Genomic DNA, 56607 nt, shown 5'->3' on the forward strand with positions numbered 1-56607 from the left:
GGAAACTGCCGGATCACGCCGCTTCTGCAACTTTATTGACGCATCAATTTGTCAACAGTTGCAATGAACGTCAATACAGCCGCGAGTTATTTACACAGAGTGTGAGGAATAGCAAGCAACGGTAAAAAAAGCTTTCTGGCTTAATTGCCAGATATTGCACAGCGCTTTTCACTGACAGACCTTATAACTCACTAAGCCGGGCGATAATTGACAGTGATTCTCACCGCTAAAAAACATCGGCACCTGCGTGATAAATGTTGAATAACTGAACGAATTAGCGTGCGTTATCGCGTCCAGGTAGTGGAAGATGCTGGGATCCAGGCATAAGCAATCCGCATGAAGATAAAAAAGGTCATAAGAAAAACGCGATGCGAAATAAGCCTCTGAGCCAGACGCGGCGCGCGTTAGCACGTTGAAAACGGCAATAATCAGAGGAAACCCGCCTGAACGGTGGCGATGAGGAATTTGGTCAGGTTTTTAGACAAAGTGTGGGAAAAAGTAGAAACAATCACAGGCGATATTATATCGGAAAAAGAGCCGGGGAAATTGCTGGATACGCGCGGCTGGCGCCTCACAAAAACTTATGCGAATGACACTTCCAATCGCGCCTGTTTTTATTAGACGGCGCATTCATGCAGGAAGTAAATCTTATTAAAACAGGCGCAAACATGCTGCCCTAAAGGTCTTATACGATATATTTTTCAAACAGGCCGCACCCAGGCTTAAACGCGGATGGCATGGACGGAGGAGCAAAGCGTCCTGTGCCACATGCCTGAAGCGCTGCCAGTCAGGCAGCCAGCCCTTAGCTAAAACACGGATGGCATGGACGGAGGAGCAAAGCGTCCCGCGACAGGGATGTCGCGGGCCGAGCGCGCATGGATGCCTTGAGCGACTTTGCGATCCGTCCATGCTATCCGCGTAAGCACGAGCCTTACAGCATCGTTTTTCTGCAGGTGAAAAAAACCTGCTTTTTCAAGCAGGTTTCTTATGCCATATGCCTGAAGCGCCGCCAGTTCATTAGCTAAAACGCGGATGGCATGGACGGAGGAGCAAAGCGTCCCGCGACAGGGCTGTTGCGGGCCGAGCGAGCATGGATGCCTTGAGCAACTTTGCGATCCGTCCATGCTATCCGCGTAAGCACGAGCCTTACAGCATCGTTTTTCTGCAGGCGAAAAAAAACCTGCTTTTTCAAGCAGGTTTCTTAAATCTGGTCGGTGAGAGAGGATTCGAACCTCCGACCCCTTCGTCCCGAACGAAGTGCGCTACCAGGCTGCGCCACTCACCGATGGGGGCGCATGTTACTGCGCCCGATTGTCAGCGTCAACCGCTTTTTAGTGGTTTAGCCGCGTTCGCCTGGAAAGCAGCCTGCCCGCCAAAATTCTGGTGCTTCTCAGTCACATCCCGCGCCTCGCTGTGCGACGAAACCGGCGCCTGACACCAGTTATTCGCCGCTTTAATCCCGCCGTTCGGCGACGTATAGCCCAGACAGCCCAGAATCGTATCGAACAGCTCTACGTGGCGATGCGTCTTCCCGACGCGCTGCTGCGCCTGCAAACGCTCGAAATTAGCGCGGTTATTGGCGTCGGCCAGATACTTATCTGACGCCCACACCATCATCGGCACGCGGAACTGCTCCGGCGGTGCCAGCTCGCGCGGCGTACCGTGCAGGTGCATATTCTCGCTAATCGACTCACCGTGGTCGGCAGCATAAAACACAATCGCCTTCTTATCGCGCAGCTGATCAAGCACGCTATCGAGCATGCTATCCACGTAGAGAATCGAATTATCGTAGGCGTTAATCAGCTGCGCCTTGCTGCAGGTCTCATCGACGCCCATACACTCCGGCTGATAGCGCGCGAAACTGCGCGGATAGCGCTGCGAATAAAGATAGTGCGAACCTTTGGTATGCAGCACCACCAGATGCTTGCCGTGCGGATAGCGATCCAGCGACGCCTTTAGCTCCGGCACCAGCAGCATATCGTCCACCGACTTGCCTGCGTTGCGCGGCTCCGAGCCAATCTGCTCGCGGAAGGCGAAATTATTGACCTCTGCATTATCGTAAAACCAGACCTCGCTCTGCATGGCGAACAGCTCAGACGAAAAGCCCAGCTCCTTCATCACGGCAAAAATATTCTTCTCTTTCAGCGTGCGTCCCGGGCTATCCTCGGTGCCGCCTTCGCGCACAAACATACAGCGCAGCGACAGCTTGGTAGCGGTATCGCACGACTCGCCGCGGAACGCCACCAGATTCTTCTCTTTAGAGAGCTTCGGCGTGGTATCGCGATCGTAGCCCAGCATGCCCATATGATCCCAGCGCGTGGTCTCGCCGATCACGAACACCACATAGGTATCGTCGATGCCCGGCGGCGCGACATAGGTAAACTTCTTCGCCGGGTCGAGCAGCTCCTGACTGTCCAGCGTCTCATCGATGCGCGTCCAGGCAAACAGCCCTACCGCTGCCAGCCAGTTCGACGGCAGATAAGAGTGCGCCACCACGCCGCCGTAGCTCGGCAGATCGATATTGGTAATCTCTTCATTGGCCTTTTGCAGCTTATCGAAATAGCGGATCGGCAGCCACACCAGCGCCACACACAGCAGCAGCAACAGCGCAGGCTTAAGGCGCTGTCCCGGCGTGCGCAGCTGCTCCATCAGCGTCTGGCTAAGATTATTACGCCAGATCATCAGCAGCGGCAGCGCGCTGACGCCGATCATCCAGAGCACAAAATGCAGGCCGACCACCTCTTTCGACAGGTCGACGTCGGTGGTCATCACCGAGGCGACAATGCCATAGCCGATGACCACGTTAAAAAAGGCCATATAGTAGGCTGCGGCGACGGAAATCAGTACCAGCAGCGTCGCGAGAACGCGATAGAGCCGCTTGCCGCCCAGCGACAGCAGACGCATCAGGAAAAAAGTCAGCACGACGATCGCCATCACTTCCGTGAAAGCGGTCAGCCAGTTGGTGGGTGTGGATTTGGTAAGGAAGCCGTCAAAACGACGGTAAAAAATCGGCAAATTCAGCAGGATGCCGATGTATAACGCCAGCAGCAGCGACAGCTTTTGCTGCGTTATGGTCTTAATATAATTCATCTTAAAGGGTTTTCCCGGGACTTAAGCACGAAGTTGAACGCTATTGTGACTATCGCAACGCGGAAGAGTTCGCTTGATTAGCGCAGAGACATGACGATTGGCGGGCGAACAGGAAGAATCTGAACGGGATCGGACGGCTCTTTCACGAGGCTGCACAGTAGAACATAAAATAACCAGGCTGACCAGAAAAGACGGCACCGAACAGGCACCGGGAAATGCGGGAAAAACGAAAACGGGCCCACTGCCGGGCCCGTAAAACTTAGCGAATGATATTCAGCGTCACGTCGATGTTGTTGCGCGTGGCGTTAGAGTACGGACAAACGATATGCGCGGCATCAACCAGCTTCTGCGCTTCCGCTTCGTCCATCTCCGGCAGGTGAATATTCAGTTTAGCCTCAATGCCGAAACCGTTCGGAATCGGACCGATACCGACTTCGCCCTCAATCCATGCGTCTTTCGGCATAGCGATTTTGTCGCGGCCCGCTACAAACTTCATCGCGCCGAGGAAACAGGCGGAATAGCCGGCAGCGAACAGCTGCTCCGGGTTGGTGACTTCGCCGCCGGCGCCGCCCATCTCTTTCGGCACGCCCAGCTTCACATCCAGCACGCCGTCAGAAGAGGTTGCACGACCATCACGGCCGCCGGTTGCTTTGGCTTTTGCGGTATAAACAACTTTCTCTAAAGACATAACTTCCTCTCTTTATAAACGATTTAATCGTACGCGATTAATAAAAGTGTAGCAGGTGTTTTGACGGGCGCGAGCGCCCGCTAAATCTTCAGCGCGACCGGTTAAGATTGTCGCGCAGTAAATCAAGCTCGTTCTTCAGCGCCAGCAGCGTCTTATCATCGCAGGCCGTGGCGCACTGAATCGCCTCTGGAATGGCGCTCGCCTGGCTTTGCAGTTCGCGGCCCTGCTCCGTCAGCGTGACCACCACCTGACGTTCATCCTGACGCGAACGCTGGCGGTTAATCAGTCCCGCGCTTTCCAGCCGCTTCAGCAGCGGGGTCAGCGTGGCGGAGTCAAGAAACAGCTGCTCGCCGATTTCAGAGACGGTAAGATCGTCCTGCGCCCACAGCACCAGCATCACCAGATATTGCGGATAGGTGAGGTCGACCTGCGACAGCAGCTGTCGATAGACTTTATTCATCGCCAGGTTGGCGGAATAGAGCGCGAAGCAGAGCTGTTGATTGACCAACAGTGGCGCTGTCTTCACTTTTTTGTCATTTTGGTTACTGTTCATGGCGTCCAATATAAATAGTGCGCTAGATAATTGCAAGAAACTTTTTAACCGGGAGGGCTTTTGCATGCTGGAATCGCTGGAAGAGCAGGCGCGACGCTACGCAACGCGCGCTCATGCTGAAGCCGGTCAACGACGCAAATATACTGACGAGCCCTACATCGTTCATCCTACCGCCGTGGCAGAGCTGGTGCGCAGCGTCAGCACAGATGACGCCCTGCTGGCGACCGCCTGGCTGCACGATACGGTAGAGGATACCGACACGACGCTGGCCGACATTGAATCGCATTTCGGTGCGCGTGTCGCACAGCTGGTGGGGATGCTGACCGACAGCGCCCAGCCGCAGGCGAAAAACCGCGCTGCGCGCAAGCTGGCGCACTTTCGCCATACCGCCGAGGCGTCGCCCGAGGCGCAAACCGTCAAGCTGGCCGATATTATCGATAACACGCGCGCCATCGTACGTTTTGATCCTCACTTCGCCCGTATCTATCTGGTAGAGAAACGCGTTCAGATCCAGCTGCTGAAGCAGGGCGACGCCCAGCTATGGCAGCAGGCCAGCGCCATAATCGAACAGGGGATCGCGCAGCTCGGCCAGCCGCCCTACAGCGTGCCGGAAAGCTGGTTCGTTAAACAGGCGGCGAAATATAGCGGGCTGAGCTAAAAAAAACCCGCCGGTGGCGGGTTCTCTTTTTTCTGGTTTTAGTCCAGTAACTGCCGTCCGAGGTAGGGATTGGCATGCAGCAATTTCATCAGTTTCTGTGCCGTCGCGGAAGGACGTGTACGGCGCGCTTCCCAGCTTTTTACCGAGGAGACGCTGACGCCCATCACTTTGGCAAATTCATCTACTTTCATTCCGGTTAACTCACGCAGGCGCTGCGGCTCTGGCATGGCGGGCTGAAGCTGAATTTCAGTTGTGGCAGGTGTTGCATCACGTGTCAGTACAATCTGCTCAAGGCTGCTGAGCAATTCAAAAACAGGATCTTTTACTTCCATAGAGAACTCCTTAAAACTCACTATGAATCACGTGAAAGTAGAGGTAAAAACCAAATGGTTCACACACCGATCTTTGCAGGCTGTATCCCGCAAGGGTTTATGGTTATCGTTAGTGAAACCCCTACGGGACACAGCCTGATGCCCACTGTCTGATAAGTTTGTCAGAGCAATGCGCTATCTCGCCGGGATTCTAAGTATGGATAGAGACCTGACGATTTGCTGCGTGAATATCGATTATTTTTTTAGCTAACGCTGTCCTTTTTGCTATAAGCAAAATAAGCCCTTGATCACAAAAGGCAAACCCGCCGCGCTGCGCTTAAAAAAAGCGCAAAAATTGCAAAAAATGCGCACCGTTTACACTGCTACTGTAAACCTTTCTGTTTAAAAATAAGGCAAAAATCGCGCCAGGATACAAAACCTGTGATTTTTTCTTATTTCACCTCTTCGCTGGCCTGCGACAGGATAGACACTGCACCACCTCGGCGCATCGTTATGGCGCAGCTGCACTCTGCTAAGGAACGGGAAATGCAATCTGAGTTCGATTTTCACGCCAGCTACGCGTCCCATCGCGTGCCGGTGATGGGCCGCAACGCGGTGGCCACGTCTCAACCGCTGGCGTCGCAGGCGGGTCTGCGTATGCTGCTGCAGGGCGGCAATGCGGTGGATGCGGCCATCGCCACCGCCATGGCGCTGACGGTGCTTGAGCCGACCGGCAACGGCATCGGCAGCGACGCCTTCGCTATGGTGTGGGACGGTAGCCAGCTACATGGGCTGAACGCATCCGGCCGTGCGCCGGCAGCCTGGCATCCAGGACGCTTCATCGGCCGCAGCCGCATGCCGGAAATTGGCTGGGAAGCGGTGACGGTGCCAGGGGCGGTATCGGCCTGGGTAACGCTGGCACAACGCTTCGGCACCCTGCCGCTGACCACGCTGGCGCAGCCTGCCATCGACTATGCGCGCAACGGTTTTCCGGTCTCGCCGCTGATCGCCGAACTCTGGCAGCGCGGCTTCGACAAGCTCCAGCATCAGCCGGGCTTTCGCGCGTGCTTTGCGCCCGATGGCAGGCCGCCGCGCGCTGGCGAACTGTTTCGCAATCCAGCACAGGCCGACACGCTGCAAGAGATCGCGGAGAGCAACGGAGAGAGTTTTTACCGCGGCGAGCTGGCGCAAAAGATGGTCGCCTTCGCCCGCCAGCATAATGCCGCGCTGACGCTGGAGGATCTTGACCGACATCGCGCCAACTGGGTCAGCGTGCTGTCGCAGCCGTTTGCCGGCGGATCGGTACAGGAGTTGCCGCCCAACGGCCAGGGGATCGCCACGCTGATTGCGCTGGGCATTCTCGAGCAGCTCGACATCGGCCGCTACGCGCCCGACTCCGTTCCCTGGCTGCACCTCTCAATTGAGGCGATGAAGCTGGCGCTGGTGGATCTGGCACGTTATGTCAGCGATGAGGATCACCTTGAGTTTCCGGCGCAGCGGCTGCTGAGCGAGCGCTATCTGCGCCAGCGCGCGGCGCTCATCGATCCTCAACGCGCGGGCAACTTCGTCTTCGGCGCGCCGCAGCAGAGCGGCACCGTTTACCTCAGCGCCGCCGATGCCAGCGGCATGATGGTTTCTTTTATTCAGTCGAACTTTATGGGCTTTGGCTCCGGCGTGGTGGTGCCTGGGACTGGCATCAGTTTGCAGAACCGCGGCGCGGGCTTCTCGCTCGATCCCGCCCATCCCAACGTGGTGGCGGGCGGCAAGCGCCCTTTCCATACCATTATCCCGGCTTTCGCGCTCGACGCGCAGGGCGCACCGCTTATGTCATTTGGCGTCATGGGCGGGCCGATGCAGGCGCAGGGCCACCTGCAGTTGGCGCTGCGCATTATGCTGCACAAACAGAATCCACAGGCGGCAATCGACGCGCCGCGCTGGCGCGTGGAGCAGGGGCCTCAGGTAGTGTTTGAATCCTCGCTTGAGCGCAATACGCTGGCGGCGCTGCGTCGGCTGGGGCATCAGGTGACGCTGGAGGATCCGCTGCAGGGCTATAACTTCGGCGGCGCGCAGGCGATCGTTCGCGACCCGCAGGGGTTCTATATCGCGGCAACAGAGAGCAGAAAGGATGGTCAGGCGGTAGTCTTCTAACGACACATGGGGCAGCAGCGCTGCCCCGTCACGCGACTCAGGCGGCCAGAACCGGCCGTACCCCCAGCGTATGGCAAATGGCGTAGCTCATTTCTGCACGGTTCAGCGTATAGAAGTGGAAATCCTTCACCCCTTCGCGCGACAGAATTTTCACCATATCCATGGCGATATTGGCGCCGACCATTTTGCGCGTCTCCGGGTCGTCGTCCAGTCCCTCGAACATCGCATTCATCCAGCCCGGCACGCGCACGTTGGTCATGGTGGCGAAGCGCGTCAGCTGTTTAAAGTTCGATACCGGCAGAATGCCCGGCACAATCTCGACGTCGATGCCGGTGGCGACGCAGCGATCGCGAAAGCGCAGGTAGCTCTCGACATCGAAAAAGAACTGGGTGATCGCCCGGCTGGCACCCGCATCAATTTTACGCTTCAGGTTGATGAGATCCGCCTGCGCGCTTTTCGCTTCGGGATGCACTTCCGGGTAGGCAGCCACGGAGATATCAAAATCCCCGACCTCTTTCAGCAGCGACACCAGATCGCAGGCGTACATATCGGGTTTGCCGCTGTTCGCTGGCAGATCGCCGCGCAGCGCTACAATGTGGCGAATGCCGTTGTTCCAGTAATCTTCCGCAATCACGCGCAGCTCGTCGCGCGTGGCGTCAATGCAGGTGAGGTGCGGTGCAGCTTCGAGGCCGGTGCGATCTTTAATGCCTTTAATAATGCTGTGGGTGCGATCGCGCTCGCCAGAGTTAGCGCCATAGGTCACAGAGACGAATTTCGGCTTCAGGCTGCTGAGACGATCGATTGAGTGCCACAGGGTCTCTTCCATTTCGCTGGTGCGAGGCGGAAAAAACTCGAATGAGACATTAATTTGCCCGTTCAGCTCCGCCAGGCTCTGATTCAGCGCTTCTCGCTGGTTGGCATGAAAGAAACTCATCCTGCTTACCTCATCAAAAACGTCAGGTTAATTTGCGGCCTCTGAACATCCATACGTTTAGACGTCCAGATGCACAAAATGAACCAATCTCAGGCAGGCGTCAACTGAAAAGTGATAAAGCGGCGTGACAAATTTTCAAACAGAGTGAGGGAACGTCATGCGGAGAAAAAAGCAGCGTTGCGCGCCTGCCGCCGGGACAGGCGCGCCAACGGTTACAGCAGTTGTGCAAGCCGATGAATATCTGACTGAATAGCGCCAGCGGTAACGTCGCGCCCCGCGCCAGGGCCGCGGATCACCAGCGGATTGTCGCGATACCAGCGGCTTTCAATCGCGAAGACGTTATCGCACGGCAGCAATGACGCCAGAGGATGCTCCGGACGCACCGCTTCGACGCCAACGCGCGCTTTGCCGCTGGCGTCGAAGCGCGCCACGTAGCGCAGCACCAGCCCCATCTCCTGCGCCGCTTCCAGCCGCTGTAGCATCTGCTCGTTAAGCGCGTCGCCATGTTCGAAGAAATCGTCGATCGAGCCCGCCTCACAGCCGGTCGGCACCAGCGACTCGACGCGCACCTGGTCAGGCTCGATGTTGTATCCCGCTTCGCGTGCGAGGATCACCAGCTTGCGCTTCACATCCTGACCCGACAGATCGACGCGCGGATCCGGTTCGGTCAGGCCCTGCTGCCACGCCTGGTCTACCAGCTCGGTAAAAGGCACCGTGCCGTCAAACTGCAGGAACAGCCAGGAGAGCGTGCCGGAGAAGATGCCGCTGATGGCCAAAATAGTGTCGCCGCTGTCGCGCAGATCGCGCACCGTATAGTTAATCGGCAAACCGGCACCGACCGTGGCGTTATAGAGCCAGTGTCGTCCGGTCTTGGTAAAGGCGTCGCGGATCTGCCGCCATGTCTGGCTGTCGGATGCCCCGGCAACCTTATTCGCGCTAATAACGTGGAAGCCGTGGCTGGCGAAATCGAGATACTGCTGCGCCAGCGGCGTGCTGGCGGTAACGTCAAGCACCACCAGATCGTCGAACGGATGCGCGCGCATCCACAGGAACAGCGACTCTTCGTCGCGCTCCTCGGCCTCGTCATCAAAGAAGGCGAGCGCCCGGCTGGCGTCAAGCCCTTCATAGCTCAGCAGGCTGCGCCGACTGTCCGCCACGCCCGCCAGCACATATTCAAAGCCGGTGCGCGCCGACAGCGCTTCCTGCTCGCGCGCGAACAGCTCCAGCCAGCGCGAGCCGATATTGCCTTTGCCGAACAGCATCAGGCCAATGCGCTTTTCGGCGCGAAACAGCGACTGATGCAGCCCCTGCACCAGCGACTGCGTCGGGCCGACGCGCAGCACCGCCACCAGGCTGATGTGATCTTCCGACTGCCAGACGAATTCGACCGGCTGGTCCTGAATCTCCTGCCAGAAACGGTGGCTGTGCAGCGGGTTGCGCGTAACGCCCGCGCCGACCAGCGCCACCAGCGCCAGCCCTTCGCGCAGCTGCAGATGAGCAGGCAGGCCCGCATCCTGCAGCAGCTTAAACACGCTGTTGACCACTTCGGCGGTATAGCAGAGCTGCAGCAGCTGGCGATCCGGATGTACGCCGGTCGCCAGCGGGCGCAGCTGCGCCCGGTTGAGGTGAAGCTCGACCTCTTTATGCAGCGCCGCGAAATCGTGCCGATCCGGCACCTGAACCTCAATCAGGCAGACATCGTCATGGCTGGTGACGATGCGTGCGCCTGTACCGGACGCCAGCACGCGCTCGATGCGCGTTGAGCCCTGCTCCGGCTGATAGCTGCAGCGCAGTTGCAGATCGATATCGCTGCCGGAAACCGGCTGCAGCGTGCGCGTATGCAGCACCGGCGCGGCGAGGCGCGCCAGCTCGCTGGCTTCGTCGAGGCGCAGCAGCGGCAGCAGACAGGCGTCGGAGACTTTGCGCGGATCGGCGCTGTAGACGCCCGCGACGTCGCTCCAGATAGTGACGCGGCCGACGCCTGCCAGCGCGCCGATCTGCGTGGCGGAGTAGTCGGAGCCGTTGCGCCCCAGCAGCACGGTTTCGCCCGCGTCGTTGCGGCTAATAAAGCCAGTTACCACGATACGCTGGTGCGGATGCTGCGCCAGCAGCGTTTGCAGCAGCGGCCAGGATTTGCCTTCATCGACCTGCGGCTGCGCGGCGCGCTCCGCCCGCAGGAAGTCACGCGCGTCGAGCCAGCAGGCGTCAATCTCGCGCTGGCTCAGCACCGCCGCCATCAGCCGCGCCGACCACACTTCGCCGTGGCCGACCACTTCGGCGTAGACCGCGTCGCTGATGGCGCCGTCGAGCAGCGCGGCGAGCTTTTCCAGATCGCGAATAAAACTCGCTATCAGCGGCTCGGCATATTCAGCCGGCAGCAGTCCGGCGATCAGTTCACTGTGATAACGCCGTAAAGCCTGTTGCACCTGATGCGCGGCCAGGCGATCGCTCTGGCTGAGCTTTAGCCAGCTAATTAACTGGTTGGTCGTCGAGCCTGCCGCCGATACCACCATGAGATCGCCCGGCTGGCTGTAATCCGCCATGATGCTGGCGACGCGCTGGTAACAGCGCGCATCCGCCAGGCTGCTGCCGCCAAATTTATGCAACTGCTTACTATTCGGCGTTGCCGCGCCGGCTGAAATCGTCATTTTTAACCCTCGGATGCCGTCCGGAACGCATTGTCCAGATCGGCAATTAAATCTTCATGATCCTCAATGCCCACCGAGACGCGCAGCAGCGTCTCGGAAATGCCCGCCGCCGCGCGCGCTTCCGCCGACATGCCGGCGTGCGTCATGGTTGCCGTGTGGGAAATCAGGCTTTCTACGCCGCCGAGCGATTCCGCCAGCGTAAACAGCTGCAGCGCCTTGAGAAAACGGCGCAGCAAGGCTTCGTCGCCGTCCAGCTCGAAACTCAGCATCGCGCCAAAACCGCGCTGTTGACGCGCCGCGTATTCGTGCCCGGCGTTTTCCGGCAGCGAAGGATGATACAGCTTTTTCACCAGCGGCTGCTGTTGCAGATAGCTCACAATCGCCAGCGCGTTACGCTGCGCCGCCGCCATACGCGGCGCCAGCGTGCGCAGGCCGCGCAGAAGCAGGTAGCTGTCGAAAGCGGCGCCGGTGACGCCGATATTATTCGCCCACCATGCCAGCTCAGTCACCTGCGCAGGATCTTTGGCAATCACCGCGCCCGCCACCACGTCAGAGTGGCCATTGAGATATTTGGTGCAGGAGTGGATCACCAGGTCTGCACCCAGCGCCAGCGGATTTTGCAGCGCCGGGCTAAGGAAGGTATTGTCAACCACGCTGACGGCACCAGCGCCGCGCGCCGCCGCGCAGATGGCGGCGATATCCACCACGCGCAGCAGCGGATTGCTCGGGCTTTCCACCAGCACCAGCTTCGGTTTTTCCGCCAGCGCCGCATCCAGCGCCGCGCGATCGCCTTGATCGACGAACTTCACGCGGTAAGCGCCGCGCTTCGCCATGCTGTCGAACAGGCGATAGCTGCCGCCATAGCAGTCGTGCGGGGCAACAAGCAGATCGCCCGGCTTCAGGAACACCGTCGTCACCAGATGGATCGCCGACATGCCGGTATTCGTCAGCACCGCGCCCGCCCCGCCCTCCAGCTCCGCCAGCGCGCGCTGCACCACGTCGCGCGTCGGGTTGCCGCGGCGCGAATAGTCGTGCGCGCGCGGTTCGTTAAAATCGAGGAAGTTATAGGTGCTGGAGAGGTGAATCGGCGGGACAACGCAGCCATATTGCTCGTCATCATTCAAACCGCTGCGGACTGCGATGGTTGCCTGTTTACGCGTCATGGTGCTTTTTGTTCCTGAAGAGAGTAATAAAGAGGCATCAGGATAACACCCCATAATTAGACGTCAATACATCTGGACATCTAAATGTCTTTGCGTATAGATTGAGCAGAATGCTATAACCCGCTAAAATCACGCCTCATTGCCTGCATTTTGCGTCTGCTTTCGCGGCCAGGATGAAGAAACCCCGCAGTTCAAGAGGTCAGGCACGGTAAAATCGGGCATAATCCACGGATTTCCCACTTTCAACTTTTGATTAAGGTAACCCATGGCTGAATGGAACGGCGAATATATCAGCCCCTACGCTGAACACGGTAAGAAGAGTGAGCAGGTCAAAAAGATCACTGTTTCTATTCCGCTGAGCGTGCTGAAAATTTTAACGGATGAGCGCACTCGTCGTCAGGTGAACAACCTGCGTCATGCCACAAACAGCGAGTTGCTGTGTGAAGCCTTTCTGCATGCCTTCACCGGCCAGCCGCTGCCGGACGATGTCGATCTGCGTAAAGAACGCAGCGATGAGATTCCGGAAGAAGCAAAAAAAATCATGCGCGAAAAAGGCGTCGACCCCGACACCTGGGAATATTGATAGCTGTGCCTGCCGCTGGCAGCAGATTATCGTTTGAGACTCTGCTGCCATAGTTTTCTTCTGCTGATGCTTAGACCTGGCCTTTTTAATACTTCTCTCTGGTACTGACCCGGCACGATTCGCCAATGTTGAATGGCCAGAAAGATAAAAAACGATCAAACAGTTTGGGCAAGTCTGCTGCCAGATAAAGCCAGTGTGTCAGCGTGCGCTGCGCGTGCAGGTAGTTAGCGGGTATTATGCAAAGAAGAGAGTCAGAGAGGTTGTGCGGAGAGGGTATAGCAGAGCGGAATGACCCTGCGCCAGGCGCGAATCATTCCGCTCAGAAAACTTATTTTTTAGCGCCCGGTACGCTGAAACGCTTGTTGAAGCGGTCAACGCGGCCACCGGTGGCAACTTCACGCTGCTTACCAGTATAGAACGGGTGACATTTACCGCAGACGTCCAGGTTCATGTCGTGAGCCATAGTAGAGCGAGTGTGAATCACGTTACCGCAGGTGCAGGTGATGGTCACAGCTTCGTATTTCGGGTGAATACCTTGTTTCATGGGAGAACCTCATAAAAGGCCGTGTCGCTCTCCGTGCCAGGCTAAAACCTGCACAGCACCACACGCGGTTGAACATTAATGTTTAGGCTCTGGCGAGACCTTTCTCACCAAAGGCGGCATACTATACAGAAAATAACCGCTTTTGGCAAATCTTCTGCAAGATACCCGCTGGTCGCGCCAGCGTGTACACTAGGCGTCCCGCTATGAATCGTTGAACCGGAAAGAGATCGCCATGCCCGTCGTTCAGGTTGCCCTGCCCGTTCCGCTCCCCCGTCTGTTTGACTATCTGCCGCCGCACGGCGCGCAGCCGGTACTGGGCGGGCGCGTCAGCGTGCCGTTCGGCAACCGGAAAATGGTCGGCGTCGTGGTGAGTTTTCGCGACCAGAGCGATCTGCCGGAGGCGCAGCTCAAGCGCGTCGCCGACGTGCTGGACAACGAGTCACTCTATCCCTCTTCGCTATGGCGACTGCTCAACTGGGCGGCGGGCTACTACCACTCGCCCGTGGGCGAGGTGCTGAGCCACGCGCTGCCGGTGCTGCTGCGCCAGGGCAAACCGGCGCAGGACGCGCCGCTGTGGCAATGGATTATCACCGAACAGGGCCAGGCGACCGCGCCAGAGAGCCTGAAGCGCGCGCCGAAACAGCAGCAGGCGCTGGCGGCGTTGCGTCATCAGCCGCTCTATCGCCATCAGGTCGCCGAGCAGGATCTTACCGAAACCGCCTTTCAGGCGCTGCGCGCGAAAGGTTTGTGCGACCTGCGCGAACACCAGCCGCAGCGGCTGGACTGGCGCACGCGCTACGCCGTCAAAGGCGAGCGCCTGCGGCTCAATACCGATCAGGCGATGGCGGTCGGCGCTATTCGCAGCGAAGATGAGCACTACGCTGCCTGGCTGCTGGCTGGCATCACCGGCTCCGGCAAGACCGAAGTCTATCTTAGCGTGCTGGAAAATGTGCTGGCGCGCGGCAAGCAGGCGCTGGTGCTGGTGCCGGAGATCGGCCTGACGCCGCAGACCATCGCCCGCTTCCGCGAGCGCTTCGACGCGCCGGTTGACGTGCTGCACTCTGCGCTCAACGACAGCGAGCGACTGGCCGTCTGGCTGCGCGCGCGCCAGGGCGAAAACGCCATTATCATTGGCACGCGGTCGGCGCTGTTTACGCCGCTGGCGCGTCCGGGCGTGATTATTATCGACGAAGAGCACGACAGCTCTTATAAACAGCAGGAAGGCTGGCGCTATCAGGCGCGCGACCTGGCGGTATTCCGCGCGCGCGAAGAGAATATCCCGATCGTGATGGGCTCGGCGACGCCCGCGCTGGAGACGCTGCACAACGTGCGCAGCGGCAAATATCGCCAGCTCGACCTGACGAAGCGCGCCGGGAATGCGAAGCCAGCCCTGCAGCAGCTGGTGGACCTCAAAGGCCAGCAGCTTATCGGCGGGCTGGCACCCGCGCTGATCGGCAAAATGCGCCAGCATCTTCAGGCGGATAATCAGGTGCTGCTGTTTCTCAACCGCCGCGGCTATTCGCCCGCGCTGCTCTGCCATGACTGCGGCTGGATTGCGGAGTGTCAGCGCTGCGAACGTTACTATACCCTGCACCAGCAGCAGCGCCAGCTGCGCTGCCACCACTGCGACAGCCAGCGACCGCTGCCCAATCAGTGCCCGCAGTGCGGCTCAACGCATCTGCTGCCGGTCGGCGTCGGCACGGAGCAGCTGGAGCAGCAGCTCGGCACCCTCTTCCCCGGCGTGCCGATATCGCGCATCGACCGCGACACCACCAGCCGCAAAGGCGCGCTAGAGCAGCATCTGGCCGACGTCCATCGCGGCGGCGTGCGCATTCTGGTCGGCACGCAGATGCTGGCGAAAGGCCACCACTTCCCGGACGTCACGCTGGTGTCGCTGCTGGACGTCGACGGCGCGCTTTTTTCCGCCGACTTCCGCGCCGCCGAGCGCTTCGCACAGCTTTACACGCAGGTGGCAGGCCGCGCTGGCCGCGCCGGCAAACAGGGCGAAGTGCTGTTGCAGACCCACCATCCGGAACATCCGCTGCTGCAGACGCTGCTGCACCAGGGCTATTTCGCTTTCGCTCAGCAGACGCTGCTGGAGCGCCAGTCGGTTATGCTGCCGCCCTGGACCAGCCACGCGCTGTTTCGCGCCGAGGATCACGACAACCAGCAGGCCGCCGAATTCCTACAGCAGCTGCGCAATCTGCTCGACGCCAGCCCGCTGAAGGATAGCGCTATGTGGCTTATGGGCCCGGTGCCGGCGCTGCAGCCAAAGCGCGGCGGACGCTGGCGCTGGCAGCTGCTAGTGCAGCACGCCTCGCGTAAGCGGCTGCAGCAGCTGCTTGACGGCTCGCTGCCGCTGATCGCGACCCTGCCCGCCGCGCGCAAAGTCAAATGGACGCTTGATATCGACCCCACCGAAAGCTGAGCCTGCGAGCCAGATCGAAAAAAGTCGCACAAGTCACAATTTTTATGCAAATTAAGTAACAACCCGGCCGCGCAATCGTTAACAATGTGCGCGGCGTGGCTTTTTTCAGCCACAACTATCCTTTGAATGCGTCAGGAGTAGAGTGTTGGAGCAGAACCCTCAAGCGCCCGCCACTATGAAAGATGTGGCTGAAAAGGCCGGCGTTTCGACCGCCACCGTCTCACGCGCGCTGATGAATCCTGAAAAAGTGTCGGCGGCGACGCGGCAAAAAGTTGAACAGGCGGTGATCGCCGTCGGCTATGCGTCCCACGGCCTGACGCGCAACGCCCGCCGCGGCGACACCCAGACCATCCTGGTGATTGTTCCCGATATCTGCGATCCCTTCTTTAGCGAAATTATACGCGGCGTCGAAGTGACGGCGGCGCAGGAAGGCTATCTGGTGCTGATTGGCGACTGCGCCCACCAGAATCAGCAGGAGAAGACGTTTCTCGATCTGCTGCTGACGCGCCAGATTGACGGTATGGTGCTCCTCGGCTCGCAGATCCCGTTCGACCCTGTTCACGAGGAGCAGCGCAATCTGCCGCCGATGGTGATGGCGAACGAGTTCGCCCCGGAGATGGCGCTGCCTACCGTGCATATCGACAACCTGACGGCCGCTTTCGAGGCGGTCAACCATCTGCTGCAGCTGGGCCATCGCCAGATCGCCTGCATCGCCGGGCCGGAAGCGATGCCGCTGTGCCAGTACCGCACCCAGGGCTATATTCAGGCGCTACGCCGCAGCAATCTTACCGTCGATCCCACCTATATCGTGCGCGGCGACTTTAGCTTCGAAGCGGGCGCGCAGGCGTTGAAACAGCTGATGGCGCTGCCGCAGCCGCCGCGCGCGCTCTTCTGTCACAGCGATATGCTGGCGCTCGGCGCGATGAATCAGGCTAAACGCCTCGGCCTGCGCATACCGCAGGATCTCTCCATTGTCGGCTTCGATGACATCGAGCTCTCACGCTACTGCGAGCCGCCGCTCACTACCGTGACACAGCCGCGCTATCAGATTGGGCGCGAAGCGATGCTTCTTCTGCTGGATGAGCTGCAGGGCAAGCGCGTGAATAATGGCTCGCGTCTGCTGGACGCCGAACTCACCGTGCGCGGCAGCACGGCACCAGAGAAGAAGCGCGAGAAATAGCCCCTCTTTTAGGGTATTTTCAGTAGATTCTTAAGGCGAACACTGCTGGTCAAAGTTCTAACCCTTAAGTAACATGGCGGACTCCTTGCCGGGCGGTCTTTTCAGGCGTTTTCGCCCCGTTGGCACGATTTTTTGAAGGGTATCAGAACGAGAGTGGCACAGAGAGATTACGTAGGCCGCGGGCGTTCAACAGGGACGCGTCGCAAAAAAAGCAGCACCAGCCGTGGAAAGAAAAGCAAAGGCGGTTCAGGTGTTTCCAAACTGATGATAGGGCTGGCCGTCGCGGTGCTGGTAACCTTTGCCGGTGGTTTATGGTTCCTCGCGCATCATAAAAAAGAAGATGTGCCGGTGATCCCGGATCATAAAGCCAACGGCAACGGCCTGCCGCCGAAGCCTGAAGAGCGCTGGAAATATATTAAAGAGCTGGAGAACCGTCAGGTCACGGTGCCGACGCCGACCGAACCGTCGGCGGGGGGCGAGGTACAGTCGCACACCCAGCTTACCGATGAACAGCGCCAGCTGCTTGAACAGATGCAGGCGGATATGCGTCAGTCGCCAACGCAGCTGAATGAAGTGCCGTGGAACGAACAGACGCCGGCGCAGCGTCAGCAGACCCTGCAGCGCCAGCAGCAGCTTCAGATGCAGTCGCGTCAGCAGCAGGCAACGCAAAGTGCGCCAGCGCGTCAGCAGACTACGCAGCCGAGCCAGCCTGCGCGTCAGACGCAAACCACGCATCAGCAGCAGCCGAGCACGCGTCCTGCGCCGCAGCCGCGCCAGACTCAGACGCCGCAGCCCGCGCCCGTTACGCGCGAACCTGCGCAGGAGACGGCGAAGAAAACGGCGGAAAAACCAGCCTCTTCGCAGCGCTGGATGGTGCAGTGCGGCTCGTTCAAAGGCGCCGACCAGGCGGAATCGGTGCGCGCCGGTCTGGCGTTCGAAGGTTTCGAAAGCCGCACTACCACCGGCGGCGGCTGGAATCGCGTGGTGATAGGTCCATTTAAGGATCGCAGCGCCGCCGACAGCACCCTGAAGCGGCTGCGCGGCAACGGCCATTCAAACTGTATTCCGCTCGCCGTCGGGGGTTGAAACCCGCCAAAGCCGCCCCATATCTGGTTGCATGATGCGCCGCGCCTTGCCGCGCGGCGCTTTTTTTCTACTGCAACAAGGGGTCTGCCCGTGACAACAATAGTAAGCGTACGACGCAACGGACGAGTCGTTATCGGCGGTGATGGCCAGGCAACACTCGGCAATACCGTGATGAAAGGCAACGTAAAAAAAGTGCGTCGTCTTTACAACGATAAGGTAATTGCCGGTTTCGCTGGCGGTACTGCAGATGCCTTCACGCTCTTTGAACTCTTCGAACGTAAACTGGAAATGCATCAGGGCCACCTGGTGAAAGCCGCCGTTGAGCTGGCGAAAGACTGGCGCACCGACCGTATGCTGCGCCGTCTTGAAGCGCTGCTGGCGGTCGCCGATGAAAATGCCTCGCTGATCATTAGCGGCAACGGCGACGTTATCCAGCCTGAAAACGATCTTATCGCCATTGGTTCCGGTGGCCCCTTCGCTCAGGCGGCGGCGCGTGCGCTGCTGGAGAATACCGAGCTGGGCGCGCATGACATCGTCGCGAAATCCTTAGATATCGCAGGCGACATCTGCATCTACACCAACCACAATGTCAACTTCGAAGAACTGCCGTCCAGGGCGTAAGGATTAAAGATGTCTGAGATGACTCCCCGCGAAATCGTCAGCGAACTGAATCGCTTTATCATTGGCCAGGACGGCGCAAAGAAAGCTGTCGCCATTGCGCTGCGTAACCGCTGGCGTCGTATGCAGCTCGACGAAGAGCTGCGCCACGAGGTGACGCCGAAAAACATTCTGATGATCGGCCCGACCGGCGTCGGTAAAACCGAAATCGCCCGTCGCCTGGCGAAACTCGCCAACGCGCCGTTTATTAAGGTGGAAGCGACCAAATTCACCGAGGTGGGCTACGTCGGTAAAGAAGTCGACTCCATTATTCGCGACCTGACCGACGCCGCCGTAAAAATGGTGCGCAGCCAGGCGATCGAAAAGAACAAATACCGTGCCGAAGAGATGGCGGAAGAGCGCATCCTCGACGTGCTGATCCCGCCCGCCAAAAACAACTGGGGTCAGCCGGAGCAGAGCAGCGAGCCTTCCGCCGCGCGTCAGTCGTTCCGCAAGAAGCTGCGCGAAGGCCAGCTGGACGATAAAGAGATTGAGATTGATCTGGCGGCCGCGCCGGCTGGCGTCGAAATCATGGCGCCTCCAGGCATGGAAGAGATGACCAACCAGCTTCAGTCGATGTTTCAGAATCTGGGCGGCCAGAAGCAGAAGCCGCGCAAGCTGAAAATCAAAGACGCGATGAAGCTGCTGATTGAAGAAGAAGCGGCCAAGCTGGTCAATCCGGAAGAGCTGAAGCAGGATGCGATCGAAGCGGTAGAGCAGCACGGCATCGTGTTTATCGACGAGATCGATAAAATCTGTAAGCGCGGCCAGTCGTCCGGACCGGACGTGTCGCGCGAAGGCGTACAGCGCGATCTGCTGCCGCTGGTAGAAGGCTGCACCGTGTCAACCAAGCACGGCATGGTGAAAACCGATCACATTCTGTTTATCGCCTCAGGCGCGTTCCAGGTCGCCAGCCCGTCGGATCTGATCCCGGAACTGCAGGGCCGTCTGCCGATCCGTGTCGAGCTGCAGGCGCTGACCGTGAACGATTTCGAGCGCATTCTCACCGAGCCGAACGCCTCTGTGACCGTACAGTATAAAGCGCTGATGGGCACCGAAGGGGTTAACGTCGAGTTCACCGAGGACGGTATTCGCCGCATCGCTGAAGCGGCATGGCAGGTTAATGAAACCACCGAGAATATCGGCGCGCGTCGCCTGCATACCGTGCTGGAGCGTCTGATGGAAGATATCTCCTATGACGCCAGCGATCGCCACGGCGATTCCGTCACCATTGACGCGGAGTATGTCAGCAAGCATCTGGATGAGCTGGTGGCGGACGAAGATCTCAGCCGCTTTATCCTGTAATTCCGTTTTTCTATGCGCTTGCGCAAAGCCCGGCCACTGAGCCGGGCTTTTTTTTATGCATGCTGCTGATGCAGAAACTTTTTTTTCCGCTGATGATTTTGCCAACAATCCGCAACTGGCGGTATACTTACCGCTCCTGTGGCAAACAGATGAACCCATCATGAAATACGATACCTCTGAACTCTGCGACATCTACCATGAAGAAGTGAACGTTGTTGAACCGCTTTTTTCAAACTTCGGTGGCCGCACCTCATTTGGTGGTCTGATAACCACAGTGAAATGTTTCGAAGACAACGGCCTGCTCTACGATCTGCTGGAAGAGAACGGACGGGGCCGCGTGCTGGTGATTGACGGCGGCGGTTCGGTGCGTCGCGCGCTGGTGGATGCGCAGCTGGCGCGTCTGGCGGTGGAAAGCGAATGGGAAGGCTTAGTGGTTTACGGCTCTGTACGTCAGGTCGATGACCTGGAGGAGCTGGAGATCGGCATTCAGGCGATTGCCGCGGTGCCGGCGGGCGCGGCGGGCGAAGGCATTGGCGAGAGCGATGTGCGCGTGAACTTCGGCGGCGTCACCTTCTTTTCCGGCGACCATCTCTACGCCGACAATACCGGCATTATTCTCTCTGAAGATCCGCTCGATATCGAATAACGCCGAAAACGAAAACGGGAGCGACGCGCTCCCGTTTTTCATTTTTATGAGGCGCTTACACCTCTTCCATTTTTCCCAGCAGCGCACGCAGACGATCCTGCCACAGATGCTGCTCTTCCTTTAGCTGCTGGTTTTCGCGCACCAGCGAGTCATGATTGCCCGCCGCCTGCTGCGCTTCGTTTTTCAGCACGTTGTTCTGCTCTTTCAGCTCTTCGATTTCCATCTGCAGCAGGGTGATGGTATCAATCGCCTGCTGTACTTTCGCTTCCAGTTTCTCGAATACTTCAAATGACATCTTTCTGACCTCTCCTAAATTCTCGCAGGGCGTTGATGATGCCAGCCTTAGCGCATGACGCCCTGTATCAGCCAGGCCAGCAACAATGTTTCCGATTGTATGTAGCCTGATAGCGCAAGTCCAGCGACGCGGGCACTGCGGGCGCAGTCTGTAACACTTTTCGGCTTATACCTGGCCACTCGCCGCTGCGCGCGGTCGCCGCGAAAAACGCGGCGGCTAAAAAGTGGAAATGAGGTTCTATGAAAGCAAAAAGGCGCGAAAACGCGCATTTTTTTGACTCAGCACACAGATTTAGATTTCGCTATTTCTCGTTTATGCTCGTTAACGATAAATTTACACCAGCCCTACAAGAGAGCTGGGTGACTCATGGATTGAGAACAAAAACTGATAAAATTTAACCTCGCTTCAGGAATACCATTATGAGTCAGACATCGAACACACTGAAAGGGCAGTGCATCGCCGAATTCATCGGTACCGGCTTGATCATCTTCTTTGGCGCAGGCTGCGTGGCCGCGCTGAAAGTGGCCGGCGCCGCCTTCGGGCAATGGGAAATCTGTATTATCTGGGGACTCGCCGTCTCCATGGCCGTTTACCTTACCGCTGGCGTATCTGGCGCCCATCTTAACCCTGCTGTCACGGTGGCGCTCTGTCTGTTCGCCAACTTTGAAGGCCGTAAGGTGGTGCCCTATATTCTGGCGCAGGTGGCTGGCGCATTCTGCGCTGCCGCGCTGGTTTACGGCCTTTATTACAATCTGTTTTTCGATTACGAACAAAGCCACCAGATGGTGCGCGGCACGGTGCAAAGCCTGGATCTGGCCGGCGTCTTCTCAACCTACCCTAACCCGCATATCAGCGTAGGACAGGCGTTCCTGGTTGAAATGGTGATCACGGCGGTACTGATGGCGGTGATTATGGCGCTGACTGACGATGGCAACGGCGTACCGCGTGGTCCGCTGGCACCGCTGTTGATCGGCCTGCTGGTTGCCGTTATCGGCGGCGCGATGGGCCCGCTGACCGGCTTCGCCCTGAACCCGGCGCGTGATTTCGGACCCAAGCTGTTCGCCTTCTTTGCGGGTTGGGGTAACGTGGCCTTTACGGGCGGTAAAGATATCCCCTACTTCCTGGTACCGATCTTTGGCCCGTTAGTGGGAGCCTGTCTGGGTGCCTTCGGCTATCGCGCGCTGATTGGCCGCCACCTGCCTGGCGCCGTACTGGCCAGCAGCAAAACAGAAAAACCGGTCGCACGCGCTGAGCAGCGTAAAGCGTAAGTTTCACCTTTTCATCGGGAATGCATTATGACGACTACCACTGATAAAAAATATATTGTTGCGCTCGACCAGGGCACCACCAGCTCACGCGCCGTCGTGCTGGATCACGATGCCAACATCGTTGCGGTATCGCAGCGCGAATTTACCCAGATCTACCCGAAAGCGGGCTGGGTTGAACATGACCCGATGGACATCTGGGCATCGCAAAGCTCGACGCTGGTTGAAGTGCTGGCGCACGCCGACATCCGTTCCGACGAGATCGCCGCGATCGGCATCACCAACCAGCGCGAAACCGCCATCGTCTGGGACAAAGAGAGCGGCAAGCCGATCTATAACGCCATCGTCTGGCAGGATCCGCGCACCGCGGACTACTGCAACAAGCTGAAGAAAGAGGGGCTGGAAGAGTATATCCAGCACACGACCGGCCTGGTGATTAACCCCTACTTCTCCGGTACCAAGGTGAAGTGGATCCTCGACCATGTAGAAGGCGCGCGCGAACGCGCGAAGCGCGGCGAGCTGCTGTTCGGCACCGTCGATACGTGGCTGGTGTGGAAAATGACCCAGGGACGCGTGCATATTACCGATCACACCAACGCCTCGCGCACCATGATGTATAACATCCACAAGCTGGAGTGGGATCAGCGTATGCTGGAGATCCTTGATATTCCGCGCGAAATGCTGCCGGAAGTGAAAGGCTCTTCAGAGGTGTACGGTCAGACCAACATCGGCGGTAAAGGCGGCACGCGTATTCCTATCGCCGGTATTGCAGGCGACCAGCAGGCGGCACTTTACGGTCAGCTCTGCGTTCAGCCGGGCATGGCGAAAAACACCTACGGCACCGGCTGCTTTATGCTGATGAACACCGGCACCGAAGCGGTGACCTCTTCGCACGGCCTGTTAACCACCATCGCCTGCGGCCCGCGCGGCGAAGTGAACTACGCGCTGGAAGGTGCGGTGTTTATCGGCGGCGCCTCAATTCAGTGGCTGCGTGATGAGATGAAGCTCATCAGCGACTCGACCGACTCAGAGTACTTTGCGCTTAAGGTGAAGGATACCAACGGCGTTTATATGGTTCCGGCCTTTACCGGCCTGGGCGCGCCCTACTGGGATCCCTATGCGCGCGGCGCCATTTTCGGCCTGACGCGCGGCGCTAACGCCAACCATATTATTCGCGCCACGCTGGAGTCTATCGCCTACCAGACGCGCGACGTGCTGGAAGCGATGCAGAACGACGCCGACACCCGCCTGCAGTCGCTGCGCGTGGACGGCGGCGCGGTGGCGAACAACTTCCTGATGCAGTTCCAGTCGGACATTCTCGGCACGCGCGTTGAGCGTCCGGAAGTACGTGAAGTCACCGCGCTGGGCGCCGCCTATCTGGCAGGTCTGGCAGTGGGCTTCTGGGGCGACCTGGAAGAGGTACGCGCCAAAGCGGTTATCGAGCGCGAATTCCGTCCGAGCATCGAAACCACCGAGCGCAACGTTCGCTACGCCGGCTGGAAAAAAGCGGTGGCGCGCGCGCAGGCGTGGGAAGACCACGACGAGTAACAGGCACGTGTGCCAGCAACGCTGGCACACCTCTCAACCTTCCAGGCCCGCGACGCTGTCGCGGGCTTTTTTTTGCCCTTCCCCGCTATGCTACACTGCTCTTTTTTCAGCAGGTGCAGGCTATGAAACGAGAACTCGCCATAGAATTTTCCCGCGTGACCGAAGCGGCGGCGTTAGCCGGCTATCGCTGGCTGGGACGCGGCGACAAAAACGGCGCCGACGGCGCTGCCGTTCACGCGATGCGACACGTCCTGAACACTATCGATATTGACGGTCAGATTGTGATCGGCGAAGGCGAAATCGACGAAGCGCCGATGCTCTATATCGGCGAAAGCGTCGGCAGCGGGCGAGGCGACGCGGTCGATATCGCGGTGGATCCGATCGAGGGCACGCGCATGACCGCGATGGGCCAGGCCAACGCGCTGGCGGTGCTGGCGGTCGGCGACAAAGGCAGCTTTCTGCACGCGCCAGATATGTATATGGAGAAGCTGATAGTCGGCCCGGCAGCGCGCGGCCATATCGATCTCAATCTGCCGCTGGAAACCAACCTGCGAAATATCGCCGCGGCGCTGGGTAAGCCGCTGGCGCAGCTAACGGTCTCTATTCTGGCGAAACCGCGCCACGACGCGGTTATCGCGCAGCTACAACAGCTTGGCGTGCGCGTCTTCGCCTTCCCGGACGGTGACGTAGCGGCCTCTATCCTGACCTGCATGCCTGACAGCGAGGTCGACGTGCTCTACGGCATCGGCGGCGCGCCAGAGGGCGTGGTATCGGCCGCGGTGATCCGCGCGCTGGATGGCGATATGCAGGGCCGTCTGCTGCCGCGTCATGAGGTAAAGGGCGAGAGCGAAGAGAATCGCCGCATTGGCGAGCAGGAGCTGGCGCGCTGCGACGAGATGGGCATTAAAGCGGGTGAGGTATTGCCGCTGGCGCGAATGGCGCGCAACGACAACGTTATTTTCGCCGCCACCGGCATTACCAGCGGCGACCTGCTGAAAGGCATTACGCGTCAGGGCAATATCGCCACCAGCGAAACCCTGCTGATCCGCGGCAAATCACGCACGATTCGCCGCATCCAGTCGATCCACTATCTGGACCGCAAAGACGCGGCGCTGCATCCCTTTATCCTGTAACCGTGCCGCTCTGGCCTTCTGGCTGTCGCGACAGCGGCAGCCAGCAGAGCAGCATCACCAGCGCGGTAGCGAACATCAGCATGCCCAGGCTGAACTGATCGCGCTGCGGCAGCAGCGCAGACGCCCAGGCGACCACGCCCGACCCCAGGTTTTGCAATCCCCCAATCAGCGCGCCGGCGCTGCCAGCCAGCCAGGCATAGGGCTCCATCGCACCTGACGTCGCCAGCGGGAACAGCATACCCGCGCCGAAGAAGAAGAGCGCGGCGGGCACCAGCAGCGTCCAGATATTCATTATGCCGAACCACGCCGGGATCCACATCAGCGCGCCCGCCAGCAGACAGCTGTTGACGCCGGTCCACATCAGGCTATGCCAGGCGCGCGCCTCACGTCCGGCAAACCAGGCGCCGAAAAAGGCGGCGGGGATGGGCAGAATAAACAGGATGCTGACGGTAAAGGCATCCAGTCCCAGCACGCCGCCCAGCAGCACCCCGCAGCTCGCTTCGAAGACCGCAATGCCCGCCAGCGCGCCGATCAGCAGCACAATAAAGCGTACAAAGCTGGCGTCGCGCAGCAGACGCTGATAGCGGCGGAAAAAAGGGGTGACTTCGCCGCCCTGCGGACGCGTCTCCGGCAGCCAGCGCATCATCGCGCCGGTCACCGCGACGCAGAGCAGCAGCAGGAAAGCGAAACAGGCGTGCCAGCCGAACAGCTTCGTCAACAACGCGCCGATAACCGGTGCCAGCAGCGGACTAACCAGCAGCCCCATATTCAGCAGGCTGTTAGCCTGGCGCAGCGCGACACCCGCATAGAGGTCGCGCGGCATCGTACGCGCCATCACGCCCGCCACGCCGGTGCCCAGCCCCTGAATGGCGCTGCCCAGCACCAGCACGTTCAGCGACGGCGCGAGCATCGCCGTCACGGCGCCGATCATAAAGATCGTCATGCCGGCGAGGATCACCGGACGGCGACCGATGCTGTCGGAGAGCGGGCCGTAGATCAGCTGCGATCCGCCATAGGTCATCAGATAGGCCGCCATCACGCGCTGCAGCGTGCCGTCGTGCACGTTGAGCGCATCCGCCATTTCGGCCATCGCCGGGACATAGATCGTCTGCGCCATCTGCCCAACCGCCAGCATTAAAATCAACATCAGCAACAGCGGTCGATTTTCCATCTTCTTCATCGACATCTCAGTCTGGGAAATAAAGTTAATTCAGCAGCAAAATGCGCTGCACCGGGTTAATGGCGGGAAAAATATCAGGATTACGTGACAAATCGAGAGAGGAACGTAAAGAGGCTGGCGTAAAGGCGTCAAGTTTTCGCACCACCTTGTCAACCGCGGGCAACGGCGTGTTGAGACGTGCGGTGCATTTGTCGATTAGAGCCAAAAATCTGGCGCGCGGGTGGAAAAAGCGCCGTGCAGCCGCGATGATAACACTGTGCCTGAAAAATCAACGACCAGGAGAGTAACGATGGCTGAATGGGTCAATGCGCAAGTAAAGGAAGTGAAGAACTGGACGGACGCGCTGTTCAGTCTGCGGGTGCATGCGCCGATCGATGCGTTCACCGCCGGTCAGTTCGCCAAGCTGGCACTGGAGATAGACGGCGAACGCGTGCAGCGCGCGTACTCCTATGTAAACGCGCCCAGCGATCCTCTACTGGAGTTCTATCTGGTCACGGTGCCGGAGGGCAAGCTGAGCCCGCGTCTGCAGGCGCTCAGGCCGGGCGACACCGTGATGATCACCAAAGAGGCTGCCGGCTTTTTTGTGCTGGATGAGATCCCGCCGTGCAAAACGCTATGGATGCTGGCGACCGGCACGGCGATTGGCCCTTACCTTTCCATTCTGCAACAGGGTGAAGGACTGGATCGCTTCGATGATATCGTGCTGGTGCACGCGGTGCGCTACGCCGCCGATCTCAGCTATCTGCCGCTGATGCAGTCACTGCAGCAGATCTACAACGGCAAGCTGCGCATTCAGACGGTAGTGAGTCGCGAAAATGCAGCGGGATCTCTCACCGGCCGCGTGCCAGCGCTGATCGAAAGCGGCGAGCTGGAGCGCGCGGTGGGCCTGCCGATAGAGGCGGAATCGGGCCATATTATGCTGTGTGGTAACCCGCAGATGGTGCGTGATACCCAGCAGATGCTGAAAGAGACGCGCGATATGCGCAAGCATCTGAAGCGTAAACCTGGCCACATCACCAGCGAGCACTACTGGTAAACCGTGCGGTGATAAGGTAATTCTTATCGACGGACAAATTTTGCCCGTCGCGCTTTTGACTTTCGCAGGTAAAACCCGTTTTAATCTGGCGCAAAGTTTACTGGTCGAGCCTACGAAATGAAGAATTTGCCCGGCGCGCTGCTGCTCAGCCTTGCGCTAACGGCCCCGGCATTTGCCGCCGATCCCACGCTGCGCGCGCGCAGCGAATCCTTACCTGCCGCCCCCTACGTGCTGGCGGGTGCGCCGACCTTTGATATGACCATCGGCCAGTTCCGTGAAAGGTATAACGCTGCCAACGCCGAGCTGCCGCTGCTGGAGTATCGCGCCATCGACAGTCGAAACGACAGCAGCCGCCTGACGCGCGCGGCGAGCAAAATCAGCGAAACGCTCTACGCCTCCACCGCGCTGGAGCAGGGAACCGGGAAAGTGAAGACGCTGCAGCTTACCTGGCTGCCAGTGCCAGGACCGGAGCAAAAAGCGTCGCAGGAGAAAGCGCTCGCCTACATGACGGCGCTGCTGCGCTTTTTTGTGCCGGGTCTCTCGCCGGACGAGGCGCGGCAGAAGCTGAACGCGCTGCTGAGCGAAGGCAAAGGCGCGCGCTATTTTTCCCGCACTGAAGGCGCGCTGCGTTTCGTGGTGGCGGACAACGGCGACAAGGGGCTCACCTTCGCCGTCGAGCCCATAAAACTGGCGCTGCCGCCTGCCGATCAGGGCGGCAAAAATGACGAAAAGCAAAGCCATTGACCTGATAGATCTCTATACTGTCTGGCAGTCTACGCTGCCCGACGGCAGTGCAATTTAATGAATCGCGTAACGCGGAGGATAGAATGCGACATCCATTGGTTATGGGTAACTGGAAACTGAATGGCAGCAAGCAGATGACAGGCGAGCTGATCGAAGGCCTGCGCAAAGCGCTCTCCGGCGTTGACGGTTGCGGCGTGGCAATCGCCCCGCCAGCCATCTATCTCGACCAGGCAAAACATGCCATCTCCGGCAGCCACATCGCTCTGGGCGCGCAGAACGTCGACGTCAACCTCTCGGGCGCCTTCACCGGCGAAACCTCCGCGGACATGCTGAAAGATATCGGCGCGAAATATATCATTATCGGCCACTCTGAGCGTCGCACCTACCACAAAGAGAGCGACGAGTTCATCGCGAAGAAATTCGCCGTGCTGAAAGCGGCTGGCCTGGTGCCGGTACTGTGCATTGGTGAAACCGAAGCGGAAAACGAAGCGGGTCAGACTGAAGAAGTCTGCGCGCGCCAGATCGACGCGGTGCTGGAAACTCAGGGTGCGGAAGCCTTTAACGGCGTGGTTATCGCCTATGAGCCGGTCTGGGCGATCGGCACCGGCAAATCAGCTACGCCGGCGCAGGCGCAGGCGGTACATAAGTTTATTCGTCAGCACATCGCGAAGAAAGACGCGGCGGTCGCCGAGCAGGTAATCATTCAGTACGGCGGTTCTGTAAACGACAAGAACGCGGCTGAACTCTTTACCCAGCCAGACATCGACGGCGCGCTGGTCGGCGGCGCCTCGCTGAAGGCTGACGCCTTCGCCGTTATCGTTAAAGCGGCGGCAGAAGCGAAAAAAGCGTAACGTCTGATACACATCGAAGGCGGCCGAATGGCCGCCTTTTTTATTGCCGCAAAATCTCGCAGCTGTGGTCCTGCAGCTCCTCAGCCGATCCCCGATTTAGCAACAGCCAGTTGCGCTCGATCGCCATTGCCGCCAGACGTCCGTCGGGCAGCGACGCCAGCGCCAGCCCATACTTGCCCATTTCGCCGCGCGCGTCAGGGATCTCGTTGGCCACGCGGATAAACAGGCTCTGCTGTGTCAGCTCCGGCAGGGTTAGCGCGCGTATCTGGTAGGCGTGCTGGCGCAGCTGTTCCGTCTGCCAGCGACTGGAGAGCGCGGGGGCAAGGCGGTCCAGCGCGCGACGTACATCGGGACGCAGGCAGGAGATATGGATATGCAGCTGGTTTTGAGTGCGACCATACTCGGCGTTGATCGCCAGCGACAGGGCGCTATCAGCAATGGGCGCGCCGCGCTTTACCGCCAGCTGCGCGCGCGCCTGCCAGGCGAAAGCGAAGAAATCAGGCGTTGCGGGATTGAGCAGCGCCGGGCTTTCCATGCCGCTGATTTTCGCCAGCGGGATCAGCAAATACTGCAGCGGTCCGTTCAGATCTTTAAGCAGCGCATAGCCTTGTGCAAGGTCGACGCGCTGACAAGGCGCGGGCGCGCCCGTTGTACGCTGATTTGGCTCGCACTTTTCGCTGACGATGTGCCACAGCGCATCGCTGTTTTTGTGCAGGTGGAAAGCGGCAATAACCAGGCCGCTTATCAGTATCAACAGCAGCAGCGCAATCACTCCCAGCGCTCGGCGACGTCCCTGCATAGCAAGGCTCCTCTTTCCGCTTTTTCCCGCATCCTCGCCTGGCCGTCGCGCAATGTCACGCACAAACAAAAACGGCCAGCATGTGGCTGGCCGCTTTTTACTGCGCTTACGCCATTAAGGCTTCATCACCTGGTCATAGGTGCCGCCATCGGCAAAGTGCGTTTTCTGCGCCTGCGTCCAGCCGCCGAACTTATTATCGATAGTAAACAGCTTCACCGGCGCGAAGGTATTCGCAAATTTCTTCGCTACCTCCGCATCGCGCGGGCGATAGTAATTTTGCGCCGCGATGGTCTGGCCTTCCGGTGAGTAGAGATATTTTAGATAGGCGTCCGCGACTTGACGTGTGCCCTGGCTGTCCACCACTTTATCCACCACGGAAACGGTCGGCTCAGCCAGAATCGATTCGCTCGGCGTAACGATTTCAAATTTGTCTTTGCCCAGCTTATCGACCGCCAGATAAGCTTCGTTTTCCCAGGCAATCAGCACATCGCCGATACCCCGTTCGACGAAGGTGTTCGTTGCGCCGCGCGCGCCGGAGTCCTGAACCTCGACGTTTTTAAACAGCGCTTTTACATAAGCCTGTGCCTTCACCTGATCGCCGTTGTTTTGATCCAGCGCCCAGCCCCATGCCGCCAGATAGTTCCAGCGCGCGCCGCCTGACGTTTTCGGGTTTGGGGTAATGACGGAGACGCCCGGCTTAATCAAATCCGGCCAGTCGTGAATGCCTTTGGGATTGCCTTTACGTACCAGGAAAACGATGGTTGAGGTATAAGGCGCGGAGTTGTCCGGCAGACGCTTGAGCCAGTTTTTATCAATACGGCCGCGTTCGGCGATGGCATCAACATCGGATTGCAGCGCCAGCGTTACGACATCGGCGCGAATGCCGTTAATCACCGAGGTCGCCTGCTTGCCTGAACCGCCGTGCGACTGGCGGATCACCACGTTATCGCCGGTTTCCTGCTTATAGTGCGCCGCAAAGGCTTTGTTGTACTGCTCGTACAGCTCGCGCGTCGGATCGTAAGAGACGTTTAACAGCTGGTAATCCTTTGCCAGAACGCTGGCAGAGGCCAGCAGAAGGGTAATCCCGATACTCCACTTGTTCATTATGCACGCTCCCGATGTCATTATGCCGGTAGCGTGACATAAACTATTTTAGAGCTAAAAGAATTAAAAACGAGCATTTATAACTGGCAGGAATATGGATAAATAAAATAAAAGCGCGTCTGAGAGACGCGCCTGAAGCCTGTTTGGGATCAGTAGAGTTTTTTCGCGGTATCCAGCCAGTCGCGCTTAAACGGACGCTTCATGTTTTCAATAGCGTCGATGATGTCGTGATGCACCATCTTCTCATTCTGGATGCCAACGCAGCGGCCGCCGTAGCCCTGTAGCAGCAGCTCAATAGCATAGGCGCCCATGCGCGACGCGAGGATACGGTCGTAAGCGCAGGGCGCGCCGCCGCGCTGAATATGACCGAGCACGGTCGCGCGCGTTTCACGTTTGGTTTCCGCTTCGATGTACTTCGCCAGGTCGTCGATATCACAGATATGCTCGGTGATCGCCACGATGGCGTGCTTTTTGCCTTTGGCGATACCCGCTTTAATCTCCATCACCAGCTCTTCGCGGGTGTAAGGAATTTCCGGCAGCACGATAAATTCGCAACCGCCCGCAATCGCCGCCGCCAGGGTCAGATCGCCGCAGTAGCGGCCCATCACTTCAACAATTGAGATGCGCTGGTGCGAAGAGGAAGTGTCGCGCAGACGGTCAATCGCCTCGACTACAGTTTCCAGCGCGGTAAAGTAGCCGATGGTGTAGTCAGTGCCCGCGACATCGTTATCGATAGTGCCCGGCAGACCAATGCAGGGAAAACCCATTTCGGTCAGACGCTTCGCGCCCATATAAGAGCCGTCGCCGCCGATGACAACCAGCGCGTCAATGCCGCGTTTTTTCATATTCTCAATCGCGACCTGGCGCACTTCATCATTGCGGAATTCGGGGAAACGCGCCGAGCCCAGGAAGGTGCCGCCGCGGTTAATCATGTCCGATACGCTGTAGCGGTCAAGATTGATCATCCGATCTTCGTACAGTCCCAGATAGCCGTCATAGATACCAAAAACTTCCAGTCCTTCGCTCAGCGCTGATCGCACAACGCCGCGAATGGCTGCGTTCATGCCGGGGGCGTCGCCGCCGCTGGTCAATACACCAATTTTTTTGATCATGACAACCTCTGGATTGTTAAAACGAAAAGTTAATCCTGCCTGTCGTGCGCCGCTAAGCGGCATACCCTATGCGCGACCCGTGATGGCAGATAGTATATCAAAGGCTTGCTGCTGAATTGATTCAGGTCAGACAAGTTTTCACTAAATTTTTTGCGGTATTGTTAGCGCTTCGTCATTTTAAATAGATTAAATTGGTTCAATCCGGTTAAAAGCCAGCTGAATTCTGCTGTTCAATCGGCACGACAGAGCAGGGATCCTGATGAATAATCACGTCCGAGCCGGGGAAACGCTGACGCAGCGCCTTCTCTACCTGATCCGCTACACGATGTGCCTGTACCAGAGGCAACTCGTCGTTAAGCTCCAGATGTAGCTGAATAAATTTAGTCGGGCCCGACTGACGCGTGCGCACGTCATGTACGCCTTCCACGCCTGGCCAGTTCAGCGCCAGCTCAAGAATGATGTTGTGCTCCTCCTCCGGCAGCGCGCGATCCAGTAACGACTGCACGGCGTCATAGCCCATCCGCAAGGCGCTGTACAGGATATAGATGCCGATGCCTAACGCGAACAGCGCGTCTGCGCGAGCGAAGCCGTAGCTGCTTAATCCCAGAGCGATCAGGATAGCGCCATTCATTACCACGTCAGACTGATAGTGCAGCATATCGGCGCGAATCGCCTGGCTGTGCGTGTGGCGCACGACCCAGCGCTGAAACGCCACCAGCAGCAGCGTCGAACAGAGCGCCACCACGGTAACCACCACCCCAACCAACGGGGCGCGCAGCGTATTCGGCGAAGCCAGATGCTGGATGCCGGTCAAAAACAGGAACAGCGCTGACCCAGAGATAAACATGCTTTGCGCCAGTGCCGCCAGTGATTCCGCCTTGCCGTGACCAAAAGTATGGTTGGCATCGGCAGGCTGCAGCGCATAGCGCACGACTAAAAGGTTAGTTAACGAGGCGGCGATGTCCACCAGCGAGTCGACCAGCCCAGCCAGCAGGCTGACCGAACCGGTATACCACCAGGCAAATATTTTAACGATAAGCAGGCTGGTCGCCAGGATGGTCGCCGCCAGCGCCGCGCGCTTGACCAGACGAGCATAGGTGGGTTGCATAATGTGCTCCCTCAGCCACTACAGGCATGCACCCGAAATAAAGGAATGGCTAAAGTTTAACATCCACATTGTCGCTGCGCATAAACCCTGCATCATCAGAAGAGAAAGGCTGGTAGCCTGCCAGAAAAAACAAACCCCGCCCTCATAGAGGACGGGGTACCGTTTCCCGCTGGGGAAACGCACGGTTTACCGCTCAGCTCTAAACTTGTCAGGAAGAGCTACGGCCGCCGCCGTGGTTGCTCTGACCGCCTTTTTTGCCTGCTTCAGAGGCTTTTTCACGATCGTTTTTAAAATTACCGCTACCGCCGCTGCTTTTTCCGCCTTTTTTACCGGCTTCAGAGGCTTTTTGCGGGTTGTCTGCGAAATTGCCTGAACCACCACGATGTTCTGCCATAACTTACTCCGTTAATATATTCAGATTGATTACGTAATGTGGTTACTGCACTCCATTTAAAATTCCCGGGGTGTGCACTTTCCTTGCTGCGACAAAATTAAGTGTAGAAGTAAGCTTCAGGAATTCAAGAAAATGAAAAAATAATTAACTTAATGATATTATTGAGTTTTAAATAAAGCAGAAAAACTTATTTTCTTCTTATCATATATTTAAATAAAAAGTCGCTTCGCTTTTTTATTTTACCCGCCTCGTTTGTGGATATATTTACGCGGCATTACATATTCCTCATAGAAAAAGCAACAAAATGGAAAAGAAGGCTGTTCTGTTAAATGCCTGAGGATTTAAGGGGTTAGTGCTTTACTTAAATAGAGTGTTAATGCTGAAGAGAGAGCGGTCTGTCAACGTTGACACTGCGGCTCGAATAGCGCAAAAAAGCAAAAAAAACCCCGCCATCATGGCGGGGAAGACAGGGATGGTGTCTATGGCAAGGAAAACAGGGATACTATGTTACTGGTTACTGCTGGTACTACTCACTGCTTGCAGCGATGAAGCCGACTGCAAAGTTGAGAGCTTGCGCAGCTCGGCGAGCCGCCGCTCATAATTCTTCTGCAACGCGGCCTGCTGAGCCGGCGTAAGCAGGTGATACATCTGGTTGCGAATACGCGCCATCTCGACATGCTGTTCGATTTGCGCCTGAGCGATTTTCTCAGCCTGGGCGCGGATAGCCGCTTCGTTAAAAGTGTCCGCCGTAATCAGTCCATGCATGTTTTCGATATCGCCGATGCTGACAGGGGAACGTTCGTATCGCGCCTGCGCCATCAGGTCTCGCATCTGTTGACGCTGCTCTTCCGTCAACTCAATGCCGTCGAACATGTGGCTTTGCGGATTTTGCGTCATACTGCCTGTCGTCAATCCGCCGTGATGCATTTCGTCAATCGTCGTCGTGTCTGCCACTCCTGCGCTGGCGTGATTGAGAACCATCGCTGAGGCAATGACGACGGCGGTTACTGTGCGCATCATTTACTCCAGTCCGTTCCGTTTTGCGATTCAACGAGGACCAGTGTACGGCGACAGCTGCAAACATCCGTCAGGGGGTGTAAAACTACGTAAAGCGTTGGATTGACAAGTCAGGAACACGGTATTTTGCCTGCGGAGGGCAATAAAAAATGAATAAAATCCTGTTGGTTGACGATGACCGCGAATTGACTTCGCTGCTTAAAGAACTGTTAGAAATGGAAGGGTTTGAAGTAGTGGTAGCCAGCGACGGCGAACAGGCGTTAAGCCTGCTGGATACCTCTATTGATTTGCTTTTACTCGATGTGATGATGCCAAAAAAGAATGGTATCGACACCTTGAAAGAGCTACGCCAGCAACATCAGACGCCTGTTATCATGTTAACCGCGCGCGGAAGCGAGCTGGATCGCGTGCTGGGGCTCGAACTGGGTGCAGATGACTATCTGCCTAAGCCGTTTAACGATCGTGAGCTGGTGGCGCGTATACGCGCGATTTTGCGCCGTTCCAACTGGAGCGAACAGCAACAGCAGCACGACAGCAGCTCGCCGACGCTGGAAGTGGACTGCCTGCGCCTGAACCCAGGCCGTCAGGAAGCGAGTTTCGACAACCAGACGCTGGATCTGACCGGCACCGAGTTCACCCTGCTCTACCTGCTGGCGCAGCATCTCGGCCAGGTCGTCTCGCGCGAGCACCTGAGTCAGGAGGTACTTGGCAAGCGTCTGACGCCGTTCGACCGCGCTATCGATATGCATATCTCTAACCTGCGTCGCAAACTGCCTGAGCGCCGCGACGGCCATCCCTGGTTTAAAACCTTGCGCGGCCGCGGCTATTTGATGGTTTCGGCTTCATGATTGGTAGCCTCACCACCCGCATCTTCGCCATTTTCTGGCTCACCCTGGCGCTGGTGTTGATGCTGGTATTGATGGTGCCCAAGCTGGATTCCCGCCAGATGGCCTCACTGCTCGATAGCGAGCAGCGCCAGGGCACCATGATTGAACAGCATGTCGAACTGGAACTGGCGCAGGACCCGCCCAATGATTTGATGTGGTGGCGCCGGCTCTCGCGCGCTATCGACAAATGGGCGCCCCCGGGTCAGCGCCTGCTGCTGGTCACCAGCGAAGGCCGCGTCATTGGCGCGCAGCATAATGAAATGCAGGTGATCCGCAATTTTATCGGACAGTCCGACAATGCCGATCATCCGCAGAAAAAGAAGTATGGCCGTATTGAAATGGTCGGTCCCTTCGCAGTGCGCGACGGCGAAGATAACTATCAGCTCTATCTGATTCGACCGGCGAACAGCTCGCAGCTCGATTTTATCAATTTGCTGTTTGACCGGCCGCTGCTGCTGCTGATCGTCACCATGCTCATTAGCTCGCCGCTGCTGCTTTGGCTGGCCTGGAGCCTGGCGCGTCCGGCACGCAAGCTTAAATATGCGGCGGATGAAGTCGCCAGCGGTAATTTGCGCCAGCATCCGGAACTGGAGTCGGGGCCGCAGGAGTTTCTCGCCGCGGGCTCCAGCTTCAACCAGATGGTGAGCGCGCTCGAACGCATGATGACCTCGCAGCAGCGTCTGCTGTCAGATATCAGCCATGAGCTGCGCACGCCGCTGACGCGTCTGCAGCTGGCCACGGCGCTGCTGCGCCGCCGTCACGGCGAAGGCAAAGAGCTGGAGCGGATCGAGATGGAAGCGCAGCGTCTGGACGGCATGATCAACGATCTGCTGGTGCTGTCGCGCACCCAGCACAAGAACGCGCTGGTCAGCGAGGCGATGAAGGCAAATCAGCTCTGGAACGACGTGCTGGAAGATGCAAAGTTCGAAGCTGAGCAGATGGGCAAGCAGCTTGATGTGCCCTATCCGCCCGGCCCATGGCCGCTTTACGGTAACCCGCATGCGCTGGAGAGCGCGCTGGAGAACATCGTGCGCAATGCGCTGCGCTACTCGCACTCGCATATCAGCGTCAGCTTTTCGGTGGATATCAGTGGCCTGACGGTGCACGTTGACGATGACGGCCCGGGGGTCAGCCCGAAAGATCGCGAGCAGATATTCCGTCCCTTCTACCGCACCGACGAGGCGCGCGACCGCGAGTCAGGCGGCACGGGGCTTGGTCTGGCGATTGTCGAAACCGCTATCCAGCAGCACCGCGGCTGGGTGAAGGCCGACGATAGCCCGCTCGGCGGCCTGCGCCTGACGCTCTGGCTGCCGCTCTACTCCTCCAGCCGTCAATAATTTGCTATGCTTCGGCCCCTGTTATCGGGGGCCTTATGCTTAACATCGTCTTATTTGAACCAGAAATCCCGCCGAATACCGGCAATATTATTCGCCTCTGCGCCAATACCGGCTTTCAGCTGCATCTGATTGAACCGCTTGGTTTCGCATGGGACGACAAGCGGCTGCGCCGCGCCGGTCTCGACTATCATGAATTTACCGCGATTCAGAAGCATGCAGGCTATGAGGCGTTTCTGCGCGCCGAGCAGCCCGCACGGCTGTTTGCGCTCACCACCAAGGGCACGCCAGCGCACAGCGCAGTGAGCTACCAGGCGGGCGACTATCTGCTGTTTGGGCCGGAGAGCCGCGGACTGCCCGCCGGGATCCTCGACGCGCTGCCGCCCGAGCATAAAATTCGCATCCCGATGCGTGCGGAGAGCCGCAGCATGAATCTGTCAAATGCGGTATCGGTGGTGGTGTATGAAGCCTGGCGCCAGCTCGATTACGCAGGCGCGCGGCTCAGTTAGATTCCGTCGCCGAACTCAAAACCCGGCACGGTGCCGTTGAAGTGTTGATCCATGTCCATTGAGGGTTTGTCGCTGGCCGGTTTGCCGACGATGCGCGCCGGCACGCCTGCAGCGGTGGTATGCGGTGGCACAGGCTGCAATACCACCGAGCCTGCGCCGATCTTCGCGCCGCGTCCGACCTCAATATTGCCGAGGATCTTCGCCCCTGCGCCGATCATCACGCCTTCGCGGATTTTCGGATGGCGGTCGCCGCTGGTTTTGCCGGTACCGCCCAGCGTCACCGACTGCAGGATCGAGACGTCGTTCTCCACGACCGCCGTTTCGCCGATAACGATGCCGGTGGCGTGGTCAAGCATAATACCGTGGCCGATGTTCGCCGCCGGATGGATATCCACGGCGAAGGAGACGGAAATTTCGTTCTGCAGATAGACCGCTAAGGCGCGACGCCCCTCGTTCCACAGCCAGTGGCCAATGCGATAGGCCTGCAGCGCATGAAAGCCTTTCAGATAGAGCAGCGGCGTGGAGTATTTATCGACCGCCGGATCGCGCTGGCGTACCGCCTGGATATCGAGCGCGGCCGAGGCGATCATCGAAGGATCCTGGCGATAGGCCTCTTCGACGATTTCGCGAATGGCGATAGCGGGCATAATGGGATTGGCGAGCTTGTTGGCCAGCATATAGCTCAGGGCGCTGCCGAGATTTTCGTGTTTCAACAAAGTCGCATGATAAAAGCTGGCCAGCATCGGCTCGCAATCGGCCAGCGCGCGCGCTTCCGCTTTGATGTTGTTCCAGACCAGCTCTAACTCATCAGACGACATTGCAGTTTTCTCCCAAAAAAAAGCGCCTGAATGGCGCTACAGGTGACGATGCTGCGCATCCCGCATCAGCCTGAACCGTTTTCATCCTTCCTTGTACGGCCTAACAGGCTCAATGCTGCCTCTCGCGCTGGCTTTCCGCAATAGAGCACCTGATAGATTTGCTCGGTAATTGGCATTTCAACGCCGACACGCTCTGCCAATGCCTTGACTTCCTTGGTGTTTTTATAGCCTTCTACAACTTGTCCGATAATGCGTTGCGCATTGTCCACCGCTTCGCCCTGGCCCAGCATCAGGCCGAAACGGCGGTTGCGCGACTGATTATCGGTACAGGTCAGCACCAGATCGCCTAAGCCGGCCATGCCCATGAAGGTGGTGGCATCAGCGCCCAGCGCGGCGCCGAGACGACTCATTTCCGCCAGGCCGCGCGTGATCAGCGCGGTACGCGCATTTGCGCCAAAGCCGATGCCGTCGGAGATGCCTGCGCCGATGGCAATGACGTTTTTCACCGCGCCGCCAAGCTGCACGCCGATAAAGTCAGGATTGTTGTAAACGCGGAAGCTCTTGCCGCAGTGCAGCTTTTGCTGCAGCTCTTCGGCGAAGGTAGCATCGGTCGCTGCCAGCGCGATCGCGGTCGGCAGGCCCGCCGCCAGCTCTCTGGCGAAGGTCGGCCCCGAGATGACTGCGAGCGGCGTCGCGTCGCCAAGGATGTCACGCGCCACATCCTGCAGCAATCTTCCGGTCTCTCTCTCCAGCCCTTTGGTCGCCCAGACGATGCGCGACTCAGCGCGCAGATGCGGTTTAATCTGCTGCAGCACGTCGCCAAACACATGGCTCGGCACCACCACCAGCAGATCGCGGCTGGCCGCAATGGCGCGGGCCAGGTCGGGCTCAAGCTCAAGGTTGTCGGGGAAAGGTACGTCGGGGAGAAAAGCGCTGTTGCAGCGTTCGGCCTGCAGCTGCGCCAGATGCGCGGGATTGTGACCCCACAGCAGCACGGGATGGCCGTTGCGGGCTAAGGTAATGGCCAGAGCGGTGCCGTACGAGCCGGCACCGATGACGCTAATCGAAGCGTGTGTAGTCATCAGGCATCCTGATGTTGTTCGGCACCTTCGCCTTGCTGCTGCAGGTAGTTCATGAACAGCGCGTCAAAGTTTACCGGCGCCAGGTTAAGCTGCGGGAAGGTGCCACGTGACACCAGGCTGGTAATGCATTCGCGCGCGTACGGGAACAGGATGTTCGGGCAGTAAGCACCCAGGCAGTGCGCCATCTGCGTGCCTTCAATGCCGCTGATGGTGAAGATGCCCGCCTGCTGAACTTCGCACAGGAATGCGGTTTCTTCGCCAACGCTGGCGGTCACGGTCACGCGCAGTACCACTTCATAAACTTCGTCAGCCAGCTGTGATGACGCAGTATCCAGATCCAGCTTCACTTCCGGCTCCCACTCTTTCTGGAAGACCTGCGGCGCGTTCGGCGCTTCAAAAGAAACGTCTTTGGTGTAAACGCGTTGAATCTGGAATTGCATTTCGTTGGTGTTTTGTTCTGACATCTGACTAAGTCCTGTGAGTTGAAAAATCCTGCGCCGCTCTTACGCCTGCAGTAGCGGATCCAATCCTTCACGACTGTCCAGCGCGTAAAGGTCGTCGCAGCCGCCAATGTGCTGCGCGTCAATGAAAATCTGAGGCACGGTGGTGCGGCCGCTGCGTTTGATCATCTCTTCGCGTTTCGCGGCGTTCCCGTCGATCGGGATCTCCTGAAACAGCACACCTTTTTGACTCAGCAGCGCCTTCGCCCGGTGGCAGAAAGGACAGGTCGCCTTGGTGTAAATCTCAACGTTAGCCATGTTACGTACCTCGGTAGATGTTATTTTCCGCGCACCAGCGGAAGGTTGTCTCCGCTCCAGCCGCTGATGCCGTCTTTCAGAACGGTCACCTGGCTAAAGCCGGCGGCGCTCAGTTTTTCAGCCGGCTCGCTCGCGCTCTGGCCGGTGGCACACACCACAATTATGGGCTGAGCTTTATGCTTTTCCAGCTCGCCGAAGCTGCCTTTTTTGATGTCTGCCGCCGCAACGTTCAGGGCGCCCGAAATATGTCCTCTGCGGTAATCGTCACGCGACCGCACGTCCACTACTACCGCCTCTTCTTTGTTAATCAGGCGGGTCGCTTCGCCGCGGCTGATAACTTTCACTTTAGAAAACATGCCCTTAAAGGTGGTAACAATCACCAGCACCAGTAAAACGACCCATGCCAGACTAAGGATGGTGTGATTGCTTGCAAACTGCATAATTTCTTGCATGAGGGGTAAAGACTCCAGACCGGGCTAATTAAGCTAAAAACAAGGGTTCTGAGTATACCTGCGCCACTTCTCATGTACAGACGCTAAGCGGCCAGAGTGACGATTTGTGCGTCATTTTCCAAAAAAAATTGCCGTACCGCAAAAATGGCACAACCCTTATTCGGTATCAGGATAAAGACCGACATCTTTGGAAAAGGAAATCCCGTGGCGTTGCGCTGGTAAGCGGCTGTTCATCGTGGAATAATCACTGGCCTATGAAGGGAAAAGCGACTGTTTTAGCCAAAAGGACTCGTCACAGCGGAAAGAAACGCCCGTTGCCTGCACACCTGTCCACCCTCATCTTCAGCCTGCTTTGCGCGGGCGTTCTGTTATTGCCTGCGGCCGCGCACAGCGCCGATGACAGCAAATCGCAGCTGAAATCCATTCAGCAAAATATCGCCGAAAAAGAGAAAAGCGTTAAGGCGCAAAAGCTTGCGCGCAGCAAACTGCTCGATCAGCTGCAGAGCCAGGAAAAGATCATTGCACAGGCCAGCCGTCAGCTGCGCGAAACCCGCAACAGCCTGAACGCGCTCAGCCGCGAAGTCAGCCAGCTCACCGCCTCGATCGCGCGGCTTGAAAAGCAGCAGGCGCAGCAGGAAACCCTGCTGGCTCAGCAGCTGGATGCGGCTTTTCGCCAGGGCAAGCATAACGGCGTACAGCTCCTGCTGGGCGGCGAAGAGAGCCAGCGCAGCGAACGTATTCTCGCCTACTTCGGCTACCTCAACGACGCGCGCCAGCAGAGCATCGATGCGCTGCAAAAAACGCGTCAGACGCTGGGTGAGCAAAAAGCGTCGCTGGAGCAGAAACAGCAGCAGCAAAAAACGCTGCTGGCCCAGCAACAAGGTCAGCAGGAGAAGCTGCAGCAGGCGAGCACGGCGCGCAAGAAAACGCTGAGCGAACTGGAAAACGCGCTGGAAAAAGACCAGGCCGATCTGGTGGAGATGCGGCAGAACGAAAGCCGCCTCCAGGATAAAATCGCCCGGGCCGAACGCGAGGCGCGAGAGCGTGCGGCGCGCGAGGCGCGGGAAGCAGAAAAAGTGCGTCAGCGTCAGGCGCAGGCGAAAGCCAAAGGCTCAACTTACCAGCCTACTCAGAGCGAGCGCGAACTGGTGGCGCGAACCGGCGGCCTCGGCCGCGCAGGCGGCCAGGCGCTGTGGCCGGTGCGCGGTCGTATCGAACATCGCTTCGGCGAACAGCTTCAGGGCGAACTGCGCTGGAAAGGGCTGGTAATCGATGCACCGGAAGGTGCTGAAGTCAAAGCGATCGCCGACGGCCGCGTGCTGATGGCCGACTGGCTGCAGGGTTACGGGCTCGTCGTGGTGCTGGAGCACGGTAAAGGCGATATGAGTCTCTATGGCTATAACCAGAGCGCGCTGGTCAGCGTTGGCGCCCAGGTGAAGGCAGGACAGCCTATCGCCCTGGTGGGCACCAGCGGCGGACGCGGTACGCCGTCGCTCTATTTTGAAATCCGACGTCAGGGACAGGCTGTTAATCCACTCCCGTGGTTAGGAAGATAAGTGTTTTTTCAACGTCGCCATCTCGCCGCCGCTATCGGCGGACTGCTGTTAAGCTGCGCTGCCCATGCGGGCAAACTTGCCATCGTTATCGACGACTTCGGCTATCGCCCTTCTGAAGAGAACAAAGTGCTACAGATGCCCGCCGCGATCTCCGTCGCGGTGCTGCCTGACGCGCCCGGCGCGCGCCAGATGGCAACGAAAGCGCATCAGGGCGGCCATGAGGTACTGATTCACCTCCCTATGGCGCCGCTCAGCAAACAGCCGCTGGAAAAGGATACCCTGACGCCGGAGATGAGCAGCGAAGAGATCGCGCGCATCCTGCGCAGCGCGGTCAATAATGTGCCTTACGCCGTCGGCCTGAACAACCATATGGGCAGCAAAATGACCTCCAGCCTGCCGGGCATGGTAAAGATGATGCAGGCGCTTAATCAGTACAATTTTTACTTTCTCGACAGCATGACCATCGGCAACAGCCAGTCGGTGCCCGCTGCGCAAGGTACGCACGTGAAGGTGCTGAAGCGTCGCGTCTTTCTGGACGACAGCCAGGATATCAACGCGATTCGCCAGCAGTTTACGCGCGCCGTGAAGCTGGCTCAGCGCGACGGCTATGCCATCGCTATCGGTCATCCGCATCCCAATACGGTGCGCGTGCTGCAGCAGATGCTGCCGACGCTGCCTGCCGATATTACGCTGGTGCGCCCGAGCCAGCTGCTGAACGAACCGCTGCATGGCGCGACGTCGCCAGCGAAACCACAGCAGCCGCCGCGTCCGCATAAACCTGGCTTCCAGCCGCCAGGCATATGCAAAGTGCAGCCGCAGCCGGTTCCGGCGACCAGGGCGCTTGATGCGGTGTGGGAGAGCGCGAGTCAGAGCGTAGTGGTAACAGGACTGAAACAGCTTTTTTAACACGCTATTTCGCGTGGTGTTTCAGCCTTAACATTCTTTTCCGATCAGAAATCACTATAATCCGGTGCGAGCGACGCAGACCGGGTATAAGGATTTCTGTCAGGATGAGGACGGCGAAACAAAAAATTATGCTGCTGGATAACGGCAGAGAATGGGGCGGCGGCACCAACAGTATGCTGGAGCTGCTTAAGCGCATCGACCGCGACGCTTTCGATATTACCTGCTGCTTTTACCATAATTACGCGCGCGGTAACGGTGAAACCATCGAATCGGTGCTGAACGCCATCGCCATACCGGTCATCTTTATTCCCCAGAAAAAGCAGCCCGGCTGGGCGAAGCTCGCGAAGGAAGCAGCACGCGCTCTGCTTTTCTTCAATCGCCGTCTGAAAAAAGAGGCGGTCGACGCTATCGACGCGCGCTGGCGCGTCCGGCCAAACGCCCACAAGCTGCGCGCGCTGCTGCTGCAAGGCCGTTACGATACGCTCTATATGAATAATCAGCCCAGCACCAATGTTGAAGGCTACCTTGCCGCACAAGACCTTGATATCGCCGTGGTACAGCACTGCCGCATTGAGCCGCTGATGAATGCCCGCCTGGCAAAAATGGTCAATGACAGGTGCGATGCCGTTATCGCCGTTTCCCACGGCGTGAATCAGACCTTGCGCGACGGCGGCGTTGAGGCGTCGCGCTGTTTTACCGTCTCCAACGCGATCGACATCCACCAGCCGTTGCCTGAGCGCGCGGCGGTGCGCCAGCGCTTAAACCTGCCGGCGGAGACTTTTATTTTCGGCACCATCGGCTCGCTCATCCTGCGTAAGTCGAACCACCATGTTCTGCAGGCGCTGAGCCACTTCAAGCAGGCCTGTCCCGAAGCGGACTGGAAACTGATCGTGGTCGGCGATGGGCCGGAAGCGGCTGCGCTGCGCCAACAGGCCGCCCGGGAGGCGATTCTCGATCGGGTTATCTTTACCGGCTTTCAGAATAACGCGCTGGATTACCTCGCCGCTTTCGACGTCTTTATCCTGGCTTCCCGCAGCGAGGGGCTGCCGCGCGTGGTGCTGGAAGCGATGCTGGTCAATACGGCGGTGATTGGCTCACGCGTAGTCGGCACAGAGGAGCTGATTAGCCCTGACGACACCGGCCTGCTGTTCGAATATGGCGACGTGGCGCAGTTAACTCAGCATCTCATTACGCTCTGGCAGGACGAGGCCTTACGTCAACGCTTAACACATGCCGCGTCGGCGCGTGTTCGATCACAGTACGCCATTGAAAACTATGTAAACGGCGTAGAAACCATTCTGAAAAGCGTCACAAGGAAGAAGCATGCTTAACTTTCTCAATCCCCGTTTTCGTCACGTGCGCACACGTCATAATCTGCCCTATGCGCACTCCGACGTGCAGGGCACCATCCCCGTGACCTCTATCGTCATCCCCTGTACCGGAGAGGATTATGTTGAAGAGGCAAAGCTCAGCGCGCAGTTTGCCGAACGCTTTGCCACCGCGGCGCAGGAGATCGTTATCGTTAGCGACCAGCCCGCCGCCGCATTTGGCGAGCTGACGCGCAAAACGCGTATTGTGACGCTGGAGGTGCCGCATCGCGAAGCGGCCTATCCCTACAAGCAAATTTATCGCAGCCGGCTGATAAAAATGCAGGCGCCGCTGCATGCGCAGGGCGACGGGATCCTGATGATCGATTCCGATCTCAACCTGCTAAAAATGCCTGAGATTTACATGAAAGACGGCCATTTTTACTCCAGCTTTCGCCAGGGCAAGATGATTGCCAAACTGGCTGGCGCGGCGCAGGAGACCATCCCCGCCTACTATCAGCTCAGCGTGCGTCCCTACCTCGAAGATCACGTTAACGGCGCCTATCTGGCGGCCACGCGTCAGACCTGGCAGCGCGTCTGCCCGCTCTGGCTGACGCTGTTCGACGACACCTGGAAATTAATGAACGACAGCCAGCCGCCGACCGATCAGCTGCCGCTGGCGTGCCTGCTGGATCTGCTTGACCTGCGCACCGTCAACCTGGGCGAGTGGGCGAACTGGCCGGTATCCAAGCGCATCGGCGGCAAGCCGGGCGTCATACCACCAGAGGTGGTCGGCGCACACGGGGGCTTCCCGCTTGCCGAATGGCAAAAATATCTGGCCGACCCTCGTCAGCCGCTGCTCTTTAAAGGTCAGGACTACACCCGCAAAGTGCGCTACCTGACGGATGCGGAGAAGCAGCAGCAGTAAACCAAAGCCGCCCATGCGGCTTTTTTAGTCCCAGCTCAGTACCACTTTCCCTGAACGTCCAGAGCGCATCTCATCGAAGCCCTGCTGGAAGTCGTCGATAGCGTAGCGGTGCGTGATCACGGGCGTCAGGTCGAGCCCTGACTGAATCAGCGCCGCCATCTTGTACCAGGTTTCAAACATTTCGCGGCCGTAGATGCCTTTAATAAATAGCCCCTTGAAGATCACCTGATTCCAGTCGATCGCCATCTCGCCCGGCGGGATGCCCAGCAGCGCAATACGCCCACCGTGGTTCATTACCTCCAGCAGGGTGCGAAACGCCGGCGGCGCGCCGGACATCTCCAGCCCCACGTCGAACCCTTCCGTCATGCCCAGCTCGCGCATCACCGCGCGCAGATCGTCATGCGCCACGTTGACCGCGCGCGTCACGCCCATGGTGCGCGCCAGCTCAAGGCGATAGTCGTTGATGTCGGTGATCACCACGTTGCGCGCGCCGACATGTTTACACACCGCCGCCGCCATAATGCCGATAGGGCCGGCGCCGGAGATCAGCACATCTTCGCCCACCAGGTCGAACGACAGCGCGGTATGCACCGCATTGCCGAAGGGATCGAAAATCGCGGCCAGCTCGTCGGAAATATTGTCGGGAATACGGAAGGCGTTGAAGGCGGGGATCACCAGATATTCAGCAAAGCAGCCCTGTCGGTTGACGCCGACGCCAATCGTATTGCGGCACAGGTGGGTGCGGCCGGCGCGACAGTTGCGGCAGTGTCCGCAGGTAATATGCCCTTCGCCGGAGACGCGATCGCCGATGCTGAAGCCGCGCACCTCCTGGCCGATGGCGACGACTTCGCCGACATACTCATGGCCGACGATCATCGGCACCGGAATGGTTTTGCGCGACCAGTCATCCCAGTTGTAGATATGGATGTCGGTGCCGCAGATGGCGGTTTTGCGGATCTTGATCAGCAAATCGTTATGGCCCGGTTCCGGGATCGGCGCATCGGTCACCATCCAGATGCCTTCCCGGGCGTGAAGTTTGGCTAACGCTTTCATGCAGAGCTCCTCAGGCGATCGCGCCAAGCTGTTGTCCAATGCGGGTAAAAGCCTCGACCGCACGCTCCAGCTGCTGCTGGGTATGCGCCGCCGAAATCTGCGTGCGGATACGCGCCTGGCCACGCGGCACCACCGGGTAGAAAAAGCCGGTAACGTAAATGCCCTCCTGCTGCAGCAAACGGGCGAATTCCTGCGCCACGCTCGCCTCGCCCAGCATCACGGGGATAATGGCGTGATCGGCACCCGCCAGGGTAAAACCGGCCGCCGTCATCTTGTCGCGGAAGAAGCGGGCGTTGTCCCACAGGCGCTGCCGCAGACCGTCGCCCTCGCTCAACAGGTCGAGCACGCGGATGGAAGCGGCAACGATCGCCGGCGCCAGCGAATTAGAGAAGAGATAGGGACGTGAGCGCTGGCGCAGCCATTCCACCACCTCGGCGCGAGCGGCGGTATAGCCGCCGGATGCGCCGCCCAGCGCTTTACCCAGCGTGCCGGTAATAATGTCGACGCGATCCATGACGTCGCAATATTCATGCGTGCCGCGACCGGCCGCGCCGACAAAGCCCACCGCATGGGAGTCATCCACCATCACCAGCGCATTGAACTCGTCGGCGAGATCGCAGATGCCGCGCAGGTTGGCGATCACCCCGTCCATAGAGAAGACGCCGTCGGTGGCGATAAGAATATGGCGCGCGCCTTTCTCCCGCGCCTCGACCAGACAGGCGCGCAGCGCCTGCATATCGTTATTGGCGTAGCGATAGCGCTGCGCCTTACAGAGCCGCACGCCGTCGATAATCGAGGCGTGATTGAGCGCGTCGGAAATAATCGCGTCTTCCGCGTCGAGCAGCGTTTCAAACAGGCCGCCGTTGGCGTCGAAGCAGGAGGAGTAGAGAATGGCATCTTCCATGCCGAGAAACGCCGCCAGCTTTTTCTCCAGCTGCTTATGCGTGTCCTGCGTGCCGCAGATAAAGCGCACTGAGGCCATGCCGAAACCGTGCGTTTCCATGCCCTCTTTCGCCGCCTGAATCAGCGCCGGATGGTTTGCCAGCCCTAAGTAGTTATTGGCGCAGAAGTTAATGACCTGCTGCTGGCCGACCTCAATATCGGTTTGCTGCGCGGAGGTAATAATGCGCTCCTGTTTGAACAACCCTTCCTGGTGCGCTGTGTCCAGCTGCTTGCGGATCTGCTGATAAAACTGCGCTGTCATCATTGTTCTCCTCAGATGGCATAAATTCGGCACATCTTACTGAAGAAGAAGGGTGCTAACGATAAATCCACCAGGAGAATGTTAATTTTGCAGCATAGTTCACGTCAGAGAGTGCGGAGGCGGCGGCGTGTCGGAGTCATCTGGCTGTCTGCTCCGTGATGAAATGTTATGATGTGAGACATTAGCGCGTGAAACCGCCTGTTTCATGCCCCAACGTTTAAAGGTAGAGCACATGATTATCGTCACTGGCGGCGCAGGAATGATTGGCAGCAATATCGTCAAGGCGCTTAACGATCGCGGCATCAGCGATATTCTGGTCGTCGACAACCTGAAAGACGGCACCAAGTTCGTCAATCTGGCCGATCTGGATATCAGCGACTACATGGATAAAGAGGAGTTTCTGACCTACATCGCAGCGGGCGAGGATTTCGGTCCGATCGAGGCGGTATTCCATGAAGGCGCTTGCTCCGCCACCACGGAGTGGGACGGCAAGTACATGATGGACAATAACTATCAGTACTCAAAAGATCTGCTGCACTACTGTCTTGAGCGCGAAATTCCTTTTCTTTACGCCTCCTCCGCCGCCACCTACGGTGGCCGCAACGATAACTTTATCGAGAAGCGCGAATATGAGCAGCCGCTGAACGTCTACGGCTACTCTAAAATGCTGTTCGATCACTATGTGCGCCAGATCCTGCCTGAAGCGGATTCGCCGGTGTGCGGCTTCCGCTACTTCAACGTCTACGGCCCGCGCGAAGGCCACAAAGGCAGCATGGCGAGCGTGGCATTTCATCTCAACACGCAGATCGCCAACGGCGAAAACCCTAAGCTGTTTGAAGGCAGCGAGCACTTCCAGCGCGACTTTATTCACGTAGACGATGTGGTCGCGGTCAACCTGTGGTGCTGGGAAAACAAGATCTCCGGTATCTATAACTGCGGCACCGGCCGCGCCGAATCGTTCCAGGAAGTGGCGGACGCAGTGCTGAAATTCCACCAGAAAGGGCAAATTGAGTACATTCCCTTCCCGGAAAAACTAAAAGGCCGCTATCAGGCCTATACTCAGGCGGATCTTACCAGCCTGCGCGCCGCCGGATATGACAAGCCGTTTAAAACCGTTGCGCAGGGCGTGGCCGAGTATATGGCCTGGCTGAACCGCAGCGCATAAGGAACGCGTACCCGCGATGAAAATTCTGGTTATTGGCCCATCGTGGGTCGGCGATATGATGATGTCGCAAAGCCTCTATCGCACTCTTAAGGCTCAGCATCCGGACGCCGTGATTGATGTGATGGCGCCGGCCTGGTGCCGTCCGCTGCTGTCGCGCATGCCGGAGGTGAATCAGGCGCTGGCGATGCCGCTTGGGCACGGCGCGCTGGCGCTCGGCGAGCGTCGGCGCATCGGCAAATCGCTGCGCGCCAGCGGCTATGATTGCGCCTATGTGCTGCCGAACTCATTTAAATCCGCACTGGTCCCTTTTTTCGCCGGAATCAAACGCCGCATCGGCTGGCGCGGCGAGATGCGCTATGGCCTGCTGAACGATGTGCGCGTGCTGGATAAGGCGGCGTTTCCGCTGATGGTGGAGCGCTATATCGCGCTGGCCTGCGACGCGCCGGTCGCTTCAGCGCAGCAGCTGCCACAGCCGCTGCTCTGGCCGCAGCTTCAGGTAGACGACCAGGAGAAAATCGAAACTTCCGCTCAGTTTCAGATCCCGGCGGAGCGGCCGCTGATCGGCTTTTGCCCGGGCGCGGAGTTTGGTCCGGCGAAGCGCTGGCCGCACTATCACTATGCAGCGCTGGCGCAGCAGCTGATTGCCGAAGGCAAACAGGTGGTACTGTTTGGTTCAGCAAAAGATCGCGAATGCGGCGAAGAGATTATCGCGGCGCTGCCCGCTGAGGCACGCCACTACTGCCGCAATCTGGCAGGCGAAACGCAGCTTGAGCAGGCAGTTATCCTGATTGCGCGCTGCGACGCCGTGGTCAGCAACGATTCGGGCCTGATGCATATCGCCGCCGCGCTTAACCGGCCGCTGGTGGCGCTGTACGGCCCAAGCAGCCCAGATTTCACGCCGCCGCTTTCAAAGCAGGTGCGCATTATCCGCCTGATTACCGGCTACCATAAGGTGCGCAAAGGCGACGCCGAACAGGGCTACCATCAAAGCCTGATCGACATCCAGCCGCAGCGCGTTTATCAGGAACTGAGCGAACTGCTGGCTCATCCGCAGGAGAGGGCATGCACGTCCTGATCGTTAAAACGTCGTCGATGGGCGATGTGCTTCATACGCTTCCCGCTTTAACCGACGCCATGCAAGCGATCCCCGGCATTCGCTTCGACTGGGTAGTCGAAGAGAATTTCGCCCAGATCCCCTCCTGGCATCCGGCGGTGGATAAAGTCTTGCCAGTTGCCATTCGCCGCTGGCGCAAACACTGGTTCGGCAGCCAGCAGCGCGAAGAGCGGGTGCGCTTCAAGCAAGATTTGCAGTCGCGTCAGTATGATGTGGTGATCGACGCCCAGGGGCTGATCAAAAGCGCCGCGCTGGTGACCCGCCTTGCCAAAGGCGTCAAGCATGGCCAGGACAGCCGCAGCGCGCGCGAACCCTTCGCCAGCTGGTGGTACGACCAACGCCATGAGATTGACAAAAAGCAGCATGCGGTAGAGCGCACGCGCGAGCTGTTCGCGAAGAGCCTTGGCTACGAGAAGCCGCAAACCCAGGGCGACTACGCTATCGCCGCCCACTTCCTGCGCGACGTGCCGCAGGAAATCGCTCCCTATCTGGTGTTTCTCCATGCCACGACGCGCGACAACAAACACTGGCCGGAAAGCCACTGGCGCGAGCTGATCGGGCTGTTGCAACCTGCGGGGCTGCGTATCAGGCTGCCCTGGGGCGCCGAGCATGAGCATCAGCGTGCGCAACGTCTGGCGGAAGGCTTTGATTATGTTGACGTGTTGCCAAAAATGACGCTGGAAGCGATAGCGCGCGAGCTGGCCGGCGCAAAGGCGGTGGTATCGGTAGATACTGGCTTAAGCCATCTGACTGCGGCGCTCGATCGCCCCAATATCACGCTCTATGGGCCGACGGATCCGGGACTGATCGGGGGATATGGTCAGAATCAGCAGGCGCTGTGTCCACCTCAGGGCAACAGCATGTCAGATATTAGTGCGCAAGCGGTCGCCGAAAGGCTGGAGACATTTTTAGGATGAAAAAGCTCCACATTATCAATCTCGGCAAGATGGGCGGGGTCGAGCGTCTTTTTCTTCAATACATCAATGACTTTTCTGATGGCAAAGATGATGTTATCTGCATCAGCAATGAGATTGACGAAGATATTCGGCGTCAGATGCCGCAGCAAAAGCTCCTGTTCGCTAACCGGTTAGTGAGCGGCCTTAAGCTCAAGGCGCCCCAGTTTCTCAGGAAGTATCTGCTGCAAAGGCGGGTTGAAGCCAGCGATGCGCAGGTGATTGTCGTCTGGGACCTGGTGCCGCGACTCACTGCCAGGCCGAAACGCGCAAAGCTGGTCTATTACGATCATGGCTGTTCCTGGCGCTATCCAGAGAATCATAAAACCCTGAGCTTTATGCGCATGCTGGATGGCGTTATCTCCGCTTCGTCAGCCTCTTCTCAGGTGATGAAGCATCGTTTCAACCTGCCCTGCCCCCATTATGTGGTCATTAACCGCATCATGACGCCGCCCGGCATACGGCCGGAACCGCGTGTGCTCACGTCGCCGATCAAAATCGGCACCGCCTCGCGTCAGGTCAGCCTGAAAGGCATAAGCGTCACGCTGCTGACGCTAAAAGAGCTGCTGCGCCGTGGCCATAATGTGACGCTTGAGATCGCCGGCAAAGGGCCCGATCGCGACGCCTTTATCGCGCTGGCCAGCAGGCTGGGCATTGAGGATAAGGTCACCTTTAGCGGCTTCCAGCAGGATATCGCGCCCTTTTTCAACCGCATCGATATCTATATAAGCACGCCGGTAACGGAACCTTTCGGTCTCTCCTGTATGGAGTCTCTCTATTTTGGCGTACCGGTTATTTATCCCCTGGTTGATGGACAGCCTGAAGTGATAAAAAACGGTGTGTGCGGCATTGGCCTTACGCCTTCCGTGTCGATTGAAGAGCATGAAAAGCTGACAGGAATACGCGTCGACTTTCCTTACGACGTCTACGATCCCGTACGGAATATCATGACCCGGCCGCTGCTGCTTTCTCATGTCGCCTGCGCGGATGCGGCAGAAACCTTATTTGATCAGCAAACCTATCAGCGCTTTAGTCAACAGGCGAAACAGTGGACAAAAGAACATTTTGATTACGCCGCTTTCAGGACTGAATTCAACGGCGCATTGAGCGCTATAACGGGTAGTAACGATGAACAGTAAGCTGACTCTATTTCGACAGGATACGCCGCATCCCTATTTTAGCCTGCTCATTTTCGCCGGCTGTGCGCTCGCCTTTTTGACCGCGCCCTTCGGCGGTTCATTCGGCAGAAACGTTTTTTACCTCACCAGCTATCTGGCGCTGGCGGGATTTATCATCTATGCCAGATACTATCTGCAAGAGAAAAAGCATCTGGTGTTGCCGGTTTCCCTTTTACTGGTCGGACTGGTGAGCATTCTCTGGACGGCGATTTATAAACAGCCGGGCGATTACATCACGCTCTACCGCCAGTATCAGTCAACCGGCAGGCTACAGATTGCCGCCTCGTTTCTGCTGCTGGTTACGCTGAATGACCAGCGCATCCGCCAGCGAAGCGCGCTGGTTGCCGTTATGATTACAGGACTCGCGGTAAACGCCTATGCGCTGTATCAGGGTATCCATCTCGAGATCGGCCGCGTTGAGCTCAATTACGATCGTGCCACCATTGCCGCCTATATCCTTACCGCAGTGAACCTGGTTTTTATTAAATCCGCGCTGCTATTCAGAACGCGGCATAAGGTCTGGCTGTTTGCCCTGCTGTTTATGGTGACTTATATCACCATCATTCTGACCGGAACGCGCGCGGCTATGCTGGCTTATCCCGTTCTGGTGCTGATTCAGGTGCTGTTTACCAAAGATGCCATACAGCGTAAGCATAAAATCATCCTTTTCACTGCTCTGCCTGTATTGCTGGTAATTAGCGCACTGGTGTTTCAAAGCAAAATTCAGGCCCGGATCCAGGATCTCAAAGATAATATTGCGATGATGCACGAGATGCAGGGCGAGAACTCGGTTATCTCCCGCCTTAGCATGCAGACTGTTGCTATGAAAACCGGTGCCACCGCTCTGGCAGGGCAATCGGCTGAAGAGCGCGGTGAGAAAGCGGAAGCCCTTATCAAACAAAACCCCAGCCTGTATGGCGCACGGATCTATCTCACCGTACATATGCATAATGAAGTGCTGGAGAACTTTTCAATCAAAGGTTTGTTCGGCACGGTTTCGCTTATCGGTCTCTATCTGAGCCTGATTTATAGCGGCTTCAGGCCACTGCGCAACCCGGCGCTACTCTCTGTCGGGATCTCGCTCATTATTTATGGCCTGAGCGACGTTATTTTCTTTAGTACGGAAGGAACGCTGCTTTATTGTCTGGCAATTATCTTCAGCGTCATGATCGTGAAGCAGCCTTATCCATCCGAGGATCGTCACTAATGGCAGAAGAGCGCTACCTGCTGAGCGTCATTGTGCCTTTTCACAATGACGAGGCGTTTATTACCGCCTGCCTGACTTCGCTACTGGCCCAGGCTGATGACGATATGCAGATCGTTATTATCGATGATGGTTCGACCGACGGCTCAACGCAGCAGGTTACCGCGCTGGTGGCGCGCTACGCTCACTGCCATATCACCTTTATCCGCCAGCAAAATCAGGGTATTGCGACAACGCGCAATGTGGGATTACGGCATGCGCACGGCGAGTTTGTGACCTTTCTGGACGGCGACGACCTGGTCAGCAGCAACTACTATGCGGTCATTAAGCCCGTGCTGCTTGCAGGCAACGATGACCTGATTGATTTTAACTATGCACGCTTTGACGAGGCGCCGCCTGTGGCGCCGCTGAGCGAAACGGCGCAACATACGCCCTACGATTTTTCTTCGCAGGGCCTCGCTTGCCTGCAGCCGCTGTTTCAACGCGCGATGTGGCATTTGTGGAATCGCATCTATCGCCATACCCTACTGGCTGATGAGCGTTTCGAAGATGGCCGCCGCTATGAAGATGTTATTTTCACGCCCTTTCAATACTTCAAAACGCGCCGAATTGGCCATCTGGAGAACACGCTCTACTATTACCGCGACAACCGCCGCGGCATAACGCGCAACGTTCGCCCGAGCGATATCAGCGACATGCTGTTTGCGCTGGAAAAAATAAGGATGATGGCTGAAGCGAGACGCGGCGAGCCTGATTTTCAGAGGCTGGCGACGGGCATGATGCTGAACTGCTTTAGTGAAGTAAAAAGCATGTCGAAGGCGCTGTATGGTTACTACCACTACTCCGCCGATACCCGAAAAGCGCTAAAAGCCGCCGCTGTGCTGTGTCGAGGCTATTGCAGGCCGAAGAAGTACTGGCAGATGCGCTATCCCGGCCTGGATACCTTTTTCTCTTCACTGCGCCGCATGGGCAAAAAAAAGCCCTCTGCGGCACTATACCGCCGGGAGTAACTGCTGCTTTTTCTGCTCGGCAAACGTTGTCAGCGTCATGCCCTGAGTGCGGCTCTGCAACCAGCTAAACAGCTGCTCTAGATCGTCATACAAACGCTCGATATCCGCCTCATTTTTAAAGGTCGGGCTGCCGTCGGGCATAAACTCGGAAGAGTGCAGCATAAACTCTACATAGTCGCTACCCTGATTTAAGCTCTGCTCAGCCACCTGCTTCATCTGCGCCACATTGCCGCCGACCGGCCGGAGCCAGTTGACGGAAGGCCCCCGTCGTTTGCCGCGCAGGCCATCCCAGGCTTTTTTCAATCGGCTGGCGACAACGCCGTGCCGATACTGGATGCTCATAGGCACTTCCAGCAAACCTGACTGGCCAGGCTGCGAAATATCGTTGAGATCGAGGAAATAAGCGTGGTCAGGAAAACGGCTGTAGTCGGTGCCGCCCTTGCCCTGCGGCGCGCCGGCGGACCCGCGCCAGTCAACGCGCGGCGTCACGGAACAGTCGACAAGATAGCCGTTATCCACCAGCGCCTGCGCATAGATTTCGTTAAACGCCCAACGGCCTGCGCGATGGCTGCGCATTTTGGTCTGAAACGTCTCTTCCAGCAGATCGGTCATAAAGGCGATCTTGTCGCGCAGGATCGGCTCAGGATATTCAATAAGGTAGGGCTGATAGCGCCAGTCATCAGCGGTCAGCGCGTGCGCGGGCGGACTATGCCAGGCATGCAGGTGCATACCTACTTCGCCTTGTCCGCGCGCCAGTAAATCGCGAGCAAAATCGACATAGGCAGGATCGCTCGCCATCTCATAATTGGTCAGCCAGGTCGGTTTAAAACCATATTTTTCACAGAGCGCCTGAAAACGCGGCAGAAAACGGACGTTATGCGTCGTGACCTGACCGCTGCGGTTGCGCCACAGATTATCGCCTTCAGTGTCGAGCGTAATTAAAAATGCTGGTTTTTCCATGACTTATCCGTAATGCGAAGTGTCGCTATAAAGCGCTATGTTACGCAGGCTAAGTACAACTCGCAAAAAAATTCAACCGCAGCCGGCTTTGTTTCTCCGATAGCAGAGCATCTTTGGTTAAACTAAACTTATTTACGCTGTAATTTCTTGCACCTTGTTAAGTTAAGGTTATGAAAAACAAGGTTAGGCTTTTCTATAGCGGCTCCCTTAAAATCGAGCCACTAAAGAGGCTGGTGTTCACACACTTTTGCTGCCAGGTCGAGACAGCCTTGGGTTTTACTTAATACAGGCTGGCATATTGAGGTAGGTATTTTGTCAAAGCGCATTCTGATGATCATTGATGGCTTGCCTGGCGGAGGCGCTGAAAAAGTCGTGCTGACGCTGGCGGAAGGGCTGGTGGCGTTGGGACATCGCGTCTCGCTCTTCTCTTTGCGTAGCGTTTGCGACTACCCAATTCCTGAAGGTGTCGATTACAGGGTGATTAAAGATAGCTGTAAGCTACCCTGGCGTAAACTCACCGAAACGCATCGTCGCGCACGCCTGCTCGATGAGGCCGTTAACCGGGCGCAAAAAGCCGAAGGCGCGTTCGGCCTGGTACTTTCGCACCTCCATAAAACCGATCGTATCGTTAAGCACTCGCGCGTGCTGAATCCTCGCAAAACCTGGTATTGCCTGCACGGCGTCTTTTCAGCCTCTTATTTGTCACGTAAGTCGGGGTTTTCGCTATGGCTAAAACGCTTAAAAATCCGCCACGTCTATCAAAACCGCCAGCTGATTGCCGTCTCGCCTTACGTACTTGAAGATTTAGTTGAAAATGTCGGCGTGCGACCGAGCCGTACCCAGGTAATCGCCAATCCATTCGATTTCGACCAGATCACAGAGCTGGCGGCGGAACCCTGCCCACTGGCTGGCACTGATTTCATTCTTCATGTGGGTCGCTTTCACGAAACCAAACGCCACGACAGGCTGCTTGAAGCCTATGCACAAAGCGGTATTCAGGTTCCGCTGGTGCTGCTTGGCCAGGGCAGCCCTGAACGTGTGGCGCAGCTGCGCCGCCTGGCGGATAGCCTGGGTATTGCAGAGCGGGTGATATTCCAGGGATTTCAGGCCAATCCCTATCCCTGGATACGCCATGCCCGGCTGCTGGTCGTCAGTTCCGATAGCGAAGGATTCGGCAACGTACTGGTCGAAGCGTTGATCTGTCAGACGCCGGTGGTCAGCACGCGCTGCCCGGGCGGACCGGCAACGATTCTGACGCACGATTTGGCGCGTGGACTTGCTGAGATGAACGCCGCCTCCCTGGCGGAGAAAATGCGTGAAATTTATCATTACCCGCCCGAGTTGCATCATCTCGACCTAAGCATTTATAGTCTCTCCGTTATTTGCGAGCAGTATCTACAGCTTGCGCAGCGGCCGCACACGGAATTATCTGCCGCTCCGCAGCTTACGAGCTAAAAAGGTCTCCCTTTCGGCGTGACCGGATAAAGGGAAAATATTTTGAATTACGTAATACTTTTTCTGCTGTTTCTGCCGGTCAAGTGGGTGATGAAGCTGCTGCATCCTCGCACGGGTAAAAATCTGGTGATTCAGACAGCAAAAATCGGCGATTTCGTAAATATCACGCCGCTGCTTGCCCATCTGCAAAAAAGCGATGCGCTATTAAGCCGCAGCGTTGCGCCGTTGGCGGAACGCGACGATACGCTGGAGACTCTCTGGTATATCGAAGATCACAAAAGCAGCCTGATAAAGAAGTTCAGGCTGATATGGCAGTTGCTCAATCGTTACGACAATATCTACCTGCTGCATCCCAATAACCTGAATTTATTTATCGCCGCCTGCTGCAACGCCAGCAATAAGCAATTTTTAACCACCTACAAGCGCAAAGCCTATCAGGGCATTTTTTACCTGACCGCCAGCGGCGTGGTCAGCCATGCAAAAAACACGCTAACGGTAGAGAATTATTTAAAACTGGCCGACCGCTCTTTTACTAAAGAGAGCTACCCTACTCACGCTACCCGCCC

At 57.8% G+C, this 56607-nt stretch carries 53 protein-coding genes, 1 tRNA gene and 1 pseudogene (1 of these 55 only partly in view); 30 read left to right on the plus strand and 25 right to left on the minus strand.

Going from position 1 to position 56607, the window contains the following annotated elements; all coding sequences use genetic code 11:
* Positions 1-1208 precede the first annotated feature (1208 nt).
* The 4 genes and pseudogenes from Q9R34_RS10215 to Q9R34_RS10230 all read right to left on the minus strand — a co-directional run bounded on the left by Q9R34_RS10215 (position 1209) and on the right by Q9R34_RS10230 (position 4331).
* A tRNA-Pro gene (locus Q9R34_RS10215) sits at positions 1209-1285 on the minus strand.
* Positions 1286-1404: 119 nt separating this feature from the next.
* A pseudogene (gene eptB, locus Q9R34_RS10220) lies at positions 1405-3090 on the minus strand (kdo(2)-lipid A phosphoethanolamine 7''-transferase); the annotation flags it as partial.
* Positions 3091-3349: 259 nt separating this feature from the next.
* Positions 3350-3778, minus strand: coding sequence for an organic hydroperoxide resistance protein (locus Q9R34_RS10225; RefSeq protein ID WP_033754461.1), 429 nt, complete (start codon positions 3776-3778; stop codon positions 3350-3352).
* An 88-nt stretch (positions 3779-3866) separates the two neighbouring features.
* Positions 3867-4331, minus strand: coding sequence for a MarR family winged helix-turn-helix transcriptional regulator (locus tag Q9R34_RS10230; RefSeq protein WP_485893423.1), 465 nt, complete (start codon positions 4329-4331; stop codon positions 3867-3869).
* 64 nt (positions 4332-4395) lie between these two features.
* Between Q9R34_RS10230 and Q9R34_RS10235 the strand changes: the two genes are divergently transcribed.
* Complete coding sequence (locus tag Q9R34_RS10235; RefSeq protein ID WP_485893425.1) at positions 4396-4989, plus strand: HD domain-containing protein; 594 nt, start codon at positions 4396-4398, stop codon at positions 4987-4989.
* Between the two features lie 38 nt (positions 4990-5027).
* Here the strand turns inward: Q9R34_RS10235 and Q9R34_RS10240 are convergent, their stop codons facing one another.
* A complete protein-coding gene (locus Q9R34_RS10240; RefSeq protein ID WP_033754453.1) occupies positions 5028-5321 on the minus strand; it encodes an HTH-type transcriptional regulator in 294 nt (97 codons plus the stop codon).
* Between the two features lie 525 nt (positions 5322-5846).
* Between Q9R34_RS10240 and Q9R34_RS10245 the strand changes: the two genes are divergently transcribed.
* On the plus strand, positions 5847-7448 hold the full coding sequence (locus Q9R34_RS10245) for a gamma-glutamyltransferase family protein (RefSeq protein ID WP_485893427.1): 1602 nt from the start codon (positions 5847-5849) through the stop codon (positions 7446-7448).
* A 37-nt stretch (positions 7449-7485) separates the two neighbouring features.
* Here the strand turns inward: Q9R34_RS10245 and metF are convergent, their stop codons facing one another.
* The 3 genes from metF to metB all read right to left on the minus strand — a co-directional run bounded on the left by metF (position 7486) and on the right by metB (position 12193).
* Positions 7486-8382, minus strand: a complete 897-nt coding sequence (gene metF, locus Q9R34_RS10250; RefSeq protein ID WP_485893429.1) for a methylenetetrahydrofolate reductase — start codon at positions 8380-8382, stop codon at positions 7486-7488.
* A gap of 212 nt (positions 8383-8594) precedes the next feature.
* Positions 8595-11030 (minus strand): bifunctional aspartate kinase/homoserine dehydrogenase II, encoded by a 2436-nt coding sequence (locus Q9R34_RS10255; RefSeq protein WP_485893431.1) that lies wholly within the window; start codon positions 11028-11030, stop codon positions 8595-8597.
* Between the two features lie 2 nt (positions 11031-11032).
* Positions 11033-12193: a cystathionine gamma-synthase gene (gene metB / locus Q9R34_RS10260; protein WP_434126395.1), complete on the minus strand. Its 1161-nt coding sequence runs from the start codon at positions 12191-12193 to the stop codon at positions 11033-11035.
* Between the two features lie 265 nt (positions 12194-12458).
* Here metB and metJ point away from each other — a divergent pair, with 265 nt between their 5' ends.
* Positions 12459-12776, plus strand: coding sequence for a met regulon transcriptional regulator MetJ (gene metJ, locus Q9R34_RS10265; RefSeq protein ID WP_033754441.1), 318 nt, complete (start codon positions 12459-12461; stop codon positions 12774-12776).
* Positions 12777-13104: 328 nt separating this feature from the next.
* On the opposite strand, the gene rpmE is transcribed toward metJ, so the two are convergent.
* Entirely contained in the window at positions 13105-13320 is a 216-nt protein-coding gene (rpmE, locus tag Q9R34_RS10270; RefSeq protein WP_033754439.1) for a 50S ribosomal protein L31, read from the minus strand.
* 232 nt (positions 13321-13552) lie between these two features.
* Between rpmE and priA the strand changes: the two genes are divergently transcribed.
* The 6 genes from priA (at position 13553) to rraA (ending at position 20622) form a co-directional block, all read left to right on the plus strand.
* Positions 13553-15748, plus strand: coding sequence for a primosomal protein N' (gene priA / locus Q9R34_RS10275; protein ID WP_485893433.1), 2196 nt, complete (start codon positions 13553-13555; stop codon positions 15746-15748).
* A gap of 145 nt (positions 15749-15893) precedes the next feature.
* Complete coding sequence (cytR, locus tag Q9R34_RS10280) at positions 15894-16928, plus strand: DNA-binding transcriptional regulator CytR (RefSeq protein WP_485893435.1); 1035 nt, start codon at positions 15894-15896, stop codon at positions 16926-16928.
* Positions 16929-17081: 153 nt separating this feature from the next.
* Positions 17082-18014, plus strand: coding sequence for a cell division protein FtsN (ftsN, locus tag Q9R34_RS10285; RefSeq protein ID WP_485893437.1), 933 nt, complete (start codon positions 17082-17084; stop codon positions 18012-18014).
* 90 nt (positions 18015-18104) lie between these two features.
* The gene (gene hslV / locus Q9R34_RS10290; RefSeq protein ID WP_071997483.1) at positions 18105-18635 is read left to right on the plus strand and encodes an ATP-dependent protease subunit HslV; all 531 of its coding nucleotides are present in this window, start codon (positions 18105-18107) and stop codon (positions 18633-18635) included.
* A 9-nt stretch (positions 18636-18644) separates the two neighbouring features.
* The gene (gene hslU / locus Q9R34_RS10295) at positions 18645-19976 is read left to right on the plus strand and encodes an ATP-dependent protease ATPase subunit HslU (protein WP_033754427.1); all 1332 of its coding nucleotides are present in this window, start codon (positions 18645-18647) and stop codon (positions 19974-19976) included.
* 160 nt (positions 19977-20136) lie between these two features.
* Positions 20137-20622 carry a ribonuclease E activity regulator RraA gene (gene rraA, locus Q9R34_RS10300; protein WP_485893440.1) on the plus strand — a complete coding sequence of 162 codons (486 nt, stop codon included), beginning with the start codon at positions 20137-20139 and terminating at the stop codon, positions 20620-20622.
* Positions 20623-20677: 55 nt separating this feature from the next.
* Here rraA and zapB read toward each other — a convergent pair whose 3' ends face one another.
* Positions 20678-20917, minus strand: a complete 240-nt coding sequence (gene zapB, locus Q9R34_RS10305; protein ID WP_434126400.1) for a cell division protein ZapB — start codon at positions 20915-20917, stop codon at positions 20678-20680.
* 419 nt (positions 20918-21336) lie between these two features.
* On the opposite strand from zapB, the gene Q9R34_RS10310 reads away from it, so the two are divergent.
* From Q9R34_RS10310 to glpX, 3 genes are all read left to right on the plus strand, one after another.
* Entirely contained in the window at positions 21337-22185 is an 849-nt protein-coding gene (locus Q9R34_RS10310) for an MIP/aquaporin family protein (RefSeq protein ID WP_434126402.1), read from the plus strand.
* A 27-nt stretch (positions 22186-22212) separates the two neighbouring features.
* Positions 22213-23730, plus strand: a complete 1518-nt coding sequence (gene glpK / locus Q9R34_RS10315; RefSeq protein ID WP_434126404.1) for a glycerol kinase GlpK — start codon at positions 22213-22215, stop codon at positions 23728-23730.
* Positions 23731-23852: 122 nt separating this feature from the next.
* A complete protein-coding gene (gene glpX, locus Q9R34_RS10320; protein ID WP_485893444.1) occupies positions 23853-24863 on the plus strand; it encodes a class II fructose-bisphosphatase in 1011 nt (336 codons plus the stop codon).
* On the opposite strand, the gene emrD is transcribed toward glpX, so the two are convergent.
* Positions 24853-26043, minus strand: a complete 1191-nt coding sequence (gene emrD, locus Q9R34_RS10325; protein WP_485893446.1) for a multidrug efflux MFS transporter EmrD — start codon at positions 26041-26043, stop codon at positions 24853-24855. The genes glpX and emrD overlap by 11 nt on opposite strands.
* A 289-nt stretch (positions 26044-26332) precedes the next feature.
* Here emrD and fpr point away from each other — a divergent pair, with 289 nt between their 5' ends.
* The 3 genes from fpr (at position 26333) to tpiA (ending at position 28674) form a co-directional block, all read left to right on the plus strand.
* Positions 26333-27079, plus strand: a complete 747-nt coding sequence (gene fpr, locus Q9R34_RS10330; protein WP_434126406.1) for a ferredoxin--NADP(+) reductase — start codon at positions 26333-26335, stop codon at positions 27077-27079.
* A gap of 117 nt (positions 27080-27196) precedes the next feature.
* Positions 27197-27823 carry a DUF1454 family protein gene (locus Q9R34_RS10335; RefSeq protein WP_485893448.1) on the plus strand — a complete coding sequence of 209 codons (627 nt, stop codon included), beginning with the start codon at positions 27197-27199 and terminating at the stop codon, positions 27821-27823.
* Positions 27824-27906: 83 nt separating this feature from the next.
* On the plus strand, positions 27907-28674 hold the full coding sequence (tpiA, locus tag Q9R34_RS10340) for a triose-phosphate isomerase (protein ID WP_434126409.1): 768 nt from the start codon (positions 27907-27909) through the stop codon (positions 28672-28674).
* 40 nt (positions 28675-28714) lie between these two features.
* On the opposite strand, the gene Q9R34_RS10345 is transcribed toward tpiA, so the two are convergent.
* The 6 genes from Q9R34_RS10345 to cpxP all read right to left on the minus strand — a co-directional run bounded on the left by Q9R34_RS10345 (position 28715) and on the right by cpxP (position 34208).
* On the minus strand, positions 28715-29473 hold the full coding sequence (locus Q9R34_RS10345) for a CDP-diacylglycerol diphosphatase (RefSeq protein ID WP_485893450.1): 759 nt from the start codon (positions 29471-29473) through the stop codon (positions 28715-28717).
* A gap of 114 nt (positions 29474-29587) precedes the next feature.
* Positions 29588-30577, minus strand: coding sequence for a sulfate ABC transporter substrate-binding protein (locus tag Q9R34_RS10350; protein ID WP_485893452.1), 990 nt, complete (start codon positions 30575-30577; stop codon positions 29588-29590).
* A 149-nt stretch (positions 30578-30726) separates the two neighbouring features.
* Positions 30727-31689, minus strand: coding sequence for a 6-phosphofructokinase (gene pfkA / locus Q9R34_RS10355; protein WP_434126414.1), 963 nt, complete (start codon positions 31687-31689; stop codon positions 30727-30729).
* A 205-nt stretch (positions 31690-31894) separates the two neighbouring features.
* Positions 31895-32797 carry a CDF family cation-efflux transporter FieF gene (fieF, locus tag Q9R34_RS10360; protein ID WP_485893454.1) on the minus strand — a complete coding sequence of 301 codons (903 nt, stop codon included), beginning with the start codon at positions 32795-32797 and terminating at the stop codon, positions 31895-31897.
* Positions 32798-33005: 208 nt separating this feature from the next.
* Positions 33006-33191, minus strand: a complete 186-nt coding sequence (locus tag Q9R34_RS10365; RefSeq protein ID WP_434126417.1) for a con-10 family general stress protein — start codon at positions 33189-33191, stop codon at positions 33006-33008.
* A 507-nt stretch (positions 33192-33698) separates the two neighbouring features.
* Positions 33699-34208 (minus strand): cell-envelope stress modulator CpxP, encoded by a 510-nt coding sequence (gene cpxP / locus Q9R34_RS10370; protein WP_485893456.1) that lies wholly within the window; start codon positions 34206-34208, stop codon positions 33699-33701.
* A gap of 149 nt (positions 34209-34357) precedes the next feature.
* On the opposite strand from cpxP, the gene cpxR reads away from it, so the two are divergent.
* Genes cpxR through trmL form a run of 3 tightly spaced genes read left to right on the plus strand, consistent with a single transcriptional unit; the run spans position 34358 to position 36938 of the window.
* Positions 34358-35056 carry an envelope stress response regulator transcription factor CpxR gene (gene cpxR, locus Q9R34_RS10375; RefSeq protein ID WP_033754385.1) on the plus strand — a complete coding sequence of 233 codons (699 nt, stop codon included), beginning with the start codon at positions 34358-34360 and terminating at the stop codon, positions 35054-35056.
* Entirely contained in the window at positions 35053-36432 is a 1380-nt protein-coding gene (cpxA, locus tag Q9R34_RS10380; RefSeq protein ID WP_485893458.1) for an envelope stress sensor histidine kinase CpxA, read from the plus strand. Before cpxR ends, cpxA begins: the two co-directional genes overlap by 4 nt.
* 35 nt (positions 36433-36467) lie before the next feature.
* A complete protein-coding gene (gene trmL / locus Q9R34_RS10385) occupies positions 36468-36938 on the plus strand; it encodes a tRNA (uridine(34)/cytosine(34)/5-carboxymethylaminomethyluridine(34)-2'-O)-methyltransferase TrmL (RefSeq protein ID WP_434126421.1) in 471 nt (156 codons plus the stop codon).
* On the opposite strand, the gene cysE is transcribed toward trmL, so the two are convergent.
* The 5 genes from cysE to Q9R34_RS10410 all read right to left on the minus strand — a co-directional run bounded on the left by cysE (position 36935) and on the right by Q9R34_RS10410 (position 40048).
* Positions 36935-37756 carry a serine O-acetyltransferase gene (cysE, locus tag Q9R34_RS10390; protein ID WP_033754376.1) on the minus strand — a complete coding sequence of 274 codons (822 nt, stop codon included), beginning with the start codon at positions 37754-37756 and terminating at the stop codon, positions 36935-36937. The two genes, trmL and cysE, sit on opposite strands and share 4 nt — an antisense overlap.
* A 65-nt stretch (positions 37757-37821) precedes the next feature.
* The gene (gene gpsA, locus Q9R34_RS10395; protein ID WP_434126423.1) at positions 37822-38838 is read right to left on the minus strand and encodes an NAD(P)H-dependent glycerol-3-phosphate dehydrogenase; all 1017 of its coding nucleotides are present in this window, start codon (positions 38836-38838) and stop codon (positions 37822-37824) included.
* Positions 38838-39302: a protein-export chaperone SecB gene (secB, locus tag Q9R34_RS10400; protein WP_434126424.1), complete on the minus strand. Its 465-nt coding sequence runs from the start codon at positions 39300-39302 to the stop codon at positions 38838-38840. The genes gpsA and secB overlap by 1 nt, the downstream gene beginning before the upstream one ends.
* A gap of 39 nt (positions 39303-39341) precedes the next feature.
* Entirely contained in the window at positions 39342-39596 is a 255-nt protein-coding gene (gene grxC / locus Q9R34_RS10405; RefSeq protein ID WP_434126426.1) for a glutaredoxin 3, read from the minus strand.
* Positions 39597-39616: 20 nt separating this feature from the next.
* The gene (locus Q9R34_RS10410) at positions 39617-40048 is read right to left on the minus strand and encodes a rhodanese-like domain-containing protein (RefSeq protein WP_033754365.1); all 432 of its coding nucleotides are present in this window, start codon (positions 40046-40048) and stop codon (positions 39617-39619) included.
* Between the two features lie 254 nt (positions 40049-40302).
* Between Q9R34_RS10410 and envC the strand changes: the two genes are divergently transcribed.
* From envC to Q9R34_RS10430, 4 genes are all read left to right on the plus strand, one after another.
* Positions 40303-41604 carry a murein hydrolase activator EnvC gene (gene envC, locus Q9R34_RS10415; protein ID WP_485893462.1) on the plus strand — a complete coding sequence of 434 codons (1302 nt, stop codon included), beginning with the start codon at positions 40303-40305 and terminating at the stop codon, positions 41602-41604.
* Positions 41605-42510, plus strand: coding sequence for a divergent polysaccharide deacetylase family protein (locus tag Q9R34_RS10420; RefSeq protein WP_485893464.1), 906 nt, complete (start codon positions 41605-41607; stop codon positions 42508-42510). It begins immediately after the preceding gene.
* Between the two features lie 104 nt (positions 42511-42614).
* On the plus strand, positions 42615-43841 hold the full coding sequence (locus Q9R34_RS10425) for a glycosyltransferase (RefSeq protein WP_485893466.1): 1227 nt from the start codon (positions 42615-42617) through the stop codon (positions 43839-43841).
* Positions 43834-44745 (plus strand): hypothetical protein, encoded by a 912-nt coding sequence (locus Q9R34_RS10430; protein ID WP_485893468.1) that lies wholly within the window; start codon positions 43834-43836, stop codon positions 44743-44745. Before Q9R34_RS10425 ends, Q9R34_RS10430 begins: the two co-directional genes overlap by 8 nt.
* A 24-nt stretch (positions 44746-44769) precedes the next feature.
* On the opposite strand, the gene tdh is transcribed toward Q9R34_RS10430, so the two are convergent.
* Positions 44770-45798 carry an L-threonine 3-dehydrogenase gene (tdh, locus tag Q9R34_RS10435; RefSeq protein ID WP_434126439.1) on the minus strand — a complete coding sequence of 343 codons (1029 nt, stop codon included), beginning with the start codon at positions 45796-45798 and terminating at the stop codon, positions 44770-44772.
* Positions 45799-45808: 10 nt separating this feature from the next.
* Entirely contained in the window at positions 45809-47002 is a 1194-nt protein-coding gene (locus Q9R34_RS10440) for a glycine C-acetyltransferase (RefSeq protein WP_434126437.1), read from the minus strand.
* Between the two features lie 232 nt (positions 47003-47234).
* Between Q9R34_RS10440 and rfaD the strand changes: the two genes are divergently transcribed.
* Genes rfaD through Q9R34_RS10470 form a run of 6 tightly spaced genes read left to right on the plus strand, consistent with a single transcriptional unit; the run spans position 47235 to position 53626 of the window.
* On the plus strand, positions 47235-48167 hold the full coding sequence (gene rfaD / locus Q9R34_RS10445) for an ADP-glyceromanno-heptose 6-epimerase (protein ID WP_434126436.1): 933 nt from the start codon (positions 47235-47237) through the stop codon (positions 48165-48167).
* 16 nt (positions 48168-48183) lie between these two features.
* A complete protein-coding gene (gene rfaF, locus Q9R34_RS10450; protein ID WP_485893470.1) occupies positions 48184-49242 on the plus strand; it encodes an ADP-heptose--LPS heptosyltransferase RfaF in 1059 nt (352 codons plus the stop codon).
* The gene (gene rfaC / locus Q9R34_RS10455; protein ID WP_485893472.1) at positions 49230-50198 is read left to right on the plus strand and encodes a lipopolysaccharide heptosyltransferase RfaC; all 969 of its coding nucleotides are present in this window, start codon (positions 49230-49232) and stop codon (positions 50196-50198) included. Before rfaF ends, rfaC begins: the two co-directional genes overlap by 13 nt.
* Complete coding sequence (locus tag Q9R34_RS10460) at positions 50195-51373, plus strand: glycosyltransferase (RefSeq protein WP_485893474.1); 1179 nt, start codon at positions 50195-50197, stop codon at positions 51371-51373. The genes rfaC and Q9R34_RS10460 overlap by 4 nt, the downstream gene beginning before the upstream one ends.
* Positions 51363-52619 (plus strand): O-antigen ligase family protein, encoded by a 1257-nt coding sequence (locus tag Q9R34_RS10465; RefSeq protein WP_485893476.1) that lies wholly within the window; start codon positions 51363-51365, stop codon positions 52617-52619. The genes Q9R34_RS10460 and Q9R34_RS10465 overlap by 11 nt, the downstream gene beginning before the upstream one ends.
* Positions 52619-53626, plus strand: a complete 1008-nt coding sequence (locus Q9R34_RS10470; RefSeq protein ID WP_485893478.1) for a glycosyltransferase — start codon at positions 52619-52621, stop codon at positions 53624-53626. Before Q9R34_RS10465 ends, Q9R34_RS10470 begins: the two co-directional genes overlap by 1 nt.
* On the opposite strand, the gene Q9R34_RS10475 is transcribed toward Q9R34_RS10470, so the two are convergent.
* The gene (locus Q9R34_RS10475) at positions 53609-54586 is read right to left on the minus strand and encodes a polysaccharide deacetylase family protein (RefSeq protein WP_485893480.1); all 978 of its coding nucleotides are present in this window, start codon (positions 54584-54586) and stop codon (positions 53609-53611) included. The genes Q9R34_RS10470 and Q9R34_RS10475 overlap by 18 nt on opposite strands.
* A gap of 330 nt (positions 54587-54916) precedes the next feature.
* On the opposite strand from Q9R34_RS10475, the gene Q9R34_RS10480 reads away from it, so the two are divergent.
* Both Q9R34_RS10480 and Q9R34_RS10485 read left to right on the plus strand, forming a co-directional pair.
* Entirely contained in the window at positions 54917-56041 is a 1125-nt protein-coding gene (locus Q9R34_RS10480) for a glycosyltransferase (protein ID WP_485893557.1), read from the plus strand.
* 42 nt (positions 56042-56083) lie between these two features.
* Positions 56084-56607, plus strand: the 5' end (the start) of a protein-coding gene (locus Q9R34_RS10485; RefSeq protein ID WP_485893482.1) for a glycosyltransferase family 9 protein. 586 nt of this gene lie beyond the right edge of the window; only the first 524 of its 1110 coding nucleotides appear in the window; its start codon is at positions 56084-56086; its stop codon lies beyond the right edge, outside the window.

Source organism: Enterobacter sp. BRE11, assembly GCF_031844285.1.
In the GTDB taxonomy this organism is placed as follows: Bacteria; Pseudomonadota; Gammaproteobacteria; order Enterobacterales; family Enterobacteriaceae; genus Pantoea.

Bases quoted from the DNA above. Each gene is read 5' to 3' on its own strand.
- Q9R34_RS10225 (WP_033754461.1), bottom strand. From the start codon at position 3,778: ATGTCTTTAGAGAAAGTTGTTTATACCGCAAAAGCCAAAGCAACCGGC.
- Q9R34_RS10230 (WP_485893423.1), bottom strand. From the start codon at position 4,331: ATGAACAGTAACCAAAATGACAAAAAAGTGAAGACAGCGCCACTGTTG.
- Q9R34_RS10235 (WP_485893425.1), top strand. From the start codon at position 4,396: ATGCTGGAATCGCTGGAAGAGCAGGCGCGACGCTACGCAACGCGCGCT.
- Q9R34_RS10240 (WP_033754453.1), bottom strand. From the start codon at position 5,321: ATGGAAGTAAAAGATCCTGTTTTTGAATTGCTCAGCAGCCTTGAGCAG.
- Q9R34_RS10245 (WP_485893427.1), top strand. From the start codon at position 5,847: ATGCAATCTGAGTTCGATTTTCACGCCAGCTACGCGTCCCATCGCGTG.
- metF (WP_485893429.1), bottom strand. From the start codon at position 8,382: ATGAGTTTCTTTCATGCCAACCAGCGAGAAGCGCTGAATCAGAGCCTG.
- Q9R34_RS10255 (WP_485893431.1), bottom strand. From the start codon at position 11,030: ATGACGATTTCAGCCGGCGCGGCAACGCCGAATAGTAAGCAGTTGCAT.
- metB (WP_434126395.1), bottom strand. From the start codon at position 12,193: ATGACGCGTAAACAGGCAACCATCGCAGTCCGCAGCGGTTTGAATGAT.
- metJ (WP_033754441.1), top strand. From the start codon at position 12,459: ATGGCTGAATGGAACGGCGAATATATCAGCCCCTACGCTGAACACGGT.
- rpmE (WP_033754439.1), bottom strand. From the start codon at position 13,320: ATGAAACAAGGTATTCACCCGAAATACGAAGCTGTGACCATCACCTGC.
- priA (WP_485893433.1), top strand. From the start codon at position 13,553: ATGCCCGTCGTTCAGGTTGCCCTGCCCGTTCCGCTCCCCCGTCTGTTT.
- hslU (WP_033754427.1), top strand. From the start codon at position 18,645: ATGTCTGAGATGACTCCCCGCGAAATCGTCAGCGAACTGAATCGCTTT.
- rraA (WP_485893440.1), top strand. From the start codon at position 20,137: ATGAAATACGATACCTCTGAACTCTGCGACATCTACCATGAAGAAGTG.
- zapB (WP_434126400.1), bottom strand. From the start codon at position 20,917: ATGTCATTTGAAGTATTCGAGAAACTGGAAGCGAAAGTACAGCAGGCG.
- Q9R34_RS10310 (WP_434126402.1), top strand. From the start codon at position 21,337: ATGAGTCAGACATCGAACACACTGAAAGGGCAGTGCATCGCCGAATTC.
- glpK (WP_434126404.1), top strand. From the start codon at position 22,213: ATGACGACTACCACTGATAAAAAATATATTGTTGCGCTCGACCAGGGC.
- glpX (WP_485893444.1), top strand. From the start codon at position 23,853: ATGAAACGAGAACTCGCCATAGAATTTTCCCGCGTGACCGAAGCGGCG.
- emrD (WP_485893446.1), bottom strand. From the start codon at position 26,043: ATGAAGAAGATGGAAAATCGACCGCTGTTGCTGATGTTGATTTTAATG.
- fpr (WP_434126406.1), top strand. From the start codon at position 26,333: ATGGCTGAATGGGTCAATGCGCAAGTAAAGGAAGTGAAGAACTGGACG.
- Q9R34_RS10335 (WP_485893448.1), top strand. From the start codon at position 27,197: ATGAAGAATTTGCCCGGCGCGCTGCTGCTCAGCCTTGCGCTAACGGCC.
- tpiA (WP_434126409.1), top strand. From the start codon at position 27,907: ATGCGACATCCATTGGTTATGGGTAACTGGAAACTGAATGGCAGCAAG.
- Q9R34_RS10345 (WP_485893450.1), bottom strand. From the start codon at position 29,473: ATGCAGGGACGTCGCCGAGCGCTGGGAGTGATTGCGCTGCTGCTGTTG.
- Q9R34_RS10350 (WP_485893452.1), bottom strand. From the start codon at position 30,577: ATGAACAAGTGGAGTATCGGGATTACCCTTCTGCTGGCCTCTGCCAGC.
- pfkA (WP_434126414.1), bottom strand. From the start codon at position 31,689: ATGATCAAAAAAATTGGTGTATTGACCAGCGGCGGCGACGCCCCCGGC.
- fieF (WP_485893454.1), bottom strand. From the start codon at position 32,797: ATGCAACCCACCTATGCTCGTCTGGTCAAGCGCGCGGCGCTGGCGGCG.
- Q9R34_RS10365 (WP_434126417.1), bottom strand. From the start codon at position 33,191: ATGGCAGAACATCGTGGTGGTTCAGGCAATTTCGCAGACAACCCGCAA.
- cpxP (WP_485893456.1), bottom strand. From the start codon at position 34,208: ATGCGCACAGTAACCGCCGTCGTCATTGCCTCAGCGATGGTTCTCAAT.
- cpxR (WP_033754385.1), top strand. From the start codon at position 34,358: ATGAATAAAATCCTGTTGGTTGACGATGACCGCGAATTGACTTCGCTG.
- cpxA (WP_485893458.1), top strand. From the start codon at position 35,053: ATGATTGGTAGCCTCACCACCCGCATCTTCGCCATTTTCTGGCTCACC.
- trmL (WP_434126421.1), top strand. From the start codon at position 36,468: ATGCTTAACATCGTCTTATTTGAACCAGAAATCCCGCCGAATACCGGC.
- cysE (WP_033754376.1), bottom strand. From the start codon at position 37,756: ATGTCGTCTGATGAGTTAGAGCTGGTCTGGAACAACATCAAAGCGGAA.
- gpsA (WP_434126423.1), bottom strand. From the start codon at position 38,838: ATGACTACACACGCTTCGATTAGCGTCATCGGTGCCGGCTCGTACGGC.
- secB (WP_434126424.1), bottom strand. From the start codon at position 39,302: ATGTCAGAACAAAACACCAACGAAATGCAATTCCAGATTCAACGCGTT.
- grxC (WP_434126426.1), bottom strand. From the start codon at position 39,596: ATGGCTAACGTTGAGATTTACACCAAGGCGACCTGTCCTTTCTGCCAC.
- Q9R34_RS10410 (WP_033754365.1), bottom strand. From the start codon at position 40,048: ATGCAAGAAATTATGCAGTTTGCAAGCAATCACACCATCCTTAGTCTG.
- envC (WP_485893462.1), top strand. From the start codon at position 40,303: ATGAAGGGAAAAGCGACTGTTTTAGCCAAAAGGACTCGTCACAGCGGA.
- Q9R34_RS10425 (WP_485893466.1), top strand. From the start codon at position 42,615: ATGAGGACGGCGAAACAAAAAATTATGCTGCTGGATAACGGCAGAGAA.
- Q9R34_RS10430 (WP_485893468.1), top strand. From the start codon at position 43,834: ATGCTTAACTTTCTCAATCCCCGTTTTCGTCACGTGCGCACACGTCAT.
- tdh (WP_434126439.1), bottom strand. From the start codon at position 45,798: ATGAAAGCGTTAGCCAAACTTCACGCCCGGGAAGGCATCTGGATGGTG.
- Q9R34_RS10440 (WP_434126437.1), bottom strand. From the start codon at position 47,002: ATGACAGCGCAGTTTTATCAGCAGATCCGCAAGCAGCTGGACACAGCG.
- rfaD (WP_434126436.1), top strand. From the start codon at position 47,235: ATGATTATCGTCACTGGCGGCGCAGGAATGATTGGCAGCAATATCGTC.
- rfaF (WP_485893470.1), top strand. From the start codon at position 48,184: ATGAAAATTCTGGTTATTGGCCCATCGTGGGTCGGCGATATGATGATG.
- rfaC (WP_485893472.1), top strand. From the start codon at position 49,230: ATGCACGTCCTGATCGTTAAAACGTCGTCGATGGGCGATGTGCTTCAT.
- Q9R34_RS10460 (WP_485893474.1), top strand. From the start codon at position 50,195: ATGAAAAAGCTCCACATTATCAATCTCGGCAAGATGGGCGGGGTCGAG.
- Q9R34_RS10465 (WP_485893476.1), top strand. From the start codon at position 51,363: ATGAACAGTAAGCTGACTCTATTTCGACAGGATACGCCGCATCCCTAT.
- Q9R34_RS10470 (WP_485893478.1), top strand. From the start codon at position 52,619: ATGGCAGAAGAGCGCTACCTGCTGAGCGTCATTGTGCCTTTTCACAAT.
- Q9R34_RS10475 (WP_485893480.1), bottom strand. From the start codon at position 54,586: ATGGAAAAACCAGCATTTTTAATTACGCTCGACACTGAAGGCGATAAT.
- Q9R34_RS10480 (WP_485893557.1), top strand. From the start codon at position 54,917: ATGATCATTGATGGCTTGCCTGGCGGAGGCGCTGAAAAAGTCGTGCTG.